This is a genomic window from Nitrospirillum amazonense (assembly GCF_007828045.1).
GTDB lineage: Bacteria > Pseudomonadota > Alphaproteobacteria > Azospirillales > Azospirillaceae > Nitrospirillum > Nitrospirillum amazonense_C.
In genome coordinates this window covers 1-45,978 of record NZ_VITN01000034.1, presented here as the reverse complement: position 1 = coordinate 45,978, position 45,978 = coordinate 1, and the positions used below count along the sequence as shown (strand labels likewise).

Genomic DNA, 45,978 nt, shown 5'->3' with positions numbered 1-45,978 from the left:
TACAGCTACCACTTCGTCATCACCCGGCATAACAGCCCGTTCGCCGAGTTCCTGATGATGGCGCCCAAAGCAGACCAGGTTCAGCCCATGTTCCATCCCCAGCTGCTGGGCGAACCGGTGCCAGAGAATGGCCGCCTCAAGGCCACGGCCTTGGACAAGCCCGGTTTCGGTGTGGAGCTGAACCCCGCCGTCACCCTGCACCGCCCCTATACGCATTGAACATATTGCAAGGTCATACCCCATGAAGCTCTTGCGCTACGGCCCCCAGGGCCAGGAGCGGCCCGGCCTGCTGGACGCGGACGGCCGGATCCGCGACCTGTCCGGTGCCATCGCCGACATCACGCCCGAGGTCCTGTCCCCCGCCGGGCTCGACCGGCTGCGCGCCCTCGACCCCACGACCCTGCCCCTGGTCGATGGTGGTCCCCGCCTGGGCGTACCCCTGGCCCGGGTGGGCAAGTTCCTGGCCATCGGCCTGAACTATGCCGACCACGCCAAGGAAGCCAACCTGCCCATTCCCGGCGAACCCATCCTGTTCACCAAGGCCACCAGCTGCCTGAACGGGCCGGACGACGACGTCATGCTGCCCCAGGACAGCGCCAAGTCGGATTGGGAGGTGGAGCTGGGCGTGGTCTTCGGCCGCACCGCCCGCTATGTGCCGCAGGACCGGGCGCTGGACTATGTCGCCGGCTATGTCCTGGTCAACGACGTCTCTGAACGCTTCAACCAGAAGGAACGCGGCAGCCAGTGGGACAAGGGCAAGGGCCACGACACCTTCGGCCCCGTGGGCCCCTGGCTGGTCACCGCCGATGAGGTGGGCGATCCACAGGACCTGGACATGTGGCTGGACCTCAACGGCCGGCGCATGCAGACGGGCAACACCCGCACCATGATCTTCGGCGTGGCCGAGCTGATCGCCTATGTCAGCCGCTTCATCACGCTGGAGCCGGGCGACATCCTGACCACCGGCACGCCCCCGGGCGTGGGCGAGGGCCAGAAGCCCGACATGGTGTTCCTGAAGGCCGGGGATGTCATGACCCTGGGCATCGCCAAGCTGGGAACACAGCGGCAGAAGGTGGTGGCGTGGTTCAACCGGGAGGAACAGGCATGATGACAGTGTTTCAAGGCCGCTTCGACGGCCGCACGGCCATCGTCACCGGCGGGGCGTCGGGGCTGGGCAAGGAAACCGCCCGCCGCCTGGTGGCGGAAGGGGCCAAGGTCGCCCTGTGGGACGTGCAGGAGGACAGGGTGGTGGCAGCGGCGGCTGACGTGGGCGCCATCCACACCGTGGCCCTGGACGTGACCGACGCCGCGGCGGTGGAGGCGGCGGCCCAGGCCAGCCACCAGGCCCTTGGCGGCCGGGTGGACATCCTGGTGGCGTCGGCGGGCATCACCGGCGCCACCGTGCCGGTGCACGAGTTCCCGCTGGACAGCTGGCGCCGCACCATCGACATCAACCTCAACGGCCTGTTCTATTGCTGCCGCGCCGTGGTGCCGCTGATGCTGGCCCAGGGCTATGGCCGCATCGTGAACGTCGCCTCCGTCGCCGGCAAGGAAGGCAACCCCAATGCGTCGGCCTATTCCGCCAGCAAGGCCGGGGTTATCGGCCTCACCAAGTCGCTGGGCAAGGAACTGGCGGGCAAGGGCGTGATGGTCAACAGCATCACCCCCGCCACCTTCGACAGCCCCATCCTGGACCAGCTGCCGCAAAGCCAGGTGGACTATATGCGCTCGAAGATACCCATGGGCCGCCTGGGCCATGTGGAGGAAAGTGCCGCCATGGTCTGTTTCATGGCATCGGAAGAATGTTCGTTCACCACCGCATCGACGTTCGATACCTCTGGGGGCAGAACGACTTATTGAATGTTTGGGTACCGGCCAGGCCCGCCATGGGGTCTGGCCGTTCAATACCAGCGGCACGAGATGGTGACTCGCGCCGCTGTAGGCCCCGACTGGGGCCGCCGGAGCGAGTACCGCCAGTTTACGTGAAGGGGCGCGCAGCGAGGACGAGCCTAGGCGGACGGATGTCCGCCGCCCGGCGCATGGTGGCCGCGATTTCCCACGCGACGAGCGCGCCACCCTGTTCGGCGGCACCGCCACGCGCGTCTATCGCCAGGACTGACAAAGAAAAGTATCGGGGAGGAGAGAATACAGATGGGTGCCAATCCCGTATTGGGCGTGTTCTTCCACTGGCTGGGCGGTCTCGCCTCCGCCAGTTTCTATGTGCCCTACCGGGGCGTGCGCAACTGGTCCTGGCCCGTGTTCTGGCTGGTGGGCGGGGTGTTCAGCTGGATCCTGGCCCCCTGGCTGTTCGCGCTGATCAAGACGGAGAACCTGGGGGCCGTGCTGGCCGCCGCGCCCGCACGCACCCTGTTCCTGTGCTATCTCTTCGGCGCCCTATGGGGCCTGGGCGGCCTGACCTTCGGCCTCACCCTGCGCTATCTTGGCATGTCCTTGGGCATGGCGGTGGCGCTGGGACTGACCGCCGCCTTCGGCACCCTGATTCCGCCGCTGGTCAGCGGGGAACTGGTCACCCTGGCCGGGACCAGTCATGGCCTGGTCATCCTGGGTGGTGTCATCCTGTGCCTGGTGGGCATCGCCATCGTCGGCTGGGCCGGTCGCCTGAAGGAGGGCGATGGCGTGGAACAGCAGGGCGTGGCCGAGTTCGACTTCCGGCGCGGCATCCTGATCGCCCTCTTCTCCGGCGTCATGAGCAGTTGCTTCGCCTACGGCCTGGCAGCGGGCGAGCCCATCCGCCAATTGACCCTGGCCCAGGGTACCGATCCGCTGTCCCAAGGACTGCCGGTGCTGGTGGTGGTGCTGGCCGGCGGCTTCACCAGCAATTTCGTCTGGTGCCTGTACCTGATCCTGCGCGACGGCTGCCTGCCGGAGTTCACTGGCCGCCGAGGCCACACCGCGGCGGCCCCGCCTCCCCTGCTGCGCAACTACGCCCTGTGCGCGGTGGCCGGCATCGCCTGGTATCTGCAGTTTTTCTTCTACACCATGGGTGAAAGCCAGATGGGCCGCTTCGGCTTCTCCAGCTGGACCCTGCACATGGCCAGCATCATCATCTTCGCCACCCTATGGGGCTTCATGCTGCGGGAATGGGCCGGGTCCAGCCGCCGCACCCGCGCCGTGCTGGGCTTGGGCATCGCCGTGCTGATGCTGTCCACCTGCGTCATCGGCCTGGGTAACTATTTGGGATCGCTGTAACTGCCTGACGGCCCCATCCCTGTGCGGGGTGTGGTCCCGGGCCGTGTGTGGTCCCGGAATGAAGTGATCTCGAAGATTTGGGCTGCTGCCGGATTGGATAAGGGGCATGGCGCATGGCGATCCCGTCTATGCAGGCTATCTGAACAGATTATCTTTACAGTCTACCTGTATATCTGATAGATAGCACAACATGAATGCCACGCCAAATGATCAGGGGCCTATGCGTACATCGCTCCTGGCGCAGGATCTCCGCGCCCTGATGGGAAAGCTGAAACGACGCTTGCGCGATCAAGCGCATGTCGGGGACCTCACGCCCTCTCAGGTGTCGGTTCTGCTTCGCTTGGAGAAGGATGGCCCCGCCACGGCGTCAAGCCTCGCCCGCGCCGAAGGGATGCGGCCGCAATCGATGGCGCCGGTGCTGGGCGCGCTGGAAGCCGCTGGCCTCGTGAGCGGCGCGCCGGACCCGGCGGACGGAAGGCAGACCCTTTTCTCGCTCACGGAGGCCCTTCGGAAGTCGGTCGAGGAAGGCCGCGCCGCGCGCCAGGATTGGCTGACACGCACGCTCCAGGCGCGGCTTTCCCCGCAAGAGCAGGACGAGGTCGCAAGGGCTGTCGATCTACTGAAGCGGCTCGTCGACGACTGAAAGAGTTCCGCGGCCGACAGCTGCCAACCGCATCGCGACCTTCAAGAGGACATCTCCATGGCGCTGACGACGCTCGACCCCAACACCGCCCTGATCATCGTCGATCTTCAGAAGGGCATTGTCGGCCTCCCTCTCATCCGCCCCATCGATGACGTCATCGAACGGGCGCGGACGCTGGCCGACGCCTTCCGTGAGCGCGGCCTGCCGGTCGTGCTCGTCAACGTCGCCGGCGGGGCGCCGGGCCGAACGGAGCAGCCGCGTCAAACAGGAGCCCGTCCGGACGGATGGACCGATCTCATCCCGGAGCTGAACCAGCAAGCGGCCGATATCGTCGCGACGAAGCGAAGCTGGGGCGCCTTCGCGACCACCGATCTCGAAGCGCAATTGAAAGCGCGGGGCGTCACCCAGGTGGTGGTCGCGGGCGTGGCGACCGGGACCGGCGTCGAGGCGACGGCGCGTCAAGCCTACGAGGCGGGCTTCAACGTCACCCTCGCGCTCGACGCCATGACCGACATACGTCCCGAGGCGCACGAGTACAGCGTCAAGAACATCTTCCCGCGGCTCGGCGAGACCGGCACCAGCCGGGAGATCATCGATCTTCTGCCGGCAAGGGGCTCCTGAAATGCCGGGGCTTGCGCTCGCATCCTATGTCTTCGGCGGCGCCTTCCTGGCGAACGCCATCCCCCATGCCGTCAGCGGCATGATGGGCAGGCCGTTTCAGAGCCCGTTCGCCAAGCCGCCCGGTCAAGGGCTCTCGTCGTCGACCATCAACGTGCTCTGGGGGTTCTTCAACCTGGCCGTCGCCTATGTGCTGGTCTGTCGCGTGGGTGATTTCGGGTTGAAGGATACGACAGACATCCTCGCCCTGGGGGCGGGCGCCTTCCTGATCGCGCTGTTTTCGGCACGGCATTTCGGCCGCTTCCACGGCGGAAATGGGTCGGAGCGTCCATGAAGGCTCCCGCGTGGGGCGCCTTTCGATTGCCACGCAGCTTCAATTATCGCCCGGCAACGCTCAACGCCTTGCGTGCCGCGATCACGTCGCCAAGGCGCGTCGCGAGGGGAGCGACCCTGGCTTTCGCCACGCGTGCGAACAAGACAGCGACGACCCGCTTGGCGCCGTCCGTCAAACGCCGGCCAGCCGTGCGAAGTAGGGCAGCACCTGGGCGTTGTCCAGGCCCAGCAGGGTATCGCCGACATACAGCTCCGTCACGCTCCAGCCCGGTACGTCGGTGGGGCGGATTTCCCCCGCCACCCAGCGGCCGTCGCCACCGGCGATGGCGTCCCGCGTCTCCGCCACCATCTCCGCGGGGCGGTCGAAGAAGATGTGCAGCATGTTGGTCTGCGGCACGGCGGGGTTCAGGCGAATGCCGGGAATGCCGGCCAGGCCCGCCGCCAGATCCAGGGTGCGGCGGTAGCAGGCATCCATCTGGGCCAGCCGCGTCTCGAATCGCATCGCGGCGGTGGCCACCATGGGGCTCTGCCGGACCAGGGTGCCGCCCAGGCGCCGTTGCCACAGCCGGGCGTTGGCGATGAAATCGGCATCACCCGCCAGCACCGCGCCGGCGACGCCGCCGATGCCCTTGTAGACCGAGACGTAGACGGAGGCGAAGCCGGCGGCGATCTCGGCATAGCTGCGGCCGTAATAGGCGCGGCTTTCCCACAGACGGGCGCCGTCCATGTGCAGCGGCAGCTGGCGCGACCGCGCCAACTCCTTCAAGGCCTGCAACTCATCCCAATCCGGCACCTGCCCGCCGATCTCGCGCAGGGGCAATTCCACCAGCAGGCAGGCCAGCGGCTGGGACACGGCCGCCAGGTCGCGGGCCAGGGTGGGCCGGCGGCGGTCGCCCACCGGCACGCCGTGGAAATTGAACAGGGCCTGGTAGGCCTCCTCCTCGTGCAGGGCGAGGTGGGAGGTGTGGGGCATGCCGAAGCGGGGCACGCCGCTGACCTCGGTCCACAGCCGCATGGCGATCAGCTGGGCCATCACGCCGCTGGGCATGAAGGCCGCCGCCTCCTTGCCCAGCAGGCCCGCCACCGTGCCCTCGAACGCGGTCAGCAGGTCGCCCTGGCCGTACTGGTCATGGGTAACGCCGTTGGCGTCGCACCAGTCGGCCACGGCCCGGAACTCCTCCGCCGGGGTCAAGGTGCGGAAGCCGGGGAAGACGACGGGGCAATCCAGGCGCAAACGCTGGCGGTGGGCGGCGAGAGTCCCGACGGGGGCGGCAGGCATCAGCGTACGATCCGGTTTTACGGGGAGAACCCGCTGGAGGATGGCCATGAGGATGAAGGGCGCCACCCTGCGACGGCGCCCTCCCCCGGCGCAACGGCCAAATCACATGCCCACATTTATGCCACAGCGCGGGCAGGACAAGGCGTGACGGAACGGCCGTGACAGCGCACCGGGGAAAGGGCAGCCTGTGCCGGGCCCAGTGGCGTTGACCCCGGCCTTGAGAGGAAACCACCCCATGACCGATCACATCCTGGTCCACCGCATCGCCATCTACGCCCATCACGGCCTGACGGCGGAAGAGGCCAAGCTGGGCCAGCGCTTCTACATCTCGCTGGACTGCACGCTGGATCTGTCGGTGGCGGGCAAGGCCGACGATTGGGATCTGAGCGTGTGTTATGCCAAGCTGACGGCGGCCACCACACGGGTGGCGACCGCCCGGCGCTTCATGACCATCGAGGCGGTGGCGGAGGCGGTGGCCGGCACCCTGCTGGACGAGTTCCCCCGCATCGACACCATCACGGTGCAGGTGGACAAGCCGTCCGCCCCCGTTCCCGCCATCATCGACGGCGTGTCGGTGCGCATCAGCCGGCGACGGGGATAACTCCCCCAAGCGCCCGCCGGACGCGGACCGGGCGGGACCCCGGCGGCCCCGCCCCTTTCCGTGATCCCGGCGGCGCGGCAGGCTCAGGCGACAGCCTCCAATCCCACGCGGCGCTCGGCCCGGCCGTGGACGGCCGCCATCGGCGCGGCGGCGGGGGCGCCCGCCTGATAGCCGCCGCCCTGGCCCCAGCGGTGCACCTGCTGTTCCAGCAGCGACAGGGCCAGCGTGGCGGCGTGGGGCAGTTGGCGTCCCAGGCGGGTCACCAAATCGACGGTCGTGGTGTCGGTGTCGATGTCGCACAGCGGCGTGGCGACCAGGCACCCGTCCTCAAGATCGGCCAGGACGGCGGTGCGCGGCAGAATGGTGGCGGCGCGGCCGCTGAGCGCCATTTCGCGCATGGTGTGGACGGAATTGGTGGTGATGGTGGCGCGCAACCAGACCTGGTGGCGCATCTCCGCCGCCAACAGCAGCTGCCGGATGCGGGTGTCGCGCGGCGACAGGCAAAGATCGTGGGCGGACAGGTCCTGCAGGGTCACCGCCCCGCGCTTGGCCACGGCATGGTCGGGGCGGCTGACCACCATCAGCGGCTGGCGGGCGGAGGTGCGGACGCGCACCTTGGGATCGCTGGGTACTTGAGCGCCGATGGCGATGTGCACCTCATCATCCACCACCATGCGCACCAGTTCGGCGGTGGAGACGGTGTGCAGCGCCAGTTCGACACCGGGGTAGCGGCTTTGGAAGGTCTCCAACACGCCCTGGACCGCCTGGACGGTGCAGCCCTCGCCCACCGCCAGTTCCACCGTGCCCATGCGCATGCCGCGCAACGCCTCCAGCCGGGCGGTGAAGGCCTCACGGTCGGCCATCTGCGCCTGATAGTAGTCGAACACCATTTGTCCGGCGGTGGTCAGCTTGACCGACCGGCGGCCAGTCTCCAGCAAGGGCATGCCCATGGCCGCCTCCAGCTGGGCGATCTGCCGGCTGACGGAGGACACCGCCACGTTCATCTTCTGGCTGGCCGCCCGCATCGATCCATGGATGGCGGTGGCGTAGAAGTACTTCATCGCAACGTCTGACATCTCGCGTCCCTCATCTCTGTTCCGGGCCGGCGGTCGGCAAACCACGGGGCCCGGCTCTGGTGATCACAAGGGGGACGCCAGAGGTCCACGATGGACCCCAACCAAGCGGCGGCTCAGCCCCCATTCGCCTTGCAGTGTATGTGCGCCAACCGCACCACTATTGTCCGGACCTGCACCGATTTGGCGTTAAGCCTTGTTAAATGTTGAATGGCGGCACTTTTCGCGGCGGCCAATATCGCTTCACATCCAGGGGTTTAGAAGAATCGTGCGGCTTTTGTCGATTAATTCTGGACAGATCAGTCTGAAATCTCTATCTGGGGATCATGGCCAGACCCAAGGAATTCGACGGCGCGGTGGCGCTGGCCGCCGCCATCGCCCTTTTCTCCCAGCACGGCTTCGAGGGCACCTCGACCGAGGCGTTGCTGCGCGCCATGAAGATCAGCCGGCAGAGCCTGTACGACACCTTCGGCGACAAGCGGCAGCTCTATCTCGCGGCCCTGCGCCGCTACAACGAGGAGAACGTGACCGATTTCGTCCGCGCCATGACGGCGGCGCCCACACCGCTGACGGGGGTGGAATACGCCTTCATGGCCTTCATCGCCAAGGCGGTGGCGTCCAGCCATCCCAGTTGCCTGGGCATCAGCGCCGTGTGCGAGTTCGGCCGGGCGGACGCGGAGGTCGCGGCCATCGGCGACGCCTCGGCCCACACCCTGGCCCACGCCCTGGAAACCCAGCTGATCGCCGCCCGGGCGGCGGGCGAAATGGCGACGGACGTGGACGTGCCCACGGCCGCCGCCTTCCTGGGCGCCACCCTGGCCGGGCTGAAGGTGTCGGCCCGGGCGGGCGCCGGCGCCGACACGCTGCGGGGCGTGGCCCGCCTGGCGCTGAAGAGCCTGAAGTGACCCCTTATCCTCCTTAAGCGCCATAAGGCCCCCAAGAAGCGCATCCACCCTGATTTTAGACTGTTACATCTGTAACGAATTGGAGATGACATCATGACCCTTCCCTTCGGCGGCAAGGTCGCCCTGGTCACCGGCGGCTCTCGCGGCATCGGTGCCGCCATCGTCCGCCGCCTGGCCCATGACGGCGCCACCGTGGCCTTCACCTACGCCTCGTCCGAGGCGCCGGCCGCGGCCCTGGTGGATGAGATCAAGGCGGCGGGCGGCCGGGCCCTGGCCATCCGCGCCGACAGCGCCGACGTGGTCGCCCTGCGCCAGGCGGTGGATGAGGTGGCGCAGTTGCATGGCCGGCTGGACATCCTGGTCAACAACGCCGGCCTGCTGACCCATGGCCTGGTGGACGACTACCCGCTGGAAACCTTCGATCGCATGGTGGCGGTCAACGTCCGCGCCGCCTTCGCGGCGGTGCAGGCGGCCCTGCCCCACATGGGCAAAGGTGGCCGCGTTATCACCACCGGCAGCGTGGCGGCCACCCGCACCGCCTTTCCCGGCGCCTCGGTCTACAGCATGACCAAGGGGGCGGTGGCGGCGATGACGCGGGGCATGGCCATCGACTTGGCGCCCCGGGGCATCACCGTGAACGCCATCCAGCCGGGCCCCACCGCCACCGACATGGTGCCCACCGACCCGGCCGTGCTGACCCGCCTGATGACGCTGATGCCCATCGGCCGCCTGGGCCAGGACAGCGAGATCGCCAGCCTGGTGGCCTATCTGGCGGGGGCGGAGGCGGGCTTCATCACCGGCGCCTGCCTGACCATCGACGGCGGCTACACCGCGTGATGCCGGCGGCAAGCGTCGTGCCGCCATGGGGGAGACCGAGGACGAGCCAGGCCGGCGTCCGGTGATGCACCGCGCGCAACAAGGGCGGGGTGGGTTGTGAATGAAACCGTCCCGCCCTTCGCTGCCAAATCCGGCGTGTACGCGCCGGTGGCCAAACCCGGGGCCTTGCCCACGCCTCCATGGAGCCCGCATCCCATGTCCGACACGACGAAACCCCACGTGACCCACGCCACCGGCGCGCCGGTGGTGGACAATGTGAACATCCAGACCGCCGGACCGCGGGGCCCCGCCCTGCTGCAGGACATCTGGCTGATCGAAAAGCTGGCCCATTTCGATCGCGAGGTGATCCCCGAGCGGCGCATGCATGCCAAGGGCAGCGGCGCCCACGGCACCTTCACCGTCACGCAGGACGTCAGCCGCTACACCAAGGCCAAAATCTTTTCCGAGGTGGGAAAGCAGACGCCCCTGTTCGTCCGCTTCTCCACCGTGGCCGGCGAGCGCGGCGCCGCGGACGCGGAGCGCGACATCCGCGGCTTCGCCGTGAAGTTCTATACCGAGGAAGGCAACTGGGACATCGTGGGCAACAACACGCCCGTGTTCTTTTTCCGCGACCCGCTGCGCTTCCCCGACCTGAACCACGCCGTGAAGCGGGACCCGCGCACCGGCATGCGCAGCGCCAACAACAATTGGGACTTCTGGACCCTGCTGCCCGAGGCGCTGCACCAGGTCACCATCGTCATGAGCGAGCGCGGCATCCCCCGCAGCTATCGCCATATGCACGGCTTCGGCAGCCACACCTTCAGCCTGATCAACGCCGCCAATGAGCGGCACTGGGTGAAGTTCCACTTCACCTGCCAGCAAGGCATAGAGAACCTGACGGACGGCGAGTCCGAGGCCGTCATCGGCAAGGACCGCGAAAGCCACCAGCGCGACCTGTTCGGCGCCATCGAGGCCGGCGATTTCCCGCGCTGGACCCTGTCCATCCAGGTCATGACCGAGGCCCAGGCCAAGGCGCACAAGCACAACCCCTTCGACCTGACCAAGACCTGGCCCAAGGCGGACTTCCCCCTGATCGAGGTCGGGGTGATGGAGCTGAACCGCAACCCGGACAACGTTTTCGCCGAGGTGGAACAGGTGGCCTTCTCCCCCGCCAACATCGTGCCCGGCATCGGCTTTTCTCCCGACAAGATGCTGCAGGCCCGGCTGTTCTCCTACGGCGACGCGCAGCGCTATCGCCTGGGGGTGAACTTCAACCACATCCCGGTGAACGCGCCCAAATGCCCGTTCCACAGCTATCACCGCGACGGCGCCATGCGCACCGATGGCAACCAGGGCGGCACGCTGCACTATTACCCCAACAGCTATGGCGAATGGGCGGACCACCCCGACTTCGCCGAACCGCCCCTGCCGCTGGAAGGGACGGCCACCCACTGGGACCATCGCGTGGACGACGACCACTGGGAGCAGCCGGGCATCCTGTTCCGCAAGATGAGCCCGGCGCAACAGAAGCTGCTGTTCGAGAACACCGCCCGGTCCTTGAGCGGGGCGGAGGCGGCGATTCAGGAGCGCCACATCGCCCACTGCACCAAGGCCGACCCGGCCTATGGCGAGGGTGTGGCCCTGGCCCTGCGCGCCCTGGCGGTGGCCACCGCGCGCTGATCCCGCGACAGGGGCGGCGGCGGTCGAGGGGCGGTCCTTCCCAAGGAGCGGAGGGCCGTCCCCTTTTTCTTGCGCTGGAGGTGACGGTCCTTGGCGCGGCGGGCGCATGGGCGCGTTACTAAGCCCCGTTTCCTAAAGCGGGACGGGGTGACAGGATGACCGTCCCTTCAGCGCACCCCGGGAAGCTCATGCGTACCTTGCTCGCCACCCTGTTCATGAGTGGACTGCTGCTGTCCGGCGCCGCCACCGGCGCGGACCTCGCCCCCGACGTGACCGCCAAGATCGACGCGGCAGTGACACAGGCGCTGGCGGACAGCGGTACGCCCGGTGCCTCCATCGCCGTGGTGCGCGACGGTACCATCGCCTACGTTCACGCCTACGGCCAGGCGCGGCGGGAGCCGGCGGTGGCGGCGACGCCGGCGCAGCGCTTCGCCATCGGCTCCGTCTCCAAGCAATTCACCGCCGCCGCGGTGATGCTGCTGGTGGAGGATGGCGCGCTGTCGCTGGACGACACGGTGGGCAAGTTCATTCCCAACCTGACCGACGGGGACCGCATCACCATCCGCCAGGTGTTGAGCCATACGGCGGGCTACCGCGATTTCTGGCCGCAGGACTATGTCCCCGCCATGATGGAAAAGCCCATCACGGCCGATGGCATCTTCGACCGCTGGGCCCGGGTGCCGCTGGATTTCCAGCCGGGCGAGGCCTGGCAGTACTCCAACACCGGCTTCACCATCGCCGCGCGCATCGTGGAAAAGGCCTCGGGCCAACCTTTCTTCACCTTCCTCAGCAATCGGGTGCTGAAGCCCCTGGGCCTGGACGCCGCCGACATCGACAAGGGCCCGCTGGGCCCCAATGACGCCGCCGGCTACACCCGCTATGCCCTGGGCCAGCCGCGTCCCGCGCCCAAGGAAGCGCCCGGCTGGCTGGTGGGCGCCGCCCAACTGGCCCTGACGCCGCGGGATCTGGCCCGCTGGGACATCGCGCTGATGGGGCGGAAGCTGCTGAAGCCGGAAAGCTGGCGCGCCATGGAAACCAGCGTGCGCCTGAACAACGGCCAGGACGCGCGCTATGGCCTGGGCCTGACGGTCACCAGCGACGGTGCCGCCCGCCTGCTGCGCCACGGTGGCGAGGTCTCGGGCTTCCTGGCGGAGAACCGGGTATGGCCGGATCTGGGCATGGCCATCGTCGTGCTGGTCAACAGCGACTACGGCGACCCGGCCGGCATCGCCCAGAAGATCGGCGCCCTGTTGCCGCTGGCGACCCAACCCAGCGCTGAGGAAACCGCGACCGCGCGCGCCTTTCTAGAGGGCCTGGCCCATGGCCACGCCGACGCCGCGCACCTGACGGCCAACGGCGCCGCCTATTTCAGCCCGGCGGCACTAGCGGACTATGCCGCGACCTTGGGCCCGCTGGGCGCCGTGACGGACCTGAAGCCCATGACCCGCCGCCTGCGCGGCGGCTTCACCGAGGAGATCTACCAGGCCCACTACGCCAGCCGCAGCGTACGCATCGTCGCCCGCGCGGACGCGGGGCGGTATGAACAGTTCCTGGTCTATGTCGATTAACGACCATCCCACCAGCTGCGGTTGAAGCCGGGACGGGCACTGAGTTAAACTAAGTCGACTTAGTTTAGAGCGGGTCACCTGAAGGCCGAATCGCCTTCAGGCGTGAATCGGCTCGCGGATAGACTGAGCTATAACCGGCTGAGGTTTCGATTAAGCGCGGCCCGCTATGGTCCATAGCCCGGAGCTTTACCATGCGGACAGTCAATATCCACGAAGCCAAAGCCCATCTGTCCCGCTTGGTCGACCGCGCCGCCCAAGGGGAAACGTTCATTATCGCCAAAGCCGGCAAACCCCTGGTGAAGGTGGTTGCGCTGGGGGAGACGGAATCTCGCCAGCCCCGCCGCCTGGGCTTCCTCGCGGGACAATTCCAAATTCCGAACGACTTCGACCGAATGGGCAGTGGCGATATCGCTGATCTTTTCGCCGACGACACGCCGTGAAACTGCTGCTCGACACCCATCTTCTTCTGTGGGCGGCCAGTGAACCACATCGTTTGTCGGCGGATGTCCGCATCCTGCTGGAGGATCTGAGCCAGGACTGCCTGTTCAGTGTCGCCAACCTATGGGAGGTGGCGATCAAGCGGAGCCTGGGGCGCAGATTTCCAGGTTGATCCGCGCCTGCTGCGGCACGGGCTCTTGGACAACGGCTACGAGGCGTTGCCCATCACCGGCAATCATGCGCTGGCTGTCCAGACCCTACCCGCCCTGCACCGGGATCCCTTCGACCGTATTCTGATCGTGGCGCAATATGGCGGCCCGGTCCGGCAGGTCTGACCAGGCATCCCGCCTTACCCCACCAGCCCGTTCAGTTTGGCGTACTGCAGCAGCATGATGGTCTTGGCGTCCACGATGCGGCCGTCGGCCACCATGGCCAACGCCTCATCCAGGGTGGGCTCCAGCACCTCAATGTCCTCGCCTTCCGCCACCAGGCCGCCGCCGGCGCCGACACGGTCGGCGGCGCTGTAGGGGGCGACGAAGAAGGTCAGGCGTTCGGTGACCGAGCCGGGGCTCATGAAGGACTCGAACACCTTGCGCGCCTCACCGATGCGGCAGCCGGCCTCTTCCTCCGCCTCACGGCGGATGGTTTCCTCGGGCGAGGTGTCGTCCAGCAAGCCGGCCACCGCCTCGATCATGGGGGTCGTGTAGCCGGCGACGTAGGCGGCATAGCGGAACTGGCGGATCAGCAGCACGGTGCCGCGCACCGGGTCATAGGGCAGGATGACGGCGCCGTGTCCCCGGTCATAGACCTCGCGCGTCATGGTCTGCCAGTCACCGTCGCGCCGGTGATAGTCAAAGGTAACGCTGCGCAGTTCGGACCAGCCCTTGGACAGGAGACGGTCCTCACGAACGCGAATGCGGTCTTTCATGGGGATGCGCTTTCATAGGGGCCGCGGCAGGGCGCCGGGCTTGATAAGGCAATCATTCTGTCGCAAGACCGGTTCCGCCCGCATCCCCCCGGGCGCGAACCCCACCTGCGCCTCACGCGCAGGGCTAGCCGCCGCACACCCCGGCCATGGCGCGGTCCAGCGCGATGGCATCCAGCGTGCCCGCCGGCAGTTGGCGACGATAGAGATAATCGTTCACCGCCGCCGCCACCTCCGCCCGGCAGGTTTTCCGTGCGCGCAAAGGGGCCACGCCCGGCAGGGCAGCCATCAGCGCCTTCTGCGCCGTGTCCAATTGCGGACGCACATCACGCACCAGGTCGATGGGCGCATGGTCCGGCGCCGACCCGCTCCGCGCCCAGTCCGCGATCAAGCCGTATTGCACCAGCTTGTTGGCCTCGATCTGCGCACGGAAGACACTGGCCACCCAGATGCGCTCCAGCCCCTGGCCTTCGCCCTGGGAAACGGCGCTCATGATCACCACCGCCTCGCGTCCGCCATCCTCCACCGCGGCACCACTGTCCCACTTCGACAATGCCACCTGATGGGCCAATGCCAGACGATCGGCCGAAGCCTCGACCACGGCCCGCAGGCTGTCAGCCGTGTCCGCCGGCGGCGCGGCCCTACCCGGGGAAGCCATGCCGATAACAGCCATACCCAGGGCGACACGGGCCAAGAGACGCCAGCGAACCATCAGCGACCATCCATTCCGGTAAAGCAACGATCTATACAGGCCGGGACTGCACCATTCCCACCCAAGCCGTCCCCGCCCGGTGGGAACAGAAGGCAGCGGTCGTTGGACGCGACGATCATGGTCCCCCTCTCAAGGCTTGGGCGGGCTCTCCCGCCTAAGACTGGCGTGGGGACGGGTGCGGAGACAAGCGGAATCCCGGACCTTGAGGAACCTTTCCCATGGTCCGTCGTTGCCTGAAGGCGTCGCCCGTAAGCCCGGGTAGCGGAGCACCGACTGGAAGGATAAGAGTCATGGATGGTATTGTGATTGTCCGGCACAGCTGGATCGTGACATGCGACGGCGCGAAGATGCTGGTCCTGCGCAACGATGGCGACGCCCAAGCCCTGAACCTGACCGTCCAGCACACGGAGACGCGGCCGACCACCCCCACCCGCGAGTTGGGCACCGACCGGCCTGGGCGCTTCGGCATGGGCACCGTGCGCAGCGCCACCGAGGAAACCGACTGGCAGGAACAGGCGGAGGCGGAATTCCTGGCCCACGTGGCCCAGCATCTGGATGCCATGGTGCAGGCCGGCACGGTCGGCCGCATGGTGCTGGCCGCCCCGCCGCGCGCCCTGGGTATCCTGCGCAAGCATCTGACCCCGGCGACCCGTGAGGTCCTCGTGGCTGAGGTGGCCAAGGACCTGACCAACCTGCCGGTGCCGGAAATCCAGCAATTGCTGGCCGCCTAACCACGAGGCCGGCAACCGCCATCGTTGTCAGACGGCCCCGCCCTTGGCAGGATGCCCGCCTCAAACGCGGGGAGGCAGGGCATGAGGCGCATTGGCGCGGTGGAACTGGGCGGCACCAAGGCCGTCGTGGGCGCGGCCGTCATGGACGGCACCGCCCGGCCCCAATCCATCGAAACCGTTCGCATCCCGACCACCACGCCGGAGGAAACGCTGACACGCTGCGTCGAAACGCTGCGCGCGCTGGGCGGGCGCATGGGCGGCCTGGACGCCGTGGGGGTCGCCAGCTTCGGGCCCCTGCAACTGGATCCCCACCGCCCGGAATACGGCAGCATCACCCGTACGCCCAAGCCGGGCTGGAGCGGCGCGCCGGTGCGCGACCACCTGGCGAACGCGCTTGGACACTTGAAGGAGGGGGGCGTCCCCGTCGCGATCGACACCGACGTCAACGGCGCCGCCGTGGGCGAGGGCCGCTGGGGCGCGGCGCAGGGCCTGGACAGCCATGTCTACGTGACCGTGGGCACCGGCATCGGGGTGGGCGTGGTGGTGGGTGGCCGGCCGCAGCACGGCCTGGTGCATCCCGAGGGCGGCCATCTGCTGGTGCGCCGCGACCCGGCCCGCGACGCTTACGGCGGCCATTGCCCCTATCACGGCGATTGCCTGGAGGGTCTCGCCTGCGGCCCGGCCATCGAGGCGCGCGTGGGCCGGCCGGCCACGGAGCTGGCCGACGACCATCCCGTCTGGGACCTGGTGGGCGACTATCTGGGCCAGATGGCGGCCAACCTGCTGTTCGCCCTGTCGCCCCAGCGCATCGTCATCGGCGGCGGCGTGGGCGGACGGCCCGGCCTGTTGGACCGCGTCCGCCACCATGCCCAACGCCACATCGGCGGCTACATCGACCACCCCGCCCTGACCGAAGGCTTGGCCGGCTTCATCGTGCCGCCCGGCCTGGGGGCGGAGGCGGGCCTGGCCGGCGCCCTGGCCCTGGGGTGGGACGCGCCGTGACCGTCGGCAATCCAGACCCGCTGTTGTATGGTCCGCTGGTTGAACTGTCAGGATCGGGACATGGCTGATAAGCCGGCGGCAACGGCCGCGACGCAGGAAGGCCAGGCCAGGGCCAAGATGGGCGCGGTCAAGATGGACGACATCGCGCGCATGGCCGGTGTTTCCAAATCGACCGTATCACGCGCCCTGTCCGGCAGCCCGCTGGTGAATGAGGAGACGCGGGCCCGTATCCAGGCCCTGGTGGAGTCCCACTCCTACCGGGTCGATACGCGGGCGCAGGGTTTGCGCAAGGGGCACACGCACACCATCGCCGTGGTCATCCCCCTGCTGCACGAACATGACCAGCCCATTTCCGATCCATTCTTCCTGGAATTGCTGGGCCATATCGCCGACGCCGTTGCCGACCACGGCTATGATCTTCTGCTGTCCAAGATCGGTCCCGGACGGACGGACGGCATGGCCGACCTGGTCGACACGGGGCGGGTGGACGGGCTGATCGCCATTGGCCAGAGCACCGCCCACCTGGGGCTGGAGCGGCTGGCCGCCCGCGGCATGCCGCTGGTGGTCTGGGGCGCCCAGCTGCCCGAGCAGCATTATGTGACCGTCGGATCCGATAACCGGGCGGGGGCGGAGCGTGCCGTGGCCCACCTGATCGCCCAGGAACGGCGGCGCATCGTGTTCTTGGGTCAGCGGACGGTGCCGGAAATCCGCCTGCGCCATGAGGGGTATGTCGCGGCCTTGGCCGCCGCCGGCATCGAACCCGATCCGGCACTGGACGTGCCCACGCGCTTCGCCAGTGCCGCGGCGCTGACGGCGATGCGCAGCCTGATCTGCGGCGGCGCGTCCTTCGACGCGGTGTTCGCCTGTTCCGACGTCATCGCCATCAGCGCCATCCGCGCCCTGCAGGACCAGGGCCTGAAGGTGCCCGAGGACGTGGCCGTGGTCGGCTATGACGACATCCAGATGGCCGCCTTCTACAATCCGGCCCTGACCACCGTGCGCCAGGATACCGCCACCGGCGGCCGCTTGCTGGTGGACCTGCTGTTCGCCCAAATCGCCGGCCGCACCGCCCGCTCGGTCATGCTGCCGACCGAGCTGGTGGTGCGGGCCAGCAGCGGGGCCGCCCTCAGCGGAACCACCACACCAGGATCGCGGTGAGGCCCACCAGGCCCAGCGACAGCACGCGATAGTTCATCCACAGCGGCTGCCCCGCCAGGGTGGCGGTCTCCGCCCGGAAAACGGCCGGCGTCCACACCAGAGCCGCGCCCTCTGTCGATTGGCCGGCACCCGGCTTACCGTCGCCGGTCGCCAGGCTGACCACCACCAGGATGAAGGCGGAGGCCAGCACCAGCATGGGCGCCATCAGCAGGAAATGCGGGCCGCCATGGCCCAGCACCACGCAATAGACGAACAGGCCCAGGCCCAGGGCCAGCCCGCCGGCGAAGGCGGCGAAGGCCCCCGTGGCGTTGGCGCGCGCCCAGAACAACCCCACCAGGAACAGGGCCACCACCGGGGGCACGGCGTAGGCGAGGATAGCCTGGAGGTATTGCCACAAGGAACCGAAGCGGGCGATCTGCGGCGCCCACAGCACAGCCAGCCCCATGAATGCCAGGGTGGCCAGGCGCCCGGTGGTCACCAGCCGCTTCTCCCCCAGGTGGGGCCAGCGCAGGCGCACGAAATCCATGGTCACCAGGGTGGAGGCGGAATTGAAGGTGGAGGCGGTGGCCGACATGATGGCCGCGAGGAAGCCCGCCACCACCAGGCCGACCACGCCGGCCGGCAGCAGCTTGAACACCAGCGAGGGGTATACCAGGTCGCCGCGCGGCAGGCCCGGGAACAACAGCAAGGCGGCGGTGCCGGGCAGCACCATCAGGAACAGCACCGGCAGTTTCAGGAGGCCGGCGAACAGGCAGCCCCAGCGGCCATGGTCGATGCTCTTGGCCGACAGCACGCGCTGCACCATGAACTGGTTGGTGCACCAGAAATAAAATCCGATGAGCGGCACACCGGTAACCAGGCCTGTCCAGGGCAGCACCGGGTCGCCGGCCGGGCGGATGAGGCTCAACATCTCAGGCTTGGTGGCGGCCATCACCGCATCCCAGCCGCCAGCCTGGCTGAAGGCCATGACGGCGATGACGGCAGCGGCGGTCAGCAACAGCACCGCCTGGATGGTCTCCGTCACCATGACCGCCGCCAGGCCGCCGGCCGTGGTGTAGATGCCGGCGCCCAGGGCCAGCAGCAGCACGATGACGCCCATGGGCACAGCCGGGAAGGCCAGCTGGAACATCAACGCCCCGCCGTATAGCGTGCCGGCCGTGTCCACCGCGATGTTCAGGAACAGGGTCAGGCCAGAGAACAGCAGGCGCGAGCGCCGGTCATAGCGCCGTTCCAGGAATTCCGGCGTGGTGTAGACGCCCGTCTTCAGCAGGAAGGGCAAGAGGAAGATGCAGAAGAACACCAGGACGATGCCGGCCATCCATTCATAGTCGAAGACGGCGATGCCGTGGTCGTAGGCGGCGCCCGCCAGGCCGATCAGCGTGGTGCTGGAGATGTTGGAGGCCAGCAGCGCCAGGCCGATGACGGGCCAGGTCTTGGACTTGTGGGCCAGGAAATAGTCCGACGCCGTGCGCTGGCGCCGGCTGACCGCCAGACCGATGGCGATGATGACCACGACATACACCAGGATGATCGCCACATCCCAGGACCCCAGCGGACTGCCGCCGTTCATCCCGTCCTCCCTCATATTTTGCTTGTCTTTCGGTCCCGGGCCAAACCCGGGCTGGGCGCACCTTGACGCCGCCGCGACCAAATTGCAATCGGTTGTATTTGTCGCAGCCGCCCCTGGACGCGCCTTCAGCCGGCCTCCGGAAGGAAACAGCCTGATATTGCTGGATTCCTCTTGCTTAACTTTCTTATCCGGCGCCCCGATCTCTTAAAAATTGTGCAGACCTGCGCGGAAATGATATTGCAATCGGTTGTAATGTATGCTTGGGTAACGGCGTTCGAGGCGGCCGGGGAGGTCGCCCCCAAAACGACAATCAAAAAAGAACGAACGAGGGAGATCACCATGAAGCGCCGTTTGGCCCGCGCCCTGATGTTGGGCGCCGCCTTCACCGCCACGCCTGTCTTGTTCACCGCCGCCTTGGCGGCCGAAGATCCTGCCACGAGCCCGGCCCAGCAGGGGCTGGACTTTGATGAGATCGTCATCACCGGCACCGCCCTGCCGCAGTCAAAGTTCAACACCAGCGTCTCGGTCAGCACGCTGAATCCGGACCAGATCGCCCAGTCCGCGCCCAGCAGCGCCGCCGACATCCTGCGCAACATCCCCGGCTTCCGGGCCGAGGCGTCGGGCGGTGAGGGCAACGCCAACATCGCCGTGCGCGGTCTGCCGGTGGCCTCGGGCGGCGCCAAGTTCCTGCAGTTGCAGGAAGACGGCCTGCCCATCATGCAGTTCGGCGACATCGCCTTCGGCACCGCCGACACCTATCTGCGCGCCGACTACAACGTCGCGCGGGTGGAAGCCATCCGCGGCGGCTCCGCCTCCACCTTCGCCAGCAACGCGCCGGGCGGCGTCATCAACTTCGTCAGCGACACGGGCGAGAAGGAGGGCGGCGCCATCGGCCTGACCCGCGGCCTGGACTATAACGAGACGCGGGCCGACTTCGCCTATGGCGGCCCCATCGCGCCCGGCTGGCGCTTCCATGTCGGCGGCTATTACCATACTGGCGAGGGCCCGCGTTCCGTCGGCTATGACGACGCCATGAACGGCGGCCAGGTGAAGGCCAACGTCACCCACGACATGGAAAAAGGCTTCATCCGCCTGGACTTCAAATACCTGAACGACCGCTCCCCCGTTTACCTGCCGGTGCCGCTGGCCATTTCCGGCAGCGGCAGCAACCCGCACATCTCCTCCTTACCCGGGTTCGACGCGCTGAGCGGCGCCTTCCAGTCACCCTACTTCCGCAAGGACTTGACGCTGGACGCCAATGGTAACCGCCTGACCACCAACATCGGCGACGGCTACCACCCCGTCAGCACCGCGTTCGGCGGCCAAGCGCAGTTCGAGGTGGCGCCCGGCTGGACGCTGGATGACAAGTTCCGCGTGGCCGACAACACCGGCGACTTCGTCGGCCCCTACCCGCAGGAGGTGGACCGCGCCTCCGTCCTGGCGACAGAGATCGGCGGCACCGGGGCCACCCTGCAATACGCCAGCGGCCCCAACGCCGGCCAGACGGTCGGCGCCGCCAGCGTGGGCGGCAACGGCCTGGCATCCCGCATCGCCCTGTTCAACGTCAAGCTCAACGACCTGGGCACCTACAGCAACGACCTGAAGGTCACCAAGACGCTGGACACCCTGCCGTTGGGCAAGGGCGCCATCTCATTCGGCTATTACAAGGCCCGCCAGAACATCGACATGGACTGGCACTGGAACACCTATCTGGAAACCGTCAACGGCAAGGACGGTGTGCTGCTGAACGTGCTGAATTCCAGCGGCAAGGCCGTCACCTCAAACGGCCTGGTTGCCTATGGCGCGCCCTACTGGGGCAATTGCTGCTCGCGCAGCTATGACATGCACTATGACATCGACGCGCCCTACGCCGCGGTGAACTGGGCGTGGGACAAGCTGACGGTGGACGCCAGCCTACGCTACGACTACGGCCATGCCTCGGGCAGCTACGCCGGCCCCACGGGCACCACGTCCCTGGATGTGAACCAGGACGGCGTGCTGCAGGTGCCGGAGCTGACGGTGCCGGTGGTCAACCAGTCGGCGGCCAGCCCGGTCAATTACGACTGGCACTACATCTCCTATTCCGTTGGCGCCAACTACGCCATCGACCCCGACCTGGCCCTGTTCGTGCGGTACAGCGAGGGCGGTCGCGCCAACGCCGACCGCCTGGCCTTCGGCTCCATCAACCCCGACGGCTCCACCGCCTACCAGAACGCGGTGAACAAGGTGAAGCAGGCCGAGGGCGGCGTGAAATGGCGGTCGGACATCGGCCTCAGCGTCTTCCTCACCGGCTTCTACGCCAACACCGAGGAGGCCAACCAGGACGTGACCTCGCTGACCCAGCGCTTTATCTCCCGCGTCTATGACGCGGAGGGGGCGGAGCTGGAGGCCAGCTACCGCTATGGCGCCTTCCAGTTGGACGCCGGCGTCACCTACACCCATTCCCGCATCACCAAGGATGAGATCACCCCCAGCGACGTGGGCAACGTGCCCCAGCGCCAGGCCGATTTCGTCTACCAGATCACGCCGTCCTATTCGGGCAACGACTACAGCGTGGGTGTGAACATCATCGGCACCACCGACAGCTACGCCGACACCACCAACAAGCTGGTGATGCCCGGGTATGCCCAGGTCAACCTGTTCGCGACCTACAACCTGACCAACGACATCGTCTGGTCCTTCTCCGCCAACAACCTGTTCAACACCCTGGGCCTGACCGAGGTGGACGGCACCACCGACGCCGTGCCCAGCAACGGCATCCTGCTGGCGCGGTCCATCAACGGCCGCACCTTCAAGACCGGAGTCAAATACAGCTTCTGACCCTGTGCCGGCTGGCGGGCCCCACTTCCCTCCCCAGTGGGAACGCCCGTCGCGGGACCACCCGTCGCGGGCACCCCTCCCGCCAGCCGGCTTTTTTTGACATCGATCCTCCTGGGACTTTCACGGCATGACCTCTTCCGTCTTCAGCCGGGCCACGGGCCTGCATGATCGCCTCGACCGGCATTGGCCGGTGGCCGACGCCCTGCTGCGGCGCCTGTACGGCGAGGTCCCGGCGCTGGAGGGCTGGCTGAGCCAGGTTCGTGAGGCCGTGATCCGGGCGGCGCGCAACCGGCCGGCGGCCCTGACCGACCTGGACGCGCGACGGCAGGCGGAGCCCGACTGGTTCCAGCGTCCGAACCAGTTGGGCTATTGCTTCTATGTCGATCGCTTCGCCGGCACCCTCGCCGGGGTGCGGCGGCGGCTGGACTATCTGGCGGAGCTTGGGGTGACCTACCTGCACCCCCTGCCCCTGCTGGCCATGCAATCCGGCGACAACGACGGCGGCTTCGCCGTGGCCGATTATCGCTCGGTGGAGCCCCGCCTGGGCACGGCGGAGGATTTGAGGGCGTTGGCCGAGGACGCCCACCAGGCCGGCATGGCCCTGTGCCTGGACGTGGTGTGCAACCATACCGCCCGCGACCATGCCTGGGCCCAAGCCGCGCGGGCGGGCGATCCCGTCTATCGCGCCTATTACCACGTGCTGGACAACGCGGACGAGGTCGCCGCTTATGAGGCCACGCTGGGCCAAGTCTTCCCCAAGACGGCGCCGGGCAATTTCACCCCCGAACCGTCGCTGGCCCGCGATGGCGGCGGCACCTGGGTGTGGACCACCTTCTACCCCTATCAATGGGACCTGAATTACGCCAACCCGGCCGTGTTCCTGGAAATGCTGGAGGTGTTGCTGCATCTGGCCAACCAGGGCGTCGATGTCTTCCGCCTGGACAGCACGCCCTTCCTATGGAAGGCGCCGGGCACGTCCTGCCGGGGGTTGCCGCAGACCCACTGGATCGTGCAGGCCTGGCGGGCGCTGCTGGCCATCGCGGCGCCGGGCGTGCTGCTGAAGGGCGAGGCCATCGTCGACCCGGACGATGTGGTGTCCTTCTTCGGTCGGGACGAGGCCACCGGGCAGCCGGCCGCCAACGAATGCCACCTGGCCTACAACAACGGCATGATGACGGCCCTGTGGCTGGCCCAGGCCACCGGTGACGCGGCCCCCGCCCACGCCCTGCTGGACCGGCTGGCCGGGCGGCCGCGGCAGGCGGCCTGGATCACCTACGTCCGCTGCCATGACGACATCATCTGGGACGCGCTGGCCGCCCTGATACCGGCGGAAACGCTGCACCGGGTTTCCGCCTTCTATGCCGGCGCCCTGCCGGGCAGCTACGCCCTGGGCGCCGCCTTCCAGGCGGATGGCGGCGGCGCGCCCAGCACCAACGGCATGGCGGCCTCGCTGGTGGGCTTGCGGCCGGAGGGGCGCCCCGGCGACGCGGACACGGACGCGCCATTGGCCCGCCTGCTGCAGCTGTATCAGGTGACCCTGGCGCTGGACGGCCTGCCGGTGCTGTATATGGGGGACGAGGTCGCGCTGACCAACGCGCCATTGGCCAGCATCCCCGCCGGCGAAGGCCGCTGGCTGCATCGGCCCGCCATGGATTGGGATCGGGCCGCTGGACGCGATGACGGTGCCACCGCCGCAGGCAGGTGCCATGCGGCGCTACGCCGGCTGATCGAGGTGCGTGCCGGCTTGCCCGCCTTGCACGGCGCGGAACCGGCACGCGCCCTGACCGGCTTGCCCAGCGGGGTGCTGGGCTTCCAGCGCGTCGGTTCCCGCCCGCTGCTGTGCCTGGCCAACCTGACGGGCGAAACGGTCACGCTATCGCTGCCGGCCGGTCCCCTCGGCCGGGATGTGGTGGCGGATGAGGACGCCGACCTGACGGCCCTGCCCCTTGGTCCATGGCAGGCACGCTGGATCAAGGTCCGGCCATGAAGCGCATTGGCGCGGTGGAACTGGGCGGCACCAAGGCCGTCGTTGGCGCGGCCGTCATGGACGGCACCGCCCGGCCCCAATCCATCGAAACCGTTCGCATCCCGACCACCACGCCGGAGGAGACGCTGACGCGCTGCGTCGAAACGCTGCGCGCGCTGGGCGGGCGCATGGGCGGCCTGGACGCCGTGGGGGTCGCCAGCTTCGGGCCCCTGCAACTGGATCCCCACCGCCCGGAATACGGCAGCATCACCCGTACGCCCAAGCCGGGCTGGAGCGGCGCGCCGGTGCGCGACCACCTGGCCAACGCGCTTGGACACTTGAAGGAGGGGGGCGTCCCCGTCGCGATCGACACCGACGTCAACGGCGCCGCCGTGGGCGAGGGCCGATGGGGCGCGGCGCAGGGCCTGGACAGCCATGTCTACGTGACCGTGGGCACCGGCATCGGGGTGGGCGTGGTGGTGGGTGGCCGGCCACAGCACGGCCTGGTGCATCCCGAGGGCGGCCACCTGCTGGTGCGCCGCGATCCGGCCCGCGACGCTTACGGCGGCCATTGCCCCTATCACGGCGATTGCCTGGAGGGTCTCGCCTGCGGCCCGGCCATCGAGGCGCGCGTGGGCCGGCCGGCCACGGACCTGGCCGACGACCATCCCGTCTGGGACCTGGTGGGCGACTATCTGGGCCAGATGGCGGCCAACCTGCTGTTCGCCCTGTCGCCCCAGCGCATCGTCATCGGCGGCGGCGTGGGCGGACGGCCCGGCCTGTTGGACCGCGTCCGCCACCATGCCCAACGCCACATCGGCGGCTACATCGACCACCCCGCCCTGACCGAAGGCTTGGCTGGCTTCATCGTGCCGCCCGGCCTGGGGGCGGAGGCGGGCCTGGCCGGCGCCCTGGCCCTGGGGTGGGACGCGGCCGGCCCCGCCCCCTCCTGAGTCGCTCCCTTATCAATACGCATCCACAGATTGTTCGAGAGACACGCTACAGGCGTAATCGCCTGCGCCCGTGGGTCACATCGTTAGGCGAGCTCGTCTAGCCAAAATGGGGGTAGGTGCGGTCATATCGCCGCACCGGAAAGTTATATAATTTTACCCATTGTGTTGCATTCTTGCGACGGACGCTTTGAACATAAACAGATCTGCGATGAAACCGTATTGACCCTGACCGTTTGGTCAACCTCCACTGATGACCAAACGGGCATCAATAACAATGGGGCTATCATGGGTCGGTTTACCGCATCATCGCATTTCTCCCGCGAAATGAGCCATTTGCGCATCTCCCTGATGCTAGGCGCTGCCATCGGCGCCATGGGCGCGGCGTCTGGAGCCCTGGCGCAGCAGATCGACGCCGCCGCTGCGGCACCCACGATGCAGGCACAGGTGGCGCAAGCCGCGCAGCAGCCGGACGATACTGGCACCGCCGCCACCGGGGCGCAGCAAACGACGTCCCTCAACGAAATCGTCATCACCGGGTCGCGTATCCGCCGGGCCAACTTCGATACCATGCAGCCGGCCGAGGTCCTGGGCTCGGACGAGATCGCCAAGCGCGGCTTCACAAATCTGGGCACGGCGTTGCAGGAATTGCCGGCCTTCAGCGTGCCGGCCAACGGCCCCGTAGGCGCCCAAGGTTCCTTCGGCGCCGGTCAGACCTTCGTCAACCTATATAATTTGGGGTCGCAGCGTACCCTGACCCTGGTGAACGGCCACCGCTTCGTTTCATCCGCCACCTCATCCATTTTCGGGGTCGTCGCCGGCAGCCCGGTGGACCTGTCGGCCATCCCCACGGCCATGGTTGACCGCACCGAGATCGTGGCCGTCGGCGGGGCGCCCATTTACGGCTCGGACGCCATCGCCGGTACCGTCAACGTCATCTTGAAGAAAGATTTCCAGGGCGCCGACGTCAATGTTGAGACCGGCCTGTCGGAGTATGGGGACTCCGCCGACTACAATGCATCCGCCGTGCTGGGCCGCAACTTCAATAACGGTCGCGGCAACATCACCATCGGGGTTCAGTACGACAAGCAGAACGGCCTGACGAACGAAGATCGCAGAGGCAGCGTCGGCGGCGCCGACACCTTCTTCGGAAGCGCCACCAGGGGCCACACCTATACGCAGCAGCTGTTCTCGGGTGGCCTACACTACAACGTCTTCACCAATACCGGCATGCCCATGGTAGCGGACGACGTGCCAATTTACGCGGGCCAGGTCTCCTCATCCATCACCAATCCGTCCGGCCAAGCCCTGTTCTTCGGCCCCAACGGCCAGTTGACGCCGTTCGTCAACGGCCAACTCACGGGCAGCGCCCTGTACCAGGCGGGTGGTAGCGGCTTCCCCATCAGCGACTACAGCAACCTGCAGGTGGAAAGTAACCGGGTGCAGGTGACGGCACTAAGCCACTACGACCTCACCGACCATGTGCGCTTCAACACCGAACTGTGGTATGGCCGCCTGCGCGCCGCCAACCTGCGCGACCAGCCCTTCTACAACACGGCCCTGTTCGGCGCCGCGGGCGACGCTAACGGCAACCTGGTCCTGAAGACCGACAATCCCTTTCTGAGCGCCGCCGACCGCCAGACCATCATCAACAACCTGGTGGCCGCCGACGCTGATCCCAGCACCTTCTACTTGGCCCGCGCCAATACCGATCTCGCCACCGGCGCCTTCCGCACCACGACCAACGTCTACCGCGTGGTGGCGGGGCTGGAGGGGGATTTCTCCGCGCTCAACCGCACCTTCAACTGGGACGTGACCGGCACCTACGGCAAATCGGAAACCTCGAATGAGGACCGGCAGGTGGTGACCCAGAACCTCTTCAACGCCCTCAACGCCGTGCGCGACAGCAGCGGTAACATCGTGTGCGCCCCCGGCTATACCAACGCCGCCATCGCCACCCTCAGCAGCACCTGCGCACCGCTAAACATCTTCGGCGTGAACCAGGCGAGCAAGGCGGCGACGGACTACATCACCGCCATCGCTCGGCCCAGCCAGGACAACGCGCAGTACGATGTTCTCGCTAACATCGGCGGCAGCATCGTCACCCTGCCGGCCGGCGATGCCAAATTTTCGCTGGGCTACGAATACCGGCGCGAGACGACAGCCTTCGACCCCGGAGCCTTCTATTACGGGCAGCCCAATGGCGACGGCACCCGTACCCAGTTCGGCAACAGCATCCCCATCGACCCGGTGGCGGGCGAGTACCACACCAACGAGGGCTTCGGGGAGGTGAACATCCCCGTGGTGGCGCCGGACATGAAGCTGCCGCTGGTCTATAGCCTGGAACTGCAGGGGGCGGCGCGCTTCGTCGACAACAGCCAGACCGGGACCTTCTGGTCCTACACCGGCGGCGGCACCTACCAGCCCATCCGCGACATCACCCTGCGCGGCAACTACACCCGGTCCTTCCGCGCCCCGGCCATCACCGAGGCCTACAGCCCCACGGGCCAGATCTACACCACCGCCGACGACCCCTGCGACCACCGCTACATCACTGGCGGCCCCAACCCGGCCAACCGTGCCGCCAACTGCGCCGCCGTCGGCATCACCCAGCCCTTCACGTCCGACATCGTGGACTTCACCAGCCCGGGCACCAGTTCCGGCAATCCGCACCTGCAAAACGAGATCGCCGATAGCTGGACGGTGGGTACCGTGCTGCGGCCCCGCTACACCCCTGGGCTGACACTGTCAGCCGACTATATCAGCATCGACATCACCAACGAGATCGCGCAGCTGAGCGCCACCGATCTGCTGAACGCCTGTTACGACGGCGCCCCCGGCAACGCGTTCTGCAGCACCTTCGTGCGCGATGGCAGCGGGCAGGTGACCTCGGTCGCCGAAGGCTACTACAACGCCGCCATCGAAAGCTTCAAGGCGCTGCAGGCGGAACTGGACTATGCCTTCAACCTTGAAGACATGGGCCTGCCCGCCAACTATGGCGCCATTGATTTCAGCGTCAATTACCTACACACCTTCAGCCACTATTACAAGATCGGCACCGGCGACAAACAGTATACGGTTGGCGCGGTTGGCGAGCCTCGCAACAACTTCACCGCCAATATCAACTATAAGAACGGTGGTTTCGATTTCCTATGGCAGACCCAATATTATAGTGAAGCTCGCATCAACGTGAATACACCGCTGTCCAACTACGAATACCCGACGATGGACGCGTACGTGATGTACAATGCGTCGGCGGGATATGAATTCGAAGGTGGTTACCGCGTGCGGCTGATCGTGGACAACGTGTTGAATTCCCACGTTCCCTTCCCGTCGGCCGGCTTCTATTCCGCTGCTTTACCCCGTTACTACAGTGCCGTCCTGGGACGGTACTATCGGCTCAGCGCTGGGTTCAAGTTCTGATCCCAAAAGGCGCCCGCCCCCGGTGTCCCCGGGGGCGGGCCCACAACCCATCACTGGTAGAGAGGAAGGGCCCGCCAAGGCACGGCCAACCGCACGCCGTAGGTCATGGGTGCCAAGCTTGATCCATCTCAGGGTGGACAAAAGGGGTTTGGAAGTACCATGCTGGGCAACACATCATTCGGGTTGCCGATCAACGGGCCTTCCACGCACAAAAGTAGCACCATGACATCCCGCCCCCTGTCCCCCCTGTCGGCTGTGCCGGCCGCCGCGCTGAGGTTCCTGGACCTCGGCCGGGTGCGGCGCATGCCGCGCGGATGGGCTTGGCTGGTGCTGGCGGCGGTGTTGCTGCGCGGGCTGATTCCGGTCGGCTATATGGTCAACACCGGTGGTGGGCCGGCACCCTTCATGCTTTGCCCCGGCGTGCATGACGTGCTGGATCGCGTCATGGCTCCCACGGACATGGCCGTGCCGGCCGCCTCCGTGGCGCACGCGCATCACCACCATCCCGATGCCGAACCGGGCGGCCTGCTGATGCCGCAGGGCCATGCCGGCCATCACGACCACCGGCCGGGCGGCGACCAGGACCACATGGGGCCCTGCGCCTTCGCCGCCTTGGCGGCGCTGGCCGTCCCGCTGCTGCTGCTGATCCTGGCCCTGCCGACGCGGCAGACGCGCCAAAGCTGGCGGCCCAGCACCCGGACCCGTCGTTTCACCTCGCGCCTGCCCGGCACGCCCGGCGCCCGCGCCCCACCCCTGGCCGCCTGAGCCCGGGGCACCCCGCGTTTCGGCGACCTTCCCACCCCGGGCATCCCGACATCGCCCGCCGTCCGGCCCCTTCCCGGGGCCGGCGACGGCACCCTTGTCCTGAACGGCCGCGTCCGCGCCGCCCGGCACCGTCCCGGGCCGCCGCCGTCCGTCCCCCGAAGGGATCGCCTTCATGGTATGCCTATCCCGGCGCCCGTCGCGCCGCCCGCTCACCGCCGCCATCGCCCTGGGCGTCGGCCTCCTGGGCATGGTTCCGTACGCCTCGCCCCTGGCCGCCCCGGCGCCCGAGGCCGACACCGACCTGGACCTCGCCACCAATCCCATCGTGATAACCGCCGACCGGCCGGCCCTGGAAAAGTACGCCGCCCCCCAGACCGCGGTGGGCGTCACCGGCGCCACCATCCTGGAGACGCAGAACGTCCTGGACAGCGAGGACGCGCTGAAATACCTGCCCAGCCTGTTCCTGCGTAAGCGCAACAACGGCGACACCCAGGCCGTTCTGGCCACCCGCACCTGGGGCGTGAACTCCAGCGCCCGCACCCTGGTCTATGCCGACGACGTGCTGATCTCGGCCCTGATCGCCAACAACAACACCATCGGCGCCCCGCGCTGGGGCCTGGTGGCGCCGGAGGAAATCGAGCGGGTGGACGTGCTGTACGGCCCTTACTCCGCCGCCTATGCCGGCAATTCCATGGGCGGGGTGGTGCAGATCACCACCCGCACGCCCGACAAGCTGGAGGCCGATGCCCGCCAGTCGGAAGCGGTGCAGAGCTTCGGCCTCTATGGCACGCACAAGGACCTGGTGACCTCGCAGACCAGCGCGCACGCCGGCGACCGGATGGGGCGCTTCACCTGGTCGCTCAGCGCCAACTACCAGGACAGTGACAGCCAGCCGCTGAGCTTCGTCACCAACGGCAAGGTGCCCACCGGCACCAGCGGCACCTTCCTGGCGCTGAACAAGACCGGGGCGGCGGCCGACGTGGTGGGTGCCAGCGGCCTGCTGCACACCCAGATGACCAACGCCAAGCTGAAGCTGGGTTATGACCTGTCGCCAGACTGGCGGCTGAGCTACACCCTGGGCTATTGGCAGAACGACGCCACATCGGACGTGCAGACCTATCTGCGCGACGCCGCCGGCACCCCCACCTTCGCCGGCCTGTCCGGCTTCGCCAGCGGCAAGTACAGCCTGTGGCAAAGCCATCTGGCGCAGAGCGTCACCCTGCGCAGCGACAGCAAGGGCCCCTGGGACGCGGAGGTGACGGCCAGCCATTATGAGATGCTGGACGACATCCAGCGCACCCCCACCGGCGTGACCGCCAGCGGCACCGGCTTCAGCACCGCCGGCCGCATCGCCCGCATGGACGGCACCAACTGGACCAATGTGGACGCCAAGGCCCTGTGGCGCACCACGCCGTCCAACACGGTCAGCGCCGGCCTGCACGCCGACCAGTATGAGCTGGTCAACCCCACCTACAACACCGCCACCTGGCAGAGCGGCAGCGACCAGGGTCAAAGCCTGTACAGCAGCGGCCGGGGCAAAACCCAGACCCTGGCCCTGTGGGCGCAGGACGAATGGAGCTTCCTGCCCGACTGGACCGTCACCCTGGGCGGCCGGTTGGAGCGCTGGCAGGCCTTCGACGGTTATAACTACAGCGGCGGCAAGGGCGTGGAGCAGCCGGACGCGGAAAGGGGCGCCTTCTCGCCCAAGGCGACCCTGACCTGGACGCCCACCGCCGACTGGCACGTCACCGCGTCGTTCGGCGAGGCCTACCGCTTCCCCACGGTCAGCGAACTCTACCAGCTGGTACAGACGGGCCTGACCTATACCGTGCCCAACGCCACCCTGAAGCCGGAACGGGTGTTGAGCGGCGAACTGGCGATCGAGCGCAGCTTCACCGATGGCCCCTTCGCGGATGGGCGCGTTCGCCTGTCGCTGTTCCAGGAGAACACCCGCGACGCCCTGATCGCCCAGACCGCCTTCCTGACGGGGGCCACGCCGGTCAGCTACACCGTGAACGTGGATGAGGTGCGCAACCGCGGCGTCGAGCTGGCCGCCAGCCAGCAGGATGTGCTGGTCAAGGGGCTGGAGCTGTCGGGCAGCGTCACCTATGTCGACAGCACCATCCTGTCCGACCCCAATTTCGCCAGCCCCACCGGCACCACGGCCACGGGCAAGCATGTGCCCTACGTCCCGGACTGGCGCGTCACCCTGGCGGCGACCTACCGGCCGGACGAGCAATGGGCCTTCACCATCGCCGGCCGCTATAGTGGAAAGCAGTATTCGACCCTGGACAACACCGATAGCGTGGCCAAGGTCTTCGGCGCCTTCGACAGCTTTCTGGTCGCCGATGTCCACATCAACTACAAGATGCTGGACAATTTGACGCTGGACCTGGGCGTCGACAATCTCAATGATGAGAAGTACTTCCTCTACCATCCCTTCCCGGGGCGGACCTTCTTCGGCGGCCTGAAAGTGTCGCTCTGACACGCGCCGCCATAATGCCGGTCACATCACCCGTTTCCCCATCACTTCAAGGATACGTCCCATGACCTTCCGCACCGTCGCGGCGTCCGCCGCCGCCTTCGTCATCGCCCTGGGCCTGGCCGGGACCGCCGCCGCCCATGCCCACCTGAAGCGCTCCGTCCCCACCGCCAGCGGCACCGTCGCCGGCCCCACCCAGGTGGACGCCTGGTTCACCGAGGATCTGGAGCCCAAGTTCAGCACCATCACCGTCACCGGGCCTGGTCCGAATGGCAAAAAGGTGGACAAGGGCGACACCCACACCGATCCGGCCGACGCCAAGCACCTGATCGTCAGCATCGACGGGGCGGCCCCCGGCACCTACACGGTGACCTGGGCCGTCACCTCGGTCGACACCCACAAGTCCAACGGCAGCTTCACGTTTGAGGTTCAGAAGTAAGGCGTCTAAACCCATCTTATGAACACGTTGGAAACCGGCCTGGCCATCGCCCGGGCGCTACACCTCGCCCTGGCGCTGGTCGCCTGGGGCCTGCCCGCCTTCGCCGCCCTGGTGGTGGCGAAGGCGCCCGCGGGCCCCGCCCGTGACGACCTGACCGCCACCCTGCGCCACTGGACATGCGGGACGGCGGGATCGGCCGTCGTGGCCGGATTGCTGTGGTTCGCCGCGCAGGCGGCCGTGTTCGTGGGTGACGGCAGTCCCGCCGCCGTGCTGGGTGCCCTGGCCCCCACGGCGGCCACCCGTTACGGCCATGTCGTGTTGCCGCGACTGGCCTTGCTGGTCGCGGCGGTGATCCTGGAAAAGCGGTTGTCGGTGCAAAGGCTGGCCGGCCTGCTGGGCCTGTCGCTGGCGCTGCACGCCGGCGTCGGCCATGTCGCCGTCACCTTCGACGCCGCCAGCCTGCCGGGCCTGGCGGCGGAGGTGCTGCACCTGCTGGCGGCCGGCGCCTGGCTGGGCGGCATGGCGGGGCTGTTGCTGGCCCTGTCGCGCCCGGCGCTGGCGGCGGACCTGGCCGCGCGCTTCTCCCCCCTGGGCGTCACCTGCGTCACCCTGCTGGCCGCGACCGCCCTGCTGAACGGCGTGGGCCTGATCGGCACCTTGGCCGGCCTGATCGGCACCACGTATGGCCATGTCGCCATCGCCAAGGCCGTCCTGTTCGCCCTGATGCTGGGCTGCGCCGCGCTGAACCGCTGGCGCATCGCCCCGGGCCTGGCCCGGGGGACGGTGCCGCTGGGACTGCTGCGCGCTTGCGTGCTGGTGGAACTGTCCCTGGGCACCGCCGTGGTGGCCTTGGCCGCCTGGCTGGCCAGCATCGTGCCGGGCGTGCACGACCAGCCGCTGTGGCCTTTCGCCCGCAAGCTGAGCGGCGAGATCCTGTCCGATCCCGACTATGGCGGCTTGGCATGGAAGGCCATCGCGCTGACGGCCATGGGCATCCTGTCCGTGATCAGCGTTGTCTTTCCCCCGGGCAAGGGGGCGTGGCGACGCCTGTCGTGGAAGCGCCGGCTGGTGGAAGCGGTGTTCGCGGCCGGCTTCCTGTGGTTCGGCGTGCCCGACCTGGACCTGCTGACGGTGGAGGCGTTCCCCACCAGCTACTGGTCGTCCCCCACCGGCTTCACCGCCGCTTCGGTGGCGCAGGGGGCTTCCCTATTCCCCGGCCATTGCGCCCGCTGCCACGGCGCGGGGGGCGCCGGTGATGGGCCCGACGCGGCCAAGCTGAGCATACCGCCCGCCGACCTTACCGCCCACCATCTGCTGGACCACAGCGAGGGTGACATCTTCTGGTGGCTGAGCCACGGCATGCCCGACCCGGACGGCAAGCCGGTCATGCCGGCCTTCGAGGCCCAGCTGTCGGAAGACGACCGCTGGGCGCTGATCGACTACATCCACACCCTGAACAGCGGCACGACGGTGGCGGAGGCCAAGGGCGTGTGGACCTGGGGCATGCCCGCCCCGGAATTGGACCTGAGCTGTCCGGCCGACGGGGCGCTGGCCAGGGCCGGCAGCCTGGCCGACCTCACCGGCCACCCGCTGCTGCTGGCCATCGGTTATGGCGAGGTGTCCCCGCAAGCCCTGGCGGCCGTGCAGGCGACACCGGTGGTGCCCATCATTGTCAGCACCGACCCCGACCGTGCCCCTCCCGCGACCGCCTGCGGCAGCACCAGTCCGGAGGCGGCCGTGGCCTACCGCACCATCGGCGGCGCGGCGGAGGGGCCTCTACTGGTGCTGGTGGACAGCCGGGGCGCCCTGCGCACCATCTGGCAGGGCCCCTTCCCGGCGACACCGGCCGCGATCGCCGTGCTGGCGGCTAAGGCCGAAGAAGCCGAACGCCATCCCTTCGCCACCGGCGGCGGCGGGCATCACCATCACTGAGATGTTAATGACTAAGGGACGCAAGGGCCTTGTCGTCTCCCTGGCGCGCAGGTCGCTACCCCCAAACCCGTATTCCCGATGACATACCCAATCCGGAATCGGGCCCCGGGGCTTGCCCGACAGCAGACCGCACCCTATCCAAATCCGTCATTTCATGAACAGCGACGGCGGACTTGGAACGATCATGACGATCTCTTCTCGTTATCATTCCATTAAGGCAAGGAACTACCAGGCAGTACTGGCGGTGGCCCTGCCGTTATTGGCGGCAACCCCGGTGCTGGCCGCCGGCGACGTGCCCGGCTCCAAGGACCATCCGCTGGTCTCGCGCTTCGCCGGCGCCACCATCACCGCCTATGAGCACAAGGATTTCGACGAAGCCTTCCTGCCCGACCGGCCGGTGAAGGATGCGGACAAGGCCGAGGGCCTGCACCTGGAGGGCAAGATCACGCGGGTCTGGTACACCATCGGTGCCGGCAAATCGGCGCTGGAGGTGGAGCGCAACTATCAGGACGCGCTGCGGAAAGCCGGCTTCCAGACGCTGTTCCGTTGCGCCAAGGACGAATGCGGCGATGACTTCCAAAGCCTGGTCATCAACTCCGGCAAGGTGCTGCCCCCGGGCAAAGGCGACGCCGCCTTCGGCGGGGCCCACCGGACCATCCTGGCCAAGCTGCCCCGGCCAACCGGCGACGCTTATGTCTTCCTGCACATCATGGAAGACAGCTCCAACCAGCGCACCCTGGTGAATGAGGAAGTGGTGGAGATCCAGCCCATGCAGACCGGCCAGGTGCAGATCATGGACAGCGGAACCATGAAGAACAGCCTGGCCAGCAGCGGCAAGGTCGCGCTCTACGGCATCTACTTCGACACCGACAAGGCGGAGGTGAAGCCGGAATCCAAGGCCCAGCTGGATGAGATGGCCAAGCTGCTGACCGCCAACCCGGCGCTCAAGGTCTACATCGTGGGCCACACCGACAGCCAGGGGCAGTTCGCCCACAACCTGGATCTGTCGCAGAGGCGGGCGGACGCGGTGGCGCAATCCCTGACCGGCACCTACCACATCGCGCAAGGGCGCCTGACAGCCAAGGGCGTCGCGTCGCTGGCCCCCGTCACCACCAACGACAGCGACGACGGCCGGGCGCAGAACCGGCGGGTGGAACTGGTGCAGCAGTAGTTGGGATCAGGCGGCGCCGGTGTCGGCCCTCGGCCCCATGGGAAACGGATATTTCCGCTGCGGAGCCATTGGCGGCATCCATAGATGCGGGCTTCGTTCCCCCGCCGGATCCATCGGTTTCATCCATACATGCCATAGATAGGAACGGTTTTTAACAGCGCGGCCGGCCCCCTAGATTTCAGGCTGGATCGCCCCACGGCAGAGGGCGGCCCCTACTCGGGAGACGAACGCCTCATGAATATCATCGGACCGGACGCCCTGGTGTTCGGCGTCGACGATGTCGACGCCTGCAGCCAGTACCTGACGGATTACGGCCTGCAGCCGACCGGTGACGGCCGGTTCGAGGCGCTGGATGGCACCTGCGTCATCATCCGCGCCGACGACGACCCCCGCCTGCCGCCGGCCATCGGCCCCGCCCCCTCGATTCGCGAGATCGTCTATGGCGTGGGCGACGCGGCGGCGCTGGAGGCCATCGCCGCGGAGCTGTCCAAGGATCGTGAGGTGCGCCGGGGTGAGGGCGGCAGCGTGCACGCCGACGACGATTCCGGCTTCCACCTCAGCTTCGCGCTGACCACCCGCCGGCCCTACACCGCCCCGGCCGACCTGACCAACGCCCCCGGCCACCCGCCCCAGCGCGGGCCCAACCTGCTGGGCATCAACTGGGACATGAAGGTCGAGCCGCGCACCCTGTCGCACGTGGTGCTGTTCGTCCCCAATATGGAGCAGGCGGAAGCCTTCTACGTGAACCGCCTGGGCTTCCGCCTGACGGACAAGTTCATCGGCGTCGGCCCCTTCCTGCGCCCGGCGGGCACGGAGGACCATCACACCCTGTTCCTGATCCAGACGCCCCCCTTCATGAAGGGGGTGGAGCACTTCACCTTCCACATGGGCAGCGGGACGGAGGTGCTGCTGGCTGGCACCCGGTTCGAGGCCAAGGGCTACACCACCTTCTGGGGGCCTGGCCGTCATTACTTCGGGTCCAACTGGTTCTGGTACTTCAACAGCCCGCTGGGTTGCCATGTGGAGTACGACGCCGACATGGACCTGCACGACGACACGTGGGAGGCCCGCCACCGCCCGCCGGGGGCGGACAATTCCCAGCTGTTCCTGTTCACGGCGCGGGAGAAGTGGTTCCCCAGCGGCCCACCGCCCAAGGGCGGCGCGCACTGAGGTGCCCGTCCCATCCGATATCCCCGGGGCGCCAGCCCCGGGGCAAGATCCGGATAGCCCCCGCACCCCGCTGTGCGCCCTGGATACCCTGCCGCCGGTGGGCCAGGCGCGGGGCTTCGACCCGGTGAAATCCGGCCGCGACACGGTGTTCGCGCTGCGCCGCAGCGACGGCGTCCGGGTCTACCGCAACCACTGCCCCCACCAGGGCGTGCCGCTGGAATACCGCAAGGACCGCTTCCTGTCCGGCGACGGCCAGCGCATCCTCTGCTATGCCCACGGCGCCCATTTCGAGGCCGACACCGGCCTGTGCACCGACGGGCCCTGCCGTGGTATGTCCTTGGCATCCTTGCCCTTGGTCATCGAGGACGGCTGGCTGTACCTCGCCGTGGCCCCTGACAGCCCCCTTCTGCGCTGATCCCCGCGCCCGCCTGCGTCGCGGCATGGTCATACTCCGTTCAGCCGAAGGCGAAATGTCGCATCCCCAACCCTAAGTCGCGTCCCGTACGCTTTCCCCAAGAGCAAGACGTGCTGCAAGCGCGAAACGGGCAAATAGGGACAAATCACCACGAAGCGACCCAGACGCGTATCGAAACGATAATCTGGGAGACTTCATATGGGATTTTGCGGCAGTGCGCGGTGGTCCGCGCATGAATGGCGACGTGCGCGCGTTTTTACTGCGCTGACTCTTCTGGCCGGCACGGCGCTGGCCTCTATTCCGATGTCATCCGGGGCCTGGGCCGCGACGGCACCCGCCGACGCGGACAACCTCAGCGAGATCGTCGTCACCGGCACACGCCGTATCGACCGCTCGGTGGCCGACAGCCCCTCCCCCGTCGATGTCTTCACGCCGGAGGATTTGGAGCGCCAAGCCGGCAGCGACACGCAAGACCTGATCCGCACCCTGGTGCCCTCCTTCAACGTCGGCCATTTCTCCAGCGACGACGGTTCGGGCATCGTGCGCCCGCCGACGCTGCGCGGCCTGCCGCCGGATGAAACCCTGGTGCTGATCAACGGCAAGCGGTTCCACCGCTCGGCCCTGGTGCAGATCGCCGGCGACGCCCAGACCTCGGGCTCGCAAGGGGCCGACCTGAACCAGATCCCGGCCATCGCCATCAAGCAGCTGGAGGTGCTGCGCGACGGCGCCTCCGCCCAATACGGGTCGGACGCCATCGCCGGCGTCATGAACTTCACCCTGAAGGATGCCGCCGACGGCGGCAGCGTCATCGTGCAGTGGGGCCAGGACTATGCCGGCGACGGCGCCACCGGCCACATCCAGGTGAATTCCGGCCTGCCCTTGGGCGATCGCGGCTTCGTCAACATCAGCGCCGAGTACCAGAAGAACGACCCCACCGACCGGGGTGTGGAGCGCAGCGATGTCACCGACCTGAAGGCGTCCGGCTACAATCCGGGCCCCAAGGGCTATCCCACGCCCAACCAACGCTGGGGCGACAACGCGGTGGAGGCCGAACGCCTGTTTATCAACAGCGGCGTCGACCTGACCGACAACTCCAAAATCTACCTGTTCGGCAACTTCGGCCACAGCAACGAGAAGGAAAGCTTCTACTACCGCGACCCGGTCAGCAGCTGGCTGGGCACGACCTTCCCCCTGACCAGCGGCGGCAATTTCTCCTGGGCCAGCGTCTACCCCGGCGGCTACCATCCCTGGTTCTACGGCGACATCCTGGATAGCAGCATCACCGGCGGCTACAAGACCACGCTGAAATCCGGCCTGATCATCGACGCCAGCGCCAGCTATGGCCGGGATGAGGTGCGCTATAACCTGACCAATACCGTCAACCCCTCGCTGGGTCCCGTCAGCCCCACCCAGTTCTACGTGGGCACCCAGACGCAGGAGGAGACGGACCTCAACCTGGACCTGACCTACCCGGTCCACATCGATTGGCTGGCCAGCCCCCTGACCCTGGCGGGCGGCGCGGAATACCGGCGCGAGACCTACACCATCACCCCGGGTGACGCCGCGTCCTACACCTCCGGCGCCTATGCCGCCTACGTGCCGGTGGGGTCCAACGGCATGCCGGGCTTCACCCCCACCGACGCCGGCCAGTTTCCGCGCAGCAACTACGCCTTCTACGCCGACGCCGAAGCGGACGTGATCAAGGATCTGAGCCTGGGCTTCGCCCTGCGCTATGAGGATTTCAGCGACTTCGGCGACACCACCAACTGGAAGGTCACCGGCCGCTACCAGCTGACCGACTGGCTGGCCGTCCGCTCCTCCGTCAACACCGGCTTCCGCGCGCCCACGCCGGGCCAGGAGAACGTGTCCAAGGTCACCACCATCTTCCAGAACGGCAACCCGGTGGAACAGGGCACCTACCCCGTGGGCAGCGCCATCGCCCGCTATTACGGCGCCCAGGCGCTGAAGCCCGAGACCTCGTTCAACATCGCCGGCGGCCTGGTCTTCGACCTGCCCTACAAGGTCAACCTGACCGTCGACTACTACAACATCAAGGTCGAGGACCGCATCGGCATCACCAGCACCTATTCGGTGACGGCGGCCGACATTGTGGCCCAGCCGGCGCTGGCGGCGGTGGGCGTGGGCGGCCAGGTGAACTACTTCGCCAACGGCTTCGACACCCGCACCCAGGGTGTGGACATCGTCGCCAACAAGACCTTCGACCTGGATACGGCGGGCGAGTTGCACGCCACCGCGGCCATGAACATCAACCACACGGTCGTCACCAAGTACAACCCCACGGTCATTGGGCTGGGCCAGGTGCAGGACCTGCAGAACGAAAGCCCGCACTACCGCGCCACGCTGACCGGCGTGTGGGACATCGGCAAGTTCAGCATCCTGGGCCGCGCCAGCTATTTCGGCGCCTGGGAGGATAACGTCAGCATCTGCGGCACCACCTGCCTGGGCCAGAACTTCGATCCCGCCTGGATCTTCGACGCCGAGGTCTCATACAAGGTGCTGGACGACCTGACCGCCAGCATCGGCGGCCAGAACGTGGGCGATAAATATCCCGCCAAAATCCGGCCGGAGTTCGGCACCTATGGCGTCGGCCAGCAATACTCCTTCAGCAGCCCCTACGGCTATGACGGCGGCTATTATTATGTGCGCCTGAAATACGATTTCTGATGTCGGGACCACCCCGCCCCGGCCGTACCACGGAGATGGGGTGATCGTTCCCCAGTTCCCTTCCTCGGGTTGGCCCCCTGGAAGGCACCTCGGGGCCGCCGGACTTCCCGCCGGCGGCCCTTTTTTGCGTGATAGAAATCACGGGAGCACCATCGCAGAAAGAGCATCCCACCCTTCGGCAAAGGAAATGGCCCGACCGCCGACTGATCGGCACCCGGCATGCGGTGCGATGGTACTGAATGAAGTCAATCTCAGAACGATGTTAACGATAGTTATTCATTTATTATTTTGAAATAGTCATCGATCTGGAAGTGGTATCATGATGTGAATATATCCGTTGGTATATGATCAAGGCAATTAACCATTATCCTTTGATCTGGATCACCTGACAACGGACCTACCTATGTATCTTCCCTGGATAGACGCCGACTTCGCCGGCCCCCGTAATCCAGGAAGCTGCCATGCGTTTCAAATCCTTACAGACCAAGATCAGTTTACTTTCCGCCCTGTGCGTTTTGGGAGCGACGGGCGCCCTGGTCGGCTATGGACTGGTCGCGTCCAGCAACACCAAGGCCTTCGTTGGCGAGCAAGTCGGGGAACTGACCGATAGCAAGACGCGGGAGGGTCTGCAGACCCTGGCCTCCACCCAGGCCGGCATCATCCGCTCCACCCTCGATGGGGCGTTCGACAGTGCCCGTGACATGGCCCGCGCGTTTGAGGTTCTGGCCGACGCCCAGGACAAGATCAGCACCGCGCCAGCCCTGCGGCGCGCGCAGTTCAACGCCGTCCTGCTGAACGTCCTGAAGGCCAACCCCCGGTTCAACGGGACCTACAGCGCCTGGGAGCCCGATGCCCTGGATGGCCAGGACACCGCCTTCAAGGACCGGCATGACGTGGGTTCCGACGGCACGGGACGCTTCCTGCCCTATTGGACGCGCGACGCTTCGGGCCACATCGCCATCCAGCCGCTGGTGGAATACGATAGCCACGCGCTGCATCCCAACGGCGTCATGAAGGGCGGATGGTATATCGGGCCGCAGGGCGGCGGCGGCGAAAGCATTCTGGACCCCCTGCCCTACATCGTGCAGGGCAAGAACGTCTATCTGGCCACCATGTCGGTGCCGATCATGATCGACGGCAAATTCCGCGGCGTCGCCGGTGCCGACTTCGACCTGTCGTTCGTGCAGCATCTGGCCGAACAGGTGAAGGCCTCCGTCTTCAGCGGCAAGGCGTCAGTCACCATCATCAGCCACATGGGGCTAATCGTCGCGTCCAGCGAACATCCGGACGCCATCGGCAGTTCCTTCGAGCGCTTCGACCACAACTGGCAGGCCGATCTGGCGGTCATCCAGGCCGGCAAGCAGCAGGTGACGATGGACGCGGCGTCCGACTCCATCAAGGCGTTCGCCCCCATCACCCTAGGCCGGACCAAGACGCCCTGGTCCGTGCTGGTGGACGTGCCGCGGGCTGTGGCGATGGCAGAGGCGACGGCCCTCGACGGCGCGCTGCTGCATCGCGGCAACCGCGACACGGCGCTACAGCTGGTCGTGGCACTGGCCATCGCCGCCGGCGCGGTTGGCGGCATGTGGTTTGTGGCCCGCGGCATCGCCCGACCCATTCGTGCCAGCGCCCACTTCGCCGAGGATGTGGCCGCCGGCCGGGCGGACAAGGACCTGGTGGTCGATCAGCTGGACGAGACCGGAACCCTGGCACAGGCATTGAACAAGATGGCGGCCGACCTGAGGCGTGCCGAGGAGGAACGCGGCGCCATGCAAGCCGCCGCCGAGGCGGAACGACGGGAGACCCTGGGCCGCATGGCGAGCGAGCTGGAAGCGAGCGTTAAGGCGGTGGTGGCCACCCTGAGCGGGGCCGCCGACCAGATGGGTGGGGCCGCCACCAGCATGACGGCTACGGCCGACCAGACCAACAGCCAGGCCAATCTGGTGGCCGAAGGCTCGCAGGAGGCCAGCGCCAACGTGCAGACCGTCGCCGCCGCCACGGAAGAATTGTCTGTCTCGATCAAGGAGATCGCCAGCCAGGTGGCCAAGTCCACGACCATCGCCACGGACGCGGTACGCACGGCGGACGCGGCCAACGTCCAGATCATGGGTCTGACCACGGCGGCCGAGAAGATCGGCAACGTGGTGGAGCTGATCTCCTCCATCGCGGGGCAGACCAACCTGCTGGCGCTGAACGCCACCATCGAGGCGGCACGGGCGGGTGACGCCGGCAAGGGCTTTGCCGTCGTGGCATCGGAAGTCAAAACCCTGGCCAACCAGACGGCCAAGGCGACCGACGAGATCGCTCAGCAAATCGCCAACATGCAGCAGGTGGCGCGAGAATCGGCGACCACCATCCAAGGCGTGGGCCGGGTGATCGAGGAAATGCGCAGCATCACGACGGGCATCGCCTCGGCGGTGGAGGAGCAGAACGCGGCCACCGCCGAAATCGCCCGCAACGTTCAACAGGCGGCCAGCGGAACGCAGGAGGTCACGGCCACCATCCAGGGCGTCACCCAGGCCGCGGCGGACACGCGGGAGGCGGCAAGCCAGGTCATGAAGGTCTCTGGCGAGATTTCCCACGAAACCGGGCGGCTGGGTCAGGCCGTCGATGGCTTCCTTGCCAAGATCCGCGCGGCGTGACACAGCCCGCGTCCGGTCTCCGCCTGTCAGCGGCAGGTGGGGACCGGACGCGGCATTCGGCAGGCGGCACCGCACCATCACCCAAACCGTTAGCGCCCCATCGCATCGTTCGATTTCACAAATGCCTAACCCCGCGTCAGGGTGCACCCGTGCGTATCGTTGGTGCCCCAAGGACCACCGGCGGACGGCGGGAGGGAAAGCGACTGTGGGGGCGGAACCATGCCCCCCGAGCGGTCACCACGGGTGCCGCCCCATCCCCGTGGTCCAGCCCGCCGCCCCAGGCCCAGCGTCCCTTTCGCGACCAGAGGCCAGGACCCCATGTTCGAATACTTCCCCAAGAATTACGTCTGGAACCTGTCGGTGGACATCGCCATCGAGTCCGGCGCCCAGATCGGTGAGATCGATGAGATGTGCCGGCCGCTGCGCGACGCGGCGGCGCGCGGGGAGGATACCGGCACGGGGGAGTTCCTGAAGCACTGGGTGGCCATGGCCGACAAGCTGGTGGATCTGGCCGCCGAGGATGAGGCCCGGGGCCGCAACTTCTCCGCTGGCACCAAGCTGCAGCGCGCCTCGCTCTATTACACGACGGCGGAGCGCATGCAGGGCCACGGCCATCCCGGCCGGGCCGACACCTATGCCAAGGCGCAGGACAGCTTCCGCCGCGCCATGGTGCTGGGCAAGGAGAATGCCGAGCGCATCGAGATCCCCTACCAGGGCAGCGTCATCGCCGGCCTGTACACCCGGGCGCCGGGCCCCGGCCCCAAGCCCGTGGTCGTCTACGTCAACGGCCTGGATAGCTGCAAGGAGCTGCTGTACTGGTCCCGTCTGCCGCACGCGCTGCTGCGCCGGGGCGTCTCCACCCTGTGCATCGACCAGCCGGGCAGCGGCGAGGCCCTGCGCCTGCACAACCTGCCCGCCACCCACAAATCGGAGGAGTGGGCGTCCAAGGTGGTGGATTGGCTGGAGACGCAGGACGACGTCGATCCCAAGCGCATCGGCATGGCCGGCATTTCCCTGGGCGGCTATTACACCCCGCGCGCCGTGGCGTTCGAGCCGCGCTTCGCCCTGGGTGTCGTCTGGGGCGCCAACCACAACTGGGCCGAGGTGCAGCACAAGCGCCTGGCGCGCGAGGGGGAAAACCCCGTGCCGCATTACTGGGCCCATGTCAGCTGGGTGTTCGGCGCCCAGGACATGGACGACTTCTTCGCCAAGGCGGAAGGCATGACCCTGAACGGCGTGGTGGAGCGCATCAAGGTGCCCTTCCTGGTCACCCACGGCCAGAACGATCGCCAGATCAGCCTGGACTACGCCCACCAGACCTACGACCAGCTGGTCAACAGCCCCAAGCGCGAGCTGAAGATCTTCACCCCGCGCGAGGGCGGCATCGAGCATGTCGGCGTGGACAACATGTCCTTCGGCCGCGACTACATCGCCGACTGGATCGCCGAGACGTTTGGCGGAAACGTGGGCTGAAGGAATATCCGATGAAGTTCGCCACCCTGCCCAACGAGACCCGCGACGGCCGTGCCTTGACCAACAGCGGCCGTGACGGCCGTGCCTTGACCAACAGCGGCCGTGACGGCCGTCTGGCCGTCGTGTCCCGAGACCTGCGCCGTGCCGCCTATGCCGACGGCATCGCGGCCACCCTGCAGGACGCCGTCGAGCGCTGGGACACGGTCGCCCCCGCGCTCCAGGCCCTTTACGACGCCGTCAATATCGGCCGCGACACCTTCCCCTTCGACCCCACCCAGGCCCTGGCCCCCCTGCCCCGCGCCTGGCAGTGGCTGGACGGTTCCGCCTATCTCAGCCATGGCGAGCTGATGGCCAAGGTGTTCAAGATCGATAACGTGCAGGGGGCGGAGCCCCTGATGTACCAGGGCGTCTCCGACCGCTTCCTGGCGGCGACCGAGGATGTGGCCCTGCCGTCGGAGGCGGACGGCATCGATTTCGAGGGGGAGTTCGGCGTCATCACCGGCGCCGTGCCCCTGGGCGTGACGGCGGAACAGGCCCTGGCCCACGTCCGCCTGGTGGTGCAGATCAACGACTGGTCGCTGCGCGTGCTGGCGCCGCGCGAGATGAAAACCGGTTTCGGCTGGGTGCAGGCCAAGCCGCCCTGCAGCGTGGCCCCGGTGGCGGTGACGCCGGATGAGCTGGGGGACGCATGGCGGGCCGGCCGCGTGCACCGGCCGCTGGACGTGTGGTTCAACGGCCAGCGCTTCGGCGCCGCCGAGGGCGGGGCCATGGCCTTCGGCTTCCATGAGCTGATCGCCCATGCCGCCCGCACGCGGGATCTGTGCGCCGGCACCATCATCGGCTCTGGCACCGTGTCCAACGACAGCTATCGCACCGTGGGGTCCAGTTGCATCGCCGAGCGGCGGGGCATCGAGATCCTGGATGAGGGGGAGCCCAAGACCCCCTTCATGCGCTATGGCGACCGGGTGCGCATGGAGGTGAAGCTGGCCGACGGTGGCAGCGTCTTCGGCGCCATCGACCAACGGGTGGTGCCAGTGGCCCGCTGATCAGGGCAGGCCTTCGCCCTGGCGAGGCCCTTGGCGAGGATTGCGGGGATGCGTCCAGGGCCAGCGGTAGGCATCCTGCGCCTTGGCTGGGGCGGGCGTGTCCTCACGCACCAGGGGATGGTATCCGCCGTCGCCTTGGTGCCCCAGGGCCGCCAGCTTCGCCGCCGTGTCGGCGCTGGGCGTGAAGGCCTGGTCGGCCAGCGCATCCACCACCGGATAGACGGCCAGGCGTTGCAGCAGCGGGGAATTGCCCTGGACGGGCGTGCGATGGTCGGCCGTCAGCGGGCAGGCGGCCCCCTTGGGCAGGCTGACCGTGCCGGAATTGGCCTGGAAGAAATAGCGCCCGGCCGTGGGCGGCGTGTGCGCGTAGAGGTCAGCCGCCATGCGCTGGTCATTCACGGTGTCGCTGTCATAGACCTGCCAGCCGCGCAGGATCCAGGACGGCAGGTGGGCGAGGTCATTGTCGCTGGTGCCATAGCTGTACCAGGGCGCCAGCATCAGGATGAAACCGCCGCGGCTGCCCCAGCCCCGATCCACGAAGGCGCGGCTGGCCAGGAAGGGCACCGCCCCGCCACCGAAGGAATGGCCGATGACGCCCACGCGGGTCAGGTCCATGGCCGCTCCCTCGGCCACCACCGCCGCCGTGAAGCCGTCCCATAGCGCGCCATAGCGCTGGTCCTGCGTGGCGTCCAGGGTGGGATAGGGCGCGAAGACCACCACAGCCCCCCGGCTGACCAAGTGGCGGATCAGCCCTTCATAAAGGGTCCAGCGGTCGGCGCCAAAGCCGTGGGCGAACAGGATCACCGGGCTGGGGCCGGGCGCCTGGGCCGGCAGGAAGACCTGCACCTCGCGGCCCGTGGCGGCATTCCGCACGGTATGTTGCACCAGGGCATAGGGACCATCGACCCCGGCCGGCATGCCCGGCGGCAGCATCGTGCCGTCGCAGACCGCCGGCGCCGCCGGCTTATCCCCCCGCAGCGCCTTCACCCCCTGCCGCGCCGCGAAGAAGCAGCCGGTGCACAAGGGCAGCAAGGCCGCCAACACCACCACCTGCACCACTCGCCATATCGCCATGTCAACCCTTCCAACCCGGTCACCGCCGGTGATACGGGCGCGGGGGCGGGAAGTTTCCGGGGACAAAAGCTCACTCTCGATTTAAACTAGTCTTCCAACCAGTTTGAGATCCGGCATGGCCACCGTAGGCGCTTTTGAAGCTAAAACCCGTTTGGCTGCGCTGCTTGATAAGGGTCTGTTGATAAATTATCGCTTCAATCTGGTCGGTGTGTTTGGCGAAATGGTGTAGTTCCATTCGCCATGGAAGTCATGTCGACGGATGT

Annotated in this window: 38 protein-coding genes and 1 pseudogene; 33 read left to right on the top strand and 6 right to left on the bottom strand. The window is 67.4% G+C overall.

What is annotated here, in order from left to right; genetic code table 11:
- From FBZ89_RS28685 to FBZ89_RS28655, 7 genes and pseudogenes are all read left to right on the top strand, one after another.
- Positions 1-219 (top strand): annotated as a pseudogene (locus FBZ89_RS28685) (L-rhamnonate dehydratase); the annotation flags it as partial.
- A 22-nt stretch (positions 220-241) separates the two neighbouring features.
- Positions 242-1,108 carry a 2,4-didehydro-3-deoxy-L-rhamnonate hydrolase gene (locus FBZ89_RS28680; RefSeq protein ID WP_145754328.1) on the top strand — a complete coding sequence of 289 codons (867 nt, stop codon included), beginning with the start codon at positions 242-244 and terminating at the stop codon, positions 1,106-1,108.
- Positions 1,105-1,860, top strand: coding sequence for an SDR family NAD(P)-dependent oxidoreductase (locus tag FBZ89_RS28675; RefSeq protein WP_246172933.1), 756 nt, complete (start codon positions 1,105-1,107; stop codon positions 1,858-1,860). The genes FBZ89_RS28680 and FBZ89_RS28675 overlap by 4 nt, the downstream gene beginning before the upstream one ends.
- 291 nt (positions 1,861-2,151) lie before the next feature.
- Positions 2,152-3,210 (top strand): L-rhamnose/proton symporter RhaT, encoded by a 1,059-nt coding sequence (gene rhaT / locus FBZ89_RS28670; RefSeq protein ID WP_145754326.1) that lies wholly within the window; start codon positions 2,152-2,154, stop codon positions 3,208-3,210.
- Positions 3,211-3,469: 259 nt separating this feature from the next.
- Entirely contained in the window at positions 3,470-3,853 is a 384-nt protein-coding gene (locus FBZ89_RS28665) for a MarR family winged helix-turn-helix transcriptional regulator (RefSeq protein ID WP_246172866.1), read from the top strand.
- A gap of 57 nt (positions 3,854-3,910) precedes the next feature.
- Positions 3,911-4,474 carry an isochorismatase family protein gene (locus FBZ89_RS28660; RefSeq protein WP_145754323.1) on the top strand — a complete coding sequence of 188 codons (564 nt, stop codon included), beginning with the start codon at positions 3,911-3,913 and terminating at the stop codon, positions 4,472-4,474.
- 1 nt (position 4,475) lies between these two features.
- Entirely contained in the window at positions 4,476-4,805 is a 330-nt protein-coding gene (locus tag FBZ89_RS28655) for a hypothetical protein (RefSeq protein WP_145754322.1), read from the top strand.
- 171 nt (positions 4,806-4,976) lie between these two features.
- On the opposite strand, the gene FBZ89_RS28650 is transcribed toward FBZ89_RS28655, so the two are convergent.
- Complete coding sequence (locus FBZ89_RS28650; protein ID WP_145754320.1) at positions 4,977-6,083, bottom strand: threonine aldolase family protein; 1,107 nt, start codon at positions 6,081-6,083, stop codon at positions 4,977-4,979.
- A 235-nt stretch (positions 6,084-6,318) separates the two neighbouring features.
- Between FBZ89_RS28650 and folB the strand changes: the two genes are divergently transcribed.
- The gene (gene folB / locus FBZ89_RS28645) at positions 6,319-6,684 is read left to right on the top strand and encodes a dihydroneopterin aldolase (RefSeq protein ID WP_145754319.1); all 366 of its coding nucleotides are present in this window, start codon (positions 6,319-6,321) and stop codon (positions 6,682-6,684) included.
- A gap of 83 nt (positions 6,685-6,767) precedes the next feature.
- On the opposite strand, the gene FBZ89_RS28640 is transcribed toward folB, so the two are convergent.
- Positions 6,768-7,760 (bottom strand): LysR family transcriptional regulator, encoded by a 993-nt coding sequence (locus tag FBZ89_RS28640; protein ID WP_145754317.1) that lies wholly within the window; start codon positions 7,758-7,760, stop codon positions 6,768-6,770.
- A 323-nt stretch (positions 7,761-8,083) separates the two neighbouring features.
- On the opposite strand from FBZ89_RS28640, the gene FBZ89_RS28635 reads away from it, so the two are divergent.
- The 7 genes from FBZ89_RS28635 to FBZ89_RS28605 all read left to right on the top strand — a co-directional run bounded on the left by FBZ89_RS28635 (position 8,084) and on the right by FBZ89_RS28605 (position 13,499).
- On the top strand, positions 8,084-8,662 hold the full coding sequence (locus FBZ89_RS28635; protein WP_145754315.1) for a TetR/AcrR family transcriptional regulator: 579 nt from the start codon (positions 8,084-8,086) through the stop codon (positions 8,660-8,662).
- Between the two features lie 93 nt (positions 8,663-8,755).
- On the top strand, positions 8,756-9,499 hold the full coding sequence (locus FBZ89_RS28630; RefSeq protein WP_145754314.1) for a 3-oxoacyl-ACP reductase family protein: 744 nt from the start codon (positions 8,756-8,758) through the stop codon (positions 9,497-9,499).
- Between the two features lie 195 nt (positions 9,500-9,694).
- The gene (locus FBZ89_RS28625; protein WP_145754312.1) at positions 9,695-11,158 is read left to right on the top strand and encodes a catalase; all 1,464 of its coding nucleotides are present in this window, start codon (positions 9,695-9,697) and stop codon (positions 11,156-11,158) included.
- Positions 11,159-11,346: 188 nt separating this feature from the next.
- The gene (locus tag FBZ89_RS28620; RefSeq protein WP_145754311.1) at positions 11,347-12,726 is read left to right on the top strand and encodes a serine hydrolase domain-containing protein; all 1,380 of its coding nucleotides are present in this window, start codon (positions 11,347-11,349) and stop codon (positions 12,724-12,726) included.
- Positions 12,727-12,917: 191 nt separating this feature from the next.
- Entirely contained in the window at positions 12,918-13,166 is a 249-nt protein-coding gene (locus tag FBZ89_RS28615) for a type II toxin-antitoxin system Phd/YefM family antitoxin (RefSeq protein WP_145754309.1), read from the top strand.
- Entirely contained in the window at positions 13,163-13,336 is a 174-nt protein-coding gene (locus FBZ89_RS28610; protein WP_145754308.1) for a PIN domain-containing protein, read from the top strand. Before FBZ89_RS28615 ends, FBZ89_RS28610 begins: the two co-directional genes overlap by 4 nt.
- A 25-nt stretch (positions 13,337-13,361) precedes the next feature.
- Positions 13,362-13,499 carry a PIN domain-containing protein gene (locus FBZ89_RS28605; protein ID WP_145754306.1) on the top strand — a complete coding sequence of 46 codons (138 nt, stop codon included), beginning with the start codon at positions 13,362-13,364 and terminating at the stop codon, positions 13,497-13,499.
- Positions 13,500-13,513: 14 nt separating this feature from the next.
- Here FBZ89_RS28605 and FBZ89_RS28600 read toward each other — a convergent pair whose 3' ends face one another.
- Together FBZ89_RS28600 and FBZ89_RS28595 are read right to left on the bottom strand one after the other, a co-directional pair.
- Positions 13,514-14,092, bottom strand: a complete 579-nt coding sequence (locus FBZ89_RS28600; RefSeq protein ID WP_004274125.1) for an NUDIX domain-containing protein — start codon at positions 14,090-14,092, stop codon at positions 13,514-13,516.
- A gap of 124 nt (positions 14,093-14,216) precedes the next feature.
- The gene (locus FBZ89_RS28595; RefSeq protein WP_145754305.1) at positions 14,217-14,801 is read right to left on the bottom strand and encodes a chorismate mutase; all 585 of its coding nucleotides are present in this window, start codon (positions 14,799-14,801) and stop codon (positions 14,217-14,219) included.
- Positions 14,802-15,091: 290 nt separating this feature from the next.
- Between FBZ89_RS28595 and FBZ89_RS28590 the strand changes: the two genes are divergently transcribed.
- The 3 genes from FBZ89_RS28590 (at position 15,092) to FBZ89_RS28580 (ending at position 17,692) form a co-directional block, all read left to right on the top strand.
- On the top strand, positions 15,092-15,532 hold the full coding sequence (locus FBZ89_RS28590) for a baeRF12 domain-containing protein (protein ID WP_145754303.1): 441 nt from the start codon (positions 15,092-15,094) through the stop codon (positions 15,530-15,532).
- Between the two features lie 81 nt (positions 15,533-15,613).
- Entirely contained in the window at positions 15,614-16,534 is a 921-nt protein-coding gene (locus FBZ89_RS28585; RefSeq protein WP_145754302.1) for an ROK family protein, read from the top strand.
- 60 nt (positions 16,535-16,594) lie between these two features.
- On the top strand, positions 16,595-17,692 hold the full coding sequence (locus FBZ89_RS28580; RefSeq protein WP_145754300.1) for a LacI family DNA-binding transcriptional regulator: 1,098 nt from the start codon (positions 16,595-16,597) through the stop codon (positions 17,690-17,692).
- Here the strand turns inward: FBZ89_RS28580 and FBZ89_RS28575 are convergent.
- Positions 17,661-19,262: a sodium:solute symporter gene (locus FBZ89_RS28575; protein ID WP_145754298.1), complete on the bottom strand. Its 1,602-nt coding sequence runs from the start codon at positions 19,260-19,262 to the stop codon at positions 17,661-17,663. The genes FBZ89_RS28580 and FBZ89_RS28575 overlap by 32 nt on opposite strands.
- Before the next feature lie 339 nt (positions 19,263-19,601).
- Between FBZ89_RS28575 and FBZ89_RS28570 the strand changes: the two genes are divergently transcribed.
- From FBZ89_RS28570 to FBZ89_RS28500, 15 genes are all read left to right on the top strand, one after another.
- The gene (locus FBZ89_RS28570; protein ID WP_145754297.1) at positions 19,602-22,082 is read left to right on the top strand and encodes a TonB-dependent receptor; all 2,481 of its coding nucleotides are present in this window, start codon (positions 19,602-19,604) and stop codon (positions 22,080-22,082) included.
- 127 nt (positions 22,083-22,209) lie between these two features.
- Entirely contained in the window at positions 22,210-24,069 is a 1,860-nt protein-coding gene (locus tag FBZ89_RS28565) for an alpha-amylase family glycosyl hydrolase (protein ID WP_145754296.1), read from the top strand.
- The gene (locus tag FBZ89_RS28560) at positions 24,066-25,001 is read left to right on the top strand and encodes an ROK family protein (protein ID WP_145754294.1); all 936 of its coding nucleotides are present in this window, start codon (positions 24,066-24,068) and stop codon (positions 24,999-25,001) included. Before FBZ89_RS28565 ends, FBZ89_RS28560 begins: the two co-directional genes overlap by 4 nt.
- 285 nt (positions 25,002-25,286) lie before the next feature.
- A complete protein-coding gene (locus FBZ89_RS28555; RefSeq protein WP_145754292.1) occupies positions 25,287-28,421 on the top strand; it encodes a TonB-dependent receptor domain-containing protein in 3,135 nt (1,044 codons plus the stop codon).
- Positions 28,422-28,643: 222 nt separating this feature from the next.
- Entirely contained in the window at positions 28,644-29,186 is a 543-nt protein-coding gene (locus FBZ89_RS28550; RefSeq protein ID WP_145754291.1) for a hypothetical protein, read from the top strand.
- 172 nt (positions 29,187-29,358) lie between these two features.
- Complete coding sequence (locus tag FBZ89_RS28545; protein WP_145754290.1) at positions 29,359-31,671, top strand: TonB-dependent receptor; 2,313 nt, start codon at positions 29,359-29,361, stop codon at positions 31,669-31,671.
- Positions 31,672-31,732: 61 nt separating this feature from the next.
- On the top strand, positions 31,733-32,107 hold the full coding sequence (locus FBZ89_RS28540) for a copper resistance protein CopC (RefSeq protein ID WP_145754288.1): 375 nt from the start codon (positions 31,733-31,735) through the stop codon (positions 32,105-32,107).
- 18 nt (positions 32,108-32,125) lie between these two features.
- Entirely contained in the window at positions 32,126-34,039 is a 1,914-nt protein-coding gene (locus FBZ89_RS28535) for a CopD family protein (protein ID WP_145754287.1), read from the top strand.
- A gap of 184 nt (positions 34,040-34,223) precedes the next feature.
- Positions 34,224-35,210 carry an OmpA family protein gene (locus FBZ89_RS28530; protein WP_145754285.1) on the top strand — a complete coding sequence of 329 codons (987 nt, stop codon included), beginning with the start codon at positions 34,224-34,226 and terminating at the stop codon, positions 35,208-35,210.
- Between the two features lie 234 nt (positions 35,211-35,444).
- Positions 35,445-36,380 (top strand): VOC family protein, encoded by a 936-nt coding sequence (locus FBZ89_RS28525; RefSeq protein WP_145754284.1) that lies wholly within the window; start codon positions 35,445-35,447, stop codon positions 36,378-36,380.
- A gap of 1 nt (position 36,381) precedes the next feature.
- Positions 36,382-36,795 (top strand): Rieske (2Fe-2S) protein, encoded by a 414-nt coding sequence (locus tag FBZ89_RS28520; protein ID WP_211115398.1) that lies wholly within the window; start codon positions 36,382-36,384, stop codon positions 36,793-36,795.
- A 303-nt stretch (positions 36,796-37,098) separates the two neighbouring features.
- A complete protein-coding gene (locus tag FBZ89_RS28515) occupies positions 37,099-39,480 on the top strand; it encodes a TonB-dependent receptor plug domain-containing protein (RefSeq protein ID WP_246172860.1) in 2,382 nt (793 codons plus the stop codon).
- A 461-nt stretch (positions 39,481-39,941) separates the two neighbouring features.
- Positions 39,942-42,122 (top strand): methyl-accepting chemotaxis protein, encoded by a 2,181-nt coding sequence (locus tag FBZ89_RS28510; protein ID WP_145754282.1) that lies wholly within the window; start codon positions 39,942-39,944, stop codon positions 42,120-42,122.
- A 318-nt stretch (positions 42,123-42,440) separates the two neighbouring features.
- Positions 42,441-43,595 (top strand): alpha/beta hydrolase family protein, encoded by a 1,155-nt coding sequence (locus tag FBZ89_RS28505; protein WP_145754280.1) that lies wholly within the window; start codon positions 42,441-42,443, stop codon positions 43,593-43,595.
- Positions 43,596-43,606: 11 nt separating this feature from the next.
- The gene (locus FBZ89_RS28500) at positions 43,607-44,641 is read left to right on the top strand and encodes a fumarylacetoacetate hydrolase family protein (protein WP_145754279.1); all 1,035 of its coding nucleotides are present in this window, start codon (positions 43,607-43,609) and stop codon (positions 44,639-44,641) included.
- On the opposite strand, the gene FBZ89_RS28495 is transcribed toward FBZ89_RS28500, so the two are convergent.
- The gene (locus FBZ89_RS28495; RefSeq protein WP_145754277.1) at positions 44,642-45,715 is read right to left on the bottom strand and encodes an alpha/beta hydrolase; all 1,074 of its coding nucleotides are present in this window, start codon (positions 45,713-45,715) and stop codon (positions 44,642-44,644) included.
- Positions 45,716-45,978: the final 263 nt, after the last annotated feature.

Excerpts from the sequence above, each read along its gene's own strand:
- FBZ89_RS28500 (WP_145754279.1), top strand. The coding sequence starts at position 43,607 with ATGAAGTTCGCCACCCTGCCCAACGAGACCCGCGACGGCCGTGCCTTG.
- FBZ89_RS28575 (WP_145754298.1), bottom strand. The coding sequence starts at position 19,262 with ATGAACGGCGGCAGTCCGCTGGGGTCCTGGGATGTGGCGATCATCCTG.
- FBZ89_RS28555 (WP_145754292.1), top strand. The coding sequence starts at position 25,287 with ATGGGTCGGTTTACCGCATCATCGCATTTCTCCCGCGAAATGAGCCAT.
- FBZ89_RS28650 (WP_145754320.1), bottom strand. The coding sequence starts at position 6,083 with ATGCCTGCCGCCCCCGTCGGGACTCTCGCCGCCCACCGCCAGCGTTTG.
- FBZ89_RS28535 (WP_145754287.1), top strand. The coding sequence starts at position 32,126 with ATGAACACGTTGGAAACCGGCCTGGCCATCGCCCGGGCGCTACACCTC.
- FBZ89_RS28560 (WP_145754294.1), top strand. The coding sequence starts at position 24,066 with ATGAAGCGCATTGGCGCGGTGGAACTGGGCGGCACCAAGGCCGTCGTT.
- FBZ89_RS28600 (WP_004274125.1), bottom strand. The coding sequence starts at position 14,092 with ATGAAAGACCGCATTCGCGTTCGTGAGGACCGTCTCCTGTCCAAGGGC.
- FBZ89_RS28510 (WP_145754282.1), top strand. The coding sequence starts at position 39,942 with ATGCGTTTCAAATCCTTACAGACCAAGATCAGTTTACTTTCCGCCCTG.
- FBZ89_RS28540 (WP_145754288.1), top strand. The coding sequence starts at position 31,733 with ATGACCTTCCGCACCGTCGCGGCGTCCGCCGCCGCCTTCGTCATCGCC.
- FBZ89_RS28495 (WP_145754277.1), bottom strand. The coding sequence starts at position 45,715 with ATGGCGATATGGCGAGTGGTGCAGGTGGTGGTGTTGGCGGCCTTGCTG.
- FBZ89_RS28590 (WP_145754303.1), top strand. The coding sequence starts at position 15,092 with ATGGATGGTATTGTGATTGTCCGGCACAGCTGGATCGTGACATGCGAC.
- FBZ89_RS28660 (WP_145754323.1), top strand. The coding sequence starts at position 3,911 with ATGGCGCTGACGACGCTCGACCCCAACACCGCCCTGATCATCGTCGAT.
- FBZ89_RS28570 (WP_145754297.1), top strand. The coding sequence starts at position 19,602 with ATGAAGCGCCGTTTGGCCCGCGCCCTGATGTTGGGCGCCGCCTTCACC.
- FBZ89_RS28620 (WP_145754311.1), top strand. The coding sequence starts at position 11,347 with ATGCGTACCTTGCTCGCCACCCTGTTCATGAGTGGACTGCTGCTGTCC.
- FBZ89_RS28665 (WP_246172866.1), top strand. The coding sequence starts at position 3,470 with ATGGGAAAGCTGAAACGACGCTTGCGCGATCAAGCGCATGTCGGGGAC.
- FBZ89_RS28565 (WP_145754296.1), top strand. The coding sequence starts at position 22,210 with ATGACCTCTTCCGTCTTCAGCCGGGCCACGGGCCTGCATGATCGCCTC.
- FBZ89_RS28615 (WP_145754309.1), top strand. The coding sequence starts at position 12,918 with ATGCGGACAGTCAATATCCACGAAGCCAAAGCCCATCTGTCCCGCTTG.
- FBZ89_RS28640 (WP_145754317.1), bottom strand. The coding sequence starts at position 7,760 with ATGTCAGACGTTGCGATGAAGTACTTCTACGCCACCGCCATCCATGGA.
- FBZ89_RS28530 (WP_145754285.1), top strand. The coding sequence starts at position 34,224 with ATGACGATCTCTTCTCGTTATCATTCCATTAAGGCAAGGAACTACCAG.
- FBZ89_RS28580 (WP_145754300.1), top strand. The coding sequence starts at position 16,595 with ATGGCTGATAAGCCGGCGGCAACGGCCGCGACGCAGGAAGGCCAGGCC.
- FBZ89_RS28675 (WP_246172933.1), top strand. The coding sequence starts at position 1,105 with ATGATGACAGTGTTTCAAGGCCGCTTCGACGGCCGCACGGCCATCGTC.
- FBZ89_RS28595 (WP_145754305.1), bottom strand. The coding sequence starts at position 14,801 with ATGGTTCGCTGGCGTCTCTTGGCCCGTGTCGCCCTGGGTATGGCTGTT.
- FBZ89_RS28625 (WP_145754312.1), top strand. The coding sequence starts at position 9,695 with ATGTCCGACACGACGAAACCCCACGTGACCCACGCCACCGGCGCGCCG.
- FBZ89_RS28655 (WP_145754322.1), top strand. The coding sequence starts at position 4,476 with ATGCCGGGGCTTGCGCTCGCATCCTATGTCTTCGGCGGCGCCTTCCTG.
- FBZ89_RS28630 (WP_145754314.1), top strand. The coding sequence starts at position 8,756 with ATGACCCTTCCCTTCGGCGGCAAGGTCGCCCTGGTCACCGGCGGCTCT.
- FBZ89_RS28505 (WP_145754280.1), top strand. The coding sequence starts at position 42,441 with ATGTTCGAATACTTCCCCAAGAATTACGTCTGGAACCTGTCGGTGGAC.
- FBZ89_RS28515 (WP_246172860.1), top strand. The coding sequence starts at position 37,099 with ATGTCATCCGGGGCCTGGGCCGCGACGGCACCCGCCGACGCGGACAAC.
- FBZ89_RS28525 (WP_145754284.1), top strand. The coding sequence starts at position 35,445 with ATGAATATCATCGGACCGGACGCCCTGGTGTTCGGCGTCGACGATGTC.
- FBZ89_RS28585 (WP_145754302.1), top strand. The coding sequence starts at position 15,614 with ATGAGGCGCATTGGCGCGGTGGAACTGGGCGGCACCAAGGCCGTCGTG.
- FBZ89_RS28545 (WP_145754290.1), top strand. The coding sequence starts at position 29,359 with ATGGTATGCCTATCCCGGCGCCCGTCGCGCCGCCCGCTCACCGCCGCC.
- FBZ89_RS28550 (WP_145754291.1), top strand. The coding sequence starts at position 28,644 with ATGACATCCCGCCCCCTGTCCCCCCTGTCGGCTGTGCCGGCCGCCGCG.
- rhaT (WP_145754326.1), top strand. The coding sequence starts at position 2,152 with ATGGGTGCCAATCCCGTATTGGGCGTGTTCTTCCACTGGCTGGGCGGT.
- folB (WP_145754319.1), top strand. The coding sequence starts at position 6,319 with ATGACCGATCACATCCTGGTCCACCGCATCGCCATCTACGCCCATCAC.
- FBZ89_RS28680 (WP_145754328.1), top strand. The coding sequence starts at position 242 with ATGAAGCTCTTGCGCTACGGCCCCCAGGGCCAGGAGCGGCCCGGCCTG.
- FBZ89_RS28635 (WP_145754315.1), top strand. The coding sequence starts at position 8,084 with ATGGCCAGACCCAAGGAATTCGACGGCGCGGTGGCGCTGGCCGCCGCC.